Source organism: Bacillus sp. 196mf (assembly GCF_003217275.1).
Taxonomy (GTDB): domain Bacteria; phylum Bacillota; class Bacilli; order Bacillales; family Bacillaceae_G; genus Bacillus_A; species Bacillus_A thuringiensis_S.
Genome location: NZ_QJTG01000004.1, coordinates 145,322 through 202,992, shown reverse-complemented (window position 1 = coordinate 202,992; position 57,671 = coordinate 145,322). Strand labels below are relative to the sequence as shown.

Genomic DNA, 57,671 nt, shown 5'->3' with positions numbered 1-57,671 from the left:
GCCTGCCTGAGGGTGCTTCTGGGACGTGGGGCATTGTATACGATGAAGAAGGAAATGTTGTGAAACATAAAATAGAATGTGAGCAAAATCAAGTTTCTGAAATTGATTTTGTAGATAAAACTCTACTCTCTTTTGATATTGGTGCAGGGACGACAGAAGAAGTCGTTTCATTAGGGGTAAATTTCCGTCCGCAACTAAGTAAAGGTTTATCTTATGGTGTAAAAGAGACGTTACTACAAATCATTACGAGATGGAACCGGAAGTATCCAACTAAGACGATTGATAGTATTACAGAATTCAATCAAATTTATTTAAATGATAAGCATCCGAGAAATACCTTATTAGTTGAGGAATCACAGCCAGCGCTATTAGGTTTAGCAGCACGTGTTGCAACAGATATTATAAATAAAATTGATGATATGAAAGACGATCCATACGTGTTTATTTATGGCGGGGGTGCAGTAATTATTAAAAACAGTTTAAAAATGATTTTAAAGCAAAAAGGACGACTCAAAAATGTAATCTTTGTAGATAATCCGTTATTTACAAATGCACGAGGATTATTAGTTTATACTTGTTCGCCAAAATATAGAGAGCATAAGCAAAAAGAGTTAGGATTTACAAACTTAACGATAAGTTAGTTGGTGGAAGTATGCGATCTAGGCGATATAAACGTGGTGATCGAGTAAAAATCAATATTCATAAATCGGTATCACCTGAAATGCTTGCGTGGCTGAATAAACAATCAAATCCAACTAATTTCTTCTTTTTTGCTGCGCAGCAATTATTTAAACAAGTAGGAGATATTGACGTTTCAAAAGCTTTACCAAGCAGCCATGTTTTCTCATTATATGTGGAGCCTTCATCCTTATTAAAAGTCGAAGTAAACCCTTTTAAAAACATGACACTAGAAGCAAATACATCCACCGAAAATGCAAAAAAAAAATTATGGGAATCTGTTGATCAATTAGATTGTCCATTTTTTTAAACATAGAAAAATATAAGAAGTCCCATCACTATACATACGAATACAGTGATGGGTTTTTGTTTGTAAATGGAATGGGCACAATGCAATTTGTGCCCATTCTGTTAATTATTTGTTTGTCTAAATTTCAGATGTATGTTTAGAAACGGCAGTAATTATGCTTTCCCAATCATTTGGATGATTTTCATGACCTGCCCCTTTAAGAGTTAATAGTACTGAGTTTGGAATTTCATCAATTAGTGCGAGGCCATGTTCAAATGGGAGTGCTGTATCGTCTGTTCCGTGAATAACCAATGTTGGTGCTTGTATGGAGTGAAGTACACCTTCATATGCATCATCACCTTGAAGTAAAGCGTGATTAAACATACTTAATAAATTGTTTGCGCGTTCTATTTCTTGTTTTACTTGTGTATAAACTCTATTTTCATCAAATATTCGTTCTGATCCACATAATAGACGAGATCCTGAAACTAAATATTCTGCCACATCATTTTTATTTGTCCAATCTATACTTGCGCTCTTTACATGATGTGTTAAAATCCTTTCATCCATTGGGGGTAAATCGCGAGTATTATTATCAGATCCTATTACACTAGTCGCTAGTAAAGTTAGCGTCAAAATTCTTTCGGGATGTTTTACAGCGGCAATTTGAGCAATCATACCACCTAATGACATACCAAAAAGATGGGCTTTATCAATATGATAAGCGTCTAATACCCCGATTGCATCTTCAGCCATATCTGTTACTGAATAATTTGAAGTGCCAGGTTCATATGTAACAGAGCGTCCAACATCGCGGTTATCAAAGCGAATAACAAATTTCCCTGTGTTCGCCAACTGTTCACAAAATTCTTCATCCCAATATATCATTGAACAAGTAGCTCCCATAATTAATAAAATAGCGGGATCATTAGAGTTACCGAAGCTTTCTGTACATATATCAATACCGTTTATTTTAAATATCTTTTCACTCATAAAGTTAGCCCCATTTCTTTTGAATTTAATTAATAATACAGTTTTGAATAATTCTAAGATGTGTGTAAGATTCTTTTTGAAATTCATCCCGCTATTTGCCGGGCAGTAAGAGCCCGATTGGTGAGGAATGATTAAAGTTTTAATTTATAATGCTTTTTGCATAATTACCCCCAAAAATAAGTATATGGTAATTCAAGGCAAAAAATTTTGAGAAATAATTGTATGTTATTAAAATAAACAGCAAGGAGGAGAGGAAATGAAAGCAATTGTTATTGATCAATATGGTAGTGTTGAAGAATTAAAAGAAAGACAAGTTTTAAAACCGATTGTTAAGAATAATGAGGTATTAATACGTATTCATGCAACATCTGTTAATCCAGTTGATTGGAAAATAAGAAAAGGTGACTTACAAGAACAGTTACGCTTTTCATTTCCAATCACTTTAGGATTAGATGTAGCTGGAGTTATTGAAGAAGTTGGAGAAGATGTAGAGTGCTTCAATATAGGAGATAAAGTGTTTACGAAACCTGAAAATATAGGAAGCGGCTCTTATGCTGAATTCATTGCAGTACAATTAGATTTAGTATCACATATGCCTAATAATATTAGTTACGAAGAAGCAGCTTCTATTCCTCTTGCAGGACTTACAGCGTGGCAAAGTCTTGTAGATTACGCAAAAATAAAAGAAAATGACCGTGTATTCATTCATGCTGGAGCTGGTGGCGTTGGAAGTTTGGCAATCCAAATCGCAAAATCATTTGGAGCTTTTGTTGCCACGACTGCTAGTAGTAAAAATAAAGAATTTTTACAGTCTTTAGGAGCGGATCTCGTTATTGATTATAAAAAAGATAAATTTGAAGAACTAGTATCAGATTTTGATATTGTGTTAGATACAATAGGTGGCGAAGTGCAAGAAAAAAGTTTTCGAATTATTAAACCTGGTGGTGTTCTAGTTTCCATTGTTCATGAACCACTACAAAAAGTAGAAGGAATAAAATCAGGATTTTTATGGCTAAAACCAAATGGAAAACAATTAGAAGAATTATCAGCTTTAATTGTAAACGGAAAAATCAAACCAATCATAAGTAAAGTGGTGCCATTTAATGAAGCAGGAGTTCGAGAAGCTCATATTTTGAGTGAAGGACAACATGTTAGAGGAAAGATTGTAGTTAAAGTGGAATGATAATAAAGATTACAGCTTATAGAGTAACTAGATTTGAATAACGAAAAAGCTCAACAATAGATAATATCCCATACTATACATTTTCATTTGCGGGTATTATTTATTGTTGGCTATTGTGATATTACTTCTAACAAATACTGTTTCGTATTGTATCGTGTAATTTCTCTAATCCAATTTCCATATCTTTCTCGTTTAACATTGAATAGCTAATTCTTAATTGGTTATCATTTGTTTCGTAATTTAATAGACAAGCTGTTCCTGGTAAAAAAGAGACATCTACTTCATTTGCTTTTTGTAATAAGGTAAAGGGATCTATCGAATCAGGCAGTGTCACCCATAAATTAAAACCGCCATTTGGTATTTCAAAGTTTAGTTCTTTTAATGGCGATAATATATCAATTGTTAAATCACGTCTCATTTGTAAAGCTGTTCGTAATTTTTCTAAATGATTTTTCATACGTTCCGCACGTAAAAACGGTAGAAGTGCCTTTTGTGTTAATAAAGGACTACCGATATCCATCGAACCTTTCACTGCATATAGCCATTCAAAAATAGGGCCACCGGCAATAAGTGCTGCAATACGCAATCCTGGTGCTAACGTTTTACTAAATCCTTTTATATATATTACGTGGCCATCCTTATCAAAACTTTTGATTGGAGGTGGTACTACAGCATCTTCAAAATATATTTCTCCGAAAGAATCATCTTCAATGATAAAAAATTGATATAGCTCCGCTAGTTCTATAAGTTCCATTCTTCGTTCTTTACTCATTACTGTACCTGTCGGGTTTTGGAAGGTCGGATTCGTATACAATAAAACGGGATTTTTACTTTGACAAATATCATCAATTAAGTCGGAGCGAACTCCATGATTATCAAGAGAAACAGGAATGATTTGAACACCTTTATTGATGAAAACATCAAGCGCGGCACTGTAACACGGACTTTCTACTAATACAGTATCTCCAGGTTTTAATAATGTTTGAGCAATTAAATCAATTCCTTGTTGTGCTCCGCTTGTAATTAATAATTGAGATGGGTCCGTCACTAATTTCTGGTGTTCATTTAAGTAATTTGCTATTTCAACTCGCAATTCATAATCGCCTTGAACTGGCCCATATGTTGCTAACAACATCGGATTTTTATCTAGCAATTTATGCATTTCGTCTGCCAAAAATGGATTTGGTAACAGACGGGGATACAGAATTGCTTGTGAAAAATCATAATATTTACGGTGTTTATTCATTGCATATTGAGAACGCATAACATTAATAGATCTTGATTGTTGCCATTTATACGGTATCGGTTTGAAATCTTTCTTTACACGTTTATATATGTAAGCACCTTTTCCTTGTTCGATGCGTATATACCCTTTCGTTTCTAACTGTTTATAAGCTTTACGAACAGTTAATACATTGATTTGTAAATCTGTGGCCATACAACGTAAAGAAGGAAGGGATTCACCATGTGAAAGCATACCACTTTGTACTCTTTCAACAATTTGCATATATATTTGCTTGTAATACGGTATGTTTGATTCTTTACGCAATACAATCTTCATAGGTTCACCTATTTTTCTTTTTAATTTAATTAAAGCGAAAAATATATAGGGAATCAACTACAACTTGAAGTAACTGTTATATGTACCGATACACTGTTATACACCATAGCCTCTATACTCATTTTAAGAGTAAAAAGGAGGAAGTAAAATGGTCATTTTTAATTACATTTTAGTATGTATTATTTTCGGGACAACATTTTTAACGATTAAAATTGGAATTGAAGCAGGGGCGCCACCGTTGTTTTCAGCAGGAATTCGCTTCTTTTTAGCGGGTATAATCCTTATGATTATTTTTAAATTAAAGCGAAAAGAAATTATGCCACATATATTTTCAAAACGTATTATGTATGCTGGATTTTGTTTAACATTTATGACATTCGCAAGTTTATATTGGTCAGAACAATATATTTCTTCGGGATTAGCTGCTGTTCTTTCTGCTACGGGACCAATGATGATTTTATTAATACAAGCAAAGAGGAATAGGGAGAAATTACAAAAGGAACAACTCGTTGCCTTAGTTATTGCACTAATAGGTGTTATATTTGTTTCTTTACCAGGAATGCATCAACAAGTAAGTTTCATATGGAGTATTGCTTGTATTGTTTTAGTTATAGGAGAGTTATTTTACGGAATAGGCTCTATTCGTTCGAAAGAAATACTTTCAGATTTATCAAATGTATCACCATTTCTTATTAACGGAATTCAAATGTTTTATGGAGGGATTTTACTATTAATCGCATCTATTATTGTAGAACAACCAAATGTAACTGTATTAACTTCATGGAGTGTACAATGGCCTATTTTATATCTCATATTTATCGGATCGATCGGTGGACACGGATTATATTACTGGCTCTTATCAAAAACAAACCCAGTATTTCCATCGACGTGGTTATATGTATCACCATTAATAGCAATTATCGTAGGTTATATCGTATTAGGAGAACCCTTAAATCCTACAATGGGAATGGGAGCTTGTCTTATATTGATTGGTGTATTTTTGGCCAATCGTTCAACACTACGGACTTATTTCAAAAAAGGGCGGTTATTAGAGAAGGAGATGTAGTTTAATAAAGCAACAGCCCTGTATATTACAGGACTGATAAAATCAAAAACACAGTTGGAAAAATAACCAACTGTGTTTTTGATAATTAATTCACTTTTTTAATAAAGCCTTTATAATGACGTTTTACAAGCTGGCTTTCTAACGTCTTCATAGTTTCTAGTGCTACACCGACAATGATAAGTAAGCTTGTACCACCAATTTGAGCAGAAGGTGGTAACGTAGCAATTTTCGTGAATACGAGCGGTAATATAGAAATTGCACCTAAGAAAATTGCACCAATAAATGTTAAACGGTATAAAATTTTAGTTACATATTGTTCAGTTGCTTTACCAGGACGAATACCAGGAACATATCCATTTTGCTTTTTCAAATTCTCAGCCATTTGTTCAGGATTTACTTGAATAAATGCGTAGAAGTATGTGAAAGCAACGATAAGACCGACATAAAGTGTCATTCCAATTGGATGTGCGAAATCAAGATTTGCAACTAACCATTTTGATACGCTTGAATCAGGGAAGAGCTGCGCAATTGTACGCGGCGTCATTAAAAATGCAGAAGCAAAGATAACTGGTATAACACCAGCACTATTTACTTTAAGCGGTAAATGAGTGTTTTTTGCTCCTTGATATTGATTGTTTCCTGAAACAGCTTTTGCATATTGGATCGGTATTTTACGTACAGCTTGTTGAATGTAAATAACACCAACAACTATCGCTAAAATTACGAGTCCAATTAAAACAATTTTTATTATGTGCATAAATAGCTGATCGCCAGCATTTTGGAATTGTTGTAAATAAATTTGATTTGCAACATTTGGAATCGCGGCAACGAGACCTGCGAAGATAATCATCGAAATACCATTACCAACTCCGTTAGCGGTAATTTGTTCGCCTAACCAAAGTAAAAATGCAGTACCTGCAGTTAAAACTGTCGCAATAAATAAGTATGTAGTCCAGCTTTGATCTGTTATTAATTGTCCACCTGCTATATTATTAAAGCCATAAGACATTCCGATGGCCTGTATGAATGCGAGAATGATTGTAAAGTATCGAGTGAATTGAGCTGATTTCTTACGGCCCATTTCTCCTTGCTTTGCCCATTCCGAAAACTTAGGTATAACATCCATTTGTAGTAATTGTACTATGATGGAAGCTGTAATATATGGTGTAATACCTACAGCAAAGATTGAGAAATGTTGCAATGCTCCTCCACCAAATACGTTTAACATACCTAGAACGTTAGCTTGATCTTGTACTTTTAATACCTCTGCGTTAGTATGAGGAACTGGAATAAACGTGCCAATTCGAAAAACGATTAACATCGCTAGTGTAAAAAGGATTTTCCTTCTTATCTCAGCTACTCTCATGAAATTTGAAATCGTACGAAACATTATGTCGCCTCCTATATTTTTATCAGTAAAAACTGATTATTATACCCTATGAAGTAACCACAAACCTCCTTCCGCACTAAATTCATTTGACAAATGGATTTTCATACACTTTGTAGTTTTCACGGATATAAAAATATAAGGTGTTATATAAGCGACCTTTACACTTTACGTAATCATTCAATACCCATAATATATCGAATAAATTAACAAATGTACATACATACGCATTAAAAATGAATAAATAGGGCCATTTTTTACATTTATTTAATGATAAATTGATAGGACATTATACTGGTAAATGCGCTTCGTATATTCCTTTAATCAATTAAAATCCTCCACCTTTTTATTTTCTTACAATTAATATATCGATTTAAAAAGAATGTAAAATCAAATAAAAGTATGAAAGTACATACTACTTTAGTAGTAGTAATAGTAATCAATTATATTTCAATTAAAATTCATCTCCCGCTGATTAAAGTTTCACTTTATATGATTAGAGAATTCTTTTAATTTAAGAAGGAATAAATGTAAAAAAAAGCTAATTAAACAGTGTACATATTTATAGGGGAGAAGATATAAATGAAAGTTGTTATAAAAAAATTACCACCATTAGAAGTAGCGTATATAAGACGAACTGGTAGCTACTTTGAACCGCAAGATCACTGGGGGAAGTTACTGAACTGGTCAATTGAAAATAAACTGTATCCACCAGAGCAATCATTTATCGGAATATCATTAGATAATCCTGAACTTGTTGCAAGTCATAAGTGCCGGCATGATGCATGTGTTACGATTCCTGAAAACTTCGATAAAGAAAAGTATCATGACGTGCAATTTAAAAGATTAGATGGAGGTACATATGGTCTATACCAGTTCTATGATGAACCTCATAAATTAAGTGAAGCGTATCAATACATGTATGCAGAGTGGCTACTAAATAGTGAGTATGGTGCAGATTATGATAGAGATAATTTAGAGTTTTGCTTAAATAATGTTGCTGAAGATCTAGAAGGAAAGTTAAAGGTTGATTTATTTGTGCCAATTAAAAACATACAAAAAAACAAATAACTTCATTTGTGGCTTTAAAATGAAATTGGAATAGTAGTGAAAGAAAATCTGTTTTCGAAGATAATATTTTTAGCGTAGAAATTTAAGTATGTAGGTTGCAATGAAAGGAGAATCCGCATGGATACATTTGTAAATGAAAAGTTTTATGAAACGAGAAATCAATTAGTTGAGGAAATTTCTTTGTTGAGTGATGCTCAATTTAATAGGAAACCAGATAAGGATAAATGGAGTATTGCACAAGTTTGTCATCATTTAGTTTTATTAGATGAGAGAGTGATAACAGTTATTTCCTCAGGGTTAAAAAAGTTAGATAGTACCCAAAATGTGCGTAAAGAAATTCATACTATTTTATTAGATAGAACGAAAAAGTTTATAGCTCCAGAAATGATTGAACCAAGTATAGAACCATTTGAAGTGGAGCAAATGCTCAATATGCTAAACGAATCAAGAAAAGAATTGATGCGTTTCCTGAGTACAATAGAAGATGAGTCTGTATTAGCGAAAAAATCAGTGATGCATCCAGCTCTTGGAGAATTGCCCCTTGATCAGTGGATAGAACTGATCTATTTGCATGAACAGCGTCATATGTTACAAATCAAAGAGATAAAATTGCTTTGTGAAATTGAAAAGTAAAAATTATTCCCTAGTTATTGATACGTATTATAAACAAGGAAAATGGTTGATTCATATTGATTCAGAAGAAAACAAAAATAGAATGAAATTAGTTGAAAGTGACCAATAAGCTTAAGAAAATATGAAACTATCCGATTTTCTGTATAAGTGTAACCCCGTCTTAAATGAAGAGCGGGGTTATTTTTTTTGAAAGTGTTTTATTTAGAAGGAAATAAATCAGCAACGAAATTCAAAAAATTAATCATCATAACATATTGTATATGCCCGTTTTAATAAATTGAAATAATGATAAATGATATGTTCTTATTTTGAAAGTACACTTCACACGCTTAAGGAAGGAGTATTCTGTCAGAAAACGATAAAATACAATTCTGTTAGGGGATGTATGCAATTTATTCTCTTTATTTTTGCAACAGAACCACCTTCAAAATTATCTTTTGTAGTTGAAGTTTCCTGAATAATAAGTTACATTTTTAAAGTTCAAGCAACTTTATGAAAGTACAAAAAGGGGAGAAATATTATTATTATGCAAAAAATGAAATGGAAGAACTATGTATGTTACTTTGTAATTCTATTACTGCTTGGAACGGCAGTAATAGTCAAACCATCTATCTCTAAGGCTGAGGAATCTGAAGTTAATATTACATTGTTAGGTACTGCAGATATTCATGGTAGATTTATGCCTTGGGATTATGCGCTTGATGGAGCAAATATGAGTGGAAGTTTGACGCAGCTTTATACGGTTATAAAGAAGGTCCGTCAAGAAAATCCAAATACCATATTAGTAGATGCCGGGGATACAATTCAAGGAAACTCAGTAGAATTATTCAACGATAAGCCACAATCGCCAATGATGGTAGCGATGAATACAATGGGGTATGATGCCTGGGCATTTGGAAATCATGAATTCAACTTTGGATTAGATACATTGAAAAAAGTTAGTGAGCAATATAAGGGAAAAACGTTAGCAGGAAATATTTACAAGCAAAATGGAGAGCGCTTTCTTCCTGCATATACAATTGTAGAAAAAGATGGAATTAGAGTTGGGATTATTGGTATGAATACACCAATGATTAGTGATTTTGAAAAAGGGACAGATCACTTAGATGGTTTAGTGGTGAAAAATCCGGTAGAAGAGACGAAAAAGGCAATTAAGGAATTAGAAGGTAAAGTAGATGTAATGGTAGGAGTTATGCATATGGGATTAGAAAATGAGAATGGTATCCCTGGTACTGGTGTTCAAGATATTGCAAATGCTTGTCCGGAACTAAGCGCTATTTTTGCGGCTCACATGCATAAACTTGTAAAAAAAGAAGTTGTAAATGGCGTAATTATTACAGAGCCAGATAAATATGGAACACATATTTCACGTATTGACCTTACTTTTACAAAGCAAGATGGGAAGTTGGTTTTAAAAGATAAAACTGCTACCGCTATACCTGTAAAAAATGCTGATGGAACAACGATATTATCTGATCCTACACTTGAAGAAACACTAACACCTTTTCACGAATATGCGAGAGGAGATGCAAATGTTGTAGTCGCTCAATTAAAGGATAGAAATCTTGTTCCTGAAAATGAAATAAAGGGTATTCCAAGTGTTCAGATTCAAGAAACACCTTTATCAGATTTCTTTCATGAAGTCATGCTCTACTACAGTAAAGCAGATGTAGTAGCCCATCAAATTGATAATGATTATGCCCGTTTGGATACAGGTCCTATTAAGAAAAAAGATATTGCGTACAATTACCAATATGCCTTGGGAGAAATTACAGTATATAAGATTTCTGGAAAAGATTTAAAAGACTATATGGAATGGGCAGCAGGATATTTTAACTCATCTCGTGCCGGAGATGTAACCGTTAGCTTTGATAAAACCCGCCGTGCATCTAAATACAGTACGAACGATTTCTTTGGAGGCGTAAAATACGAAATTGACTTAACAAAACCATACGGAAGCAGAATTACAAATTTACGCTCTATTCGTACAAACAAACCAATCAAAATGAGCGATGTTATGACGCTGGGAATGAATGCATATAGAATGGAGGCTCTTCAGGCAAAAGGGGGAGCTTTAGAGGGGCGTAAGTTTGAACAAATTTGGTCATCTAAACAAGAGAATGCATTTGGAGAAACAGGTGGAACCATTCGTAACCTTGCTATTACATATTTAAAAGAGGTAAAGAACGGTGTATACACACCGAAAGTTATGCATAATTGGAAAATTACTGGTGTAGATTTACATTCTTCAGAGCATAAGGCTGTAGTTGATCTTGTGAATAAAGGGATTTTAGAAATTCCAAAAACAGAAGACGGAAAATACACAAATATAGCATCTATAAATACGAAAGATTCAATTACAAAAGAAGAGATTGTAGCACTCTCACAAAAAGCAAATATTAATCCAAATCAGTTTAAGCATATAAAAACAAAAGGTGAATTTTACAAAAAACTTAGTAGGATTACTAAAAAAATATAAATTATAAGGTTTCTTATAGTAATTGTTATTTTAATAACATTAAACCCACTCTTAATAGTAAAGAGTGGGTTTTTATGTTGTTATTTAGATGTAAGTGCACTTTTATTAGAATGAATATAGATAATTAACCAATTGGATGAGCGCCTAAAAGGACTCTTTTTTATTCAAATTAATGTTCATATGTGTTCCGTTCATTATTTATAATATTGACCACAATTTATGTAATTTTGCATAATGTTACATAAATTGTGTATTTTCTCTTTTTTCCGACAGAAATAGACAGTATACTTTGTACAAGCTTTCTATTTCAAAAATTATACGAGGTGAAATAATGAAAAACACAAAGACATTAACTAAGGTAGCATTAACAACAGGATTAGCTTTAACAGCTGTGGCACCATATGGGGTAGGTCATGCAGAGGAAACAGATCAGTTACAAGTTCAAATTCAGGAGGAATCGTTCCGTTCGGGTGAACTTACACAACCGTCACAAAAGGCACCAGAAAATGTAGTAAAGGATGCACTTAAGGAGAAAACAGAGCAAGCTCTGTCCCAAAAACAAGTCAATGGAGAAGCAGGAGTAGATTATAAAGTCCTTCAAAAACGTGGTTCGTATGATGGAACTACACTTGTACGTATGCAGCAAACATACGAAGGAAAAGAAGTATATGGTCATCAATTAACTGCACACGTAGATAATAATGGTGTTATTAAAAGTGTTTCAGGTGATAGCGCGCAAAATTTAAAACAAGAAGAATTGAAAAAACCTATTAATCTATCAAAAGATGAAGCAAAACAATTTATTTATACGAAGTACGGGAACGATATCAAGTTTATTACTGAGCCAGAAGTTAAAGAGGTTATTTTTGTTGATGAAAATAATGGACAAGCAAAAAATGCATACCAAGTTACCTTTGAAGCTGCAACACCAAACTATGTTTCTGGTACTTATTTAGTAAATGCACAAAATGGTGATATGTTAAAAAATATGGTACAAGAATCTAACTTAAAAGCCAGTGACAAACTAGTTGGAGCTTTAAAGAAAAGTAAACAAAGCAGTCTTACATCATTAACCGGAACAGGAAAAGATGATTTAGGTATTTCTCGTTCATTTGGTATCTCTAAACAAAGTAATGGTAAATATGCTCTTGCTGATTATACAAGAGGGCAAGGAATTGAAACATATGATGTGAATTACAGAGATATTACTAAAGAAGAAAGCTATTATCCTGGTACATTAGCGACTAGTACTTCGGCAACATTTAACGATCCAAAAGCAGTAAGTGCTCATTACTTAGCAACAAAAGTATTTGATTTTTATAAAGATAAATACAAGCGTAATAGCTTTGATAATAAGGGACAAAAGGTAGTTTCAGTTGTACACGCTTGGGATTCTGAAGAGACGAATGATCCGAAAAATTGGCAGAATGCATTAAGTGCTAATAATGGAAGTATGCTTGTATATGGGGATCCTATTGTTAAAGCATATGACGTAGCTGGACATGAATTTACACACGCTGTTACTTCTAGCGAATCTAACCTTGAATATTTCGGGGAATCTGGTGCGATTAATGAGGCGCTATCTGATATTATGGGAACATCTATTGAGAAATACGTAAATAATGGAAAATTTAACTGGACAATGGGAGAACAAACGGGATCTGTTTTCCGTGATATGGAAAACCCAGCTTCTGTTCCATCTTCACTAGGAGTACCTTATCCAGATGATTACAGTGAATTTAACGATTTTAATGGATGGGATCAAGGCGGTGTTCATTTTAATTCAAGTATTATTAATAAAGTTGCGTATCTCATTGCGAAAGGCGGAACTCATAACGGAATAACTGTTAAAGGAATTGGTGAAGATAAAATGTTTGATATTTTCTATTATGCAAATACAGATGAGTTAAACATGACTTCTAATTTCAAGGAATTGAAATCAGCATGTATTCGAGTGGCAACTAATAAATATGGTGCGAATACAGCTGAAGTTCAAGCAGTTCAAAAAGCATTTGATGCAGCAAAAATTAAGTAATTTAGAAATATAGTTTTCATTCATATATTAATACATTATGAAAAAACAGCTAATATCATTTTAAGGATATTAGCTGTTTTTTTACGTAGCAATGTATTATTGAAAATAAACTGACTAAGCAATAATGAGGCGCTTTCTCTTTAAGAAGTAGCGACAAATAAATAAGGTTTAAAGTGTATAAAAACAGAAAATTAATAATATATTGACCTCTTGATAGAAAGTCTATAAAATGAAAGCGATAACAAACGATTGCTTTAAAATGATTTCCCTGATCTTTTAGTATTTACAAATATATGAAGGCATAAACAAATCTATTTTTTTAAGCATTAATGCAAACGCTTTCGTATTAAAAGGTCATTGAAATACATACGTGAAAATAGCCAATATGGAGGTGAAGTAAAAGAGATTTCTAGATTAATTTAAGCAGTGTTATTCAGTGTAAGCATAATAAATCGTTAGTAATATTTGAAGAAAGGGTGTATGTGGTGCAAATTACAAAAAGATTAATTAATAAAACAGTTTTATTACTTACTTTAATCATTATGTTATCATCTGTTTTCTCCTTTCAGAGTGTGAAGGCAGTTTCAAATTCGAAAACAACTGAAATTATCATTCATTACAAAGAAAAGCTTGGAAATACAAAAGACTGGAATCTTTGGTTATGGGGAGAAAATGCAAATGGTACATCTTATGAATTTACTGGTGAAGATGAATTTGGAAAATACGCTAAGATAAAAATAGACGGTGACTATAATCGTGTAGGATTTATAGTTCGAACAAATGAATGGGAAAAAGATGGTGGGGATCGTTGGATTGAAAATATAAAGGACGGTCGTGCTGAAGTATGGATTCTTTCGGGTGATGAAAAAGTATATAACTCTAAGCCTTCATCGGATCTCTCAATTTAAAAAGCAACTATTGATAGTTTCAATGAAATTACTGTAACGACTAATGTCCCGTTTAATATTAAGGAAAAGAAAATTGAAATTGAAGGCATTAAAATTAAAAATATTACTCCTTATGATACAAACAGTGGAGATATTACTAATAAGGTTAAAATAATTACGGAACAGAAAATTGATTTAAAACAAACATACAAACTTAAAATAGAAAACTTAGCTGATACGAATACTGAAATTGGTAAAGTCATTCGTAGCGAGGAATTTGATAATTTATTTTATTATAGTGGTAACGATTTAGGGAATACATATACCGCGCAACATACAAAGTTCCGTGTATGGGCTCCTACTGCAAGTGAAGCGAAGTTAGTTACATATAAAAAATGGAACGATAAAATAGGTACTGAAATAAACATGCAACAAGGTGAAAAGGGAACTTGGACAGCAGAACTAAAAGGGAACCAAAAAGGGCTCTTTTATACGTATAAGGTCAAAATTGGTGATAAGTGGACTGAAGCAGTTGATCCGTATGCACGTGCTGCTTCTGTAAATGGAGATAAAGGTGCGGTTGTTGATTTAGAAGAAACAAATCCGAAAAAATGGAAAGCAAACAAAAAGCCAAAATTTAAAAATCCGGAAGATGCTATTATTTATGAGTTACATGTACGTGATCTTTCCATCCAACCTGAAAGTGGTATTAAACAGAAAGGGAAGTATTTAGGTGTAATAGAAAAAGGAACAAAAGGGCCAGAAGGTGTAAAAACAGGACTTGATCATATAAAGGATCTAGGTGTTACTCACGTTCAGTTTTTACCGATATTTGATTATGCTTCAGTAAATGAAGAGACTTTAAATGAACCGCAATATAACTGGGGATATGACCCTAAAAATTTCAACGTTCCAGAAGGCTCCTATTCTACAAATCCTTATGAGCCAACTGTTCGAATAACTGAATTAAAGCAAATGGTTCAAATACTACATGATAATAATCTTCGTGTGGTAATGGATGTAGTATATAACCATATGTATAACGCTGCTGAATCTAATTTCCATAAGTTAGTTCCAGGTTATTATTATCGTTACAATGAAGATGGAACATTTGCAAATGGAACTGGAGTAGGAAATGATACTGCTTCAGAAAGAAAAATGATGAGGAAATTTATGATAGATTCCGTCACATATTGGGCAAAAGAATACAATTTAGATGGATTCCGTTTTGATTTAATGGGTATTCATGATTATGAAACGATGAATGAAATACGTAAAGCTGTTAATCAAATTGACCCTTCTATTATACTACACGGAGAAGGATGGGATTTAAATACACCTCTTGCAGCTGAGCTGAAAGCAAATCAAAAAAATGCAGAGAAAATGAAAGGGATTGCTCATTTTAACGATAATATACGTGATGGGTTGAAAGGTAGTGTATTTGAGGAAAAGGAAAATGGTTTTATAAATGGAAAGGAAAACATGGAAGATCGTATTAAAAAAGGTATTACGGCAGGTATTGACTACGATACAAATTCGTCTACCTATCAAGATCCGGAACAGGTATTAACTTATGTGGAAGCACATGACAATCATACATTATGGGATAAACTTGAGTTAACTAATTCAGGTGACAGTGAAGAAGTGCGAAAACAAATGCACAAATTGTCTTCTTCAATTTTATTAACATCACAAGGAATTCCATTTTTACATGCAGGGCAAGAGTTTATGCGGACGAAATACGGTGATCATAATAGTTACAAATCTCCAGATTCAATTAACCAGATGGATTGGCTGCGCCGTGCAACGTTTAATAATGAAGTAGATTATATGAAGGGTTTAATAGAATTACGCAAAAAGTACTCAGCTTTTCGAATGACATCTGCAGAGCAAATAAAAACACACGTATCATTTATTGATGCTCCGAAAAATACTGTAGCTTATACAATAGAGGGGAATAAAAATGAATACTTTACAGTGGCTCACAATGCAAATAGAGAAGCTGTTGAAATAACACTTCCATCGAAAGGGCCTTGGAAAGTACTAGTAGACAGCAAGCAGGCGGGAAGTAAACCACTTTATGTTGTCCATGACAATAAAATTAAAGTTCCTGCATTAAGTTCATTTGTCTTAAAAACAGAGAAACCGATTAAATAAAAGCGAAGAATGTGGAAATAAATACTGCATTGAGCAAATTTAATAAGGATTGCAAATGAAAAAAGCGAAGTGAAGATTATTCTCACTTCGTTTTTAAAGTTAATGTAATATAATTTCACATACTGTAATTTCACATACTGTAATTATATTACAATTTAACAAAAGAAATAAGCAATAGATTATTTCTTTTGTGGCAGTAGGAGAAGAAGATATCTTTGAGTTTATTTATAAAATTATCTGAAATACATTCGTAATTCAGATAATGTTTATTATATATTCGAACATATAACGAACTAGATGTTCGAGTTGTATTAATTCCTACAAATCGTTTAAAAATAACAAAGGCGTAAAAAGTATATGGAATTAAAATAGAGAAAAGACACCATTCAAGGTGTCTTTTCTCTATTTTGAATATGAAATGTAAGTAACTCGATTCTATGTAATAGTATGTGATATTTTCACACTAACTGATTAAGAAAAATTTAAAACTCTTTTCTTAATCTATTTGTAATAAATTACATCATAAAATTTTATCAATATAATAAATAAAACTTTCTCAACATTATTTGATTTAATAACTATATTCAACCGCTCTCCAATCCATTACAATAATTTCACATTGGAAATACATGAATATTCTCAATGTTATAAATGGTTTATACCTTATAGGATTACTATGGGAAAGGATGTGAAATATCCAAAAAAAAATCATTTTTTATGATGAAATAAAAAATTTTAATGAAGAAAAAGTTATTTCATTATTTTCAAGTTTCGTTAAAGTGCATGTATTTATAATCACTATGAGACAAGGAACGGAATTTTAAAAAAATTTGAAGATTAGAAAATTGCATTTCAAAAATAAGTTAAACGTTTATGGAGGGTTATATGAGCGAGAAAATTTATTACTGGTCTCCGATTAAGCATTGGGAGAAGTTGCATAATGAAGTTTTGATAGGGGAAATGAGATTTACAGGTATTCTGTCTGAGTGGTTTCCTGATCTTTATTTTATGGCTCAAAAAGGTGTGAAAATCAGTGAACTAGTAGAGCGCTTTTCATTAGGAAATGTAGAAGAGACACAAAAAAACATAGAGCTCATGATAAAAAATCGTGTGTTAGTAAGTAACATATTACACCCAAGAGAAGTATTTTCTTCACAAGAAAAGATTTTTTCAAATCCATATAGCAACCAGATTCGCTTTTCTAAAGAAAAGTTAGATAAGTATATGAGTGAACAATTAAATCGCATGCACGTTGCTGCACGGTCGACCGAAATTCAACTTGAAACAACAAATGAGCTACCTACTATAATTAAGGAACGTAGATCTTGTCGTCAATTTGATATGGAAAAACATATTAGTTTTTCGGAATTTTCCCGATTCTTATCAACTCTAAAACAGGTTAGGGAAGAAAAAATATACTATCATTACGCAAGTGCAGGCGGGCTCTATCCCATTGATATCTTTGTTTATGTAAAACCAAAACGTATAGAGGGTATGAAAGCTGGATTTTATTATTATAACCCATCAAAAAATAGTCTTGTGATTGTAAATAGCATTGATCAAGTAATCAAAAGTGATCATGAGTTAATTAATCAGGATTTATTTACTCAATCTGCCTTCTCAGTTTATTTGGTTTATAATGCGAACGCTTCCATCCCGAAATACGGTTCAGATGGATATTTATTTGCTTGTATTGAGTCAGGCATTATCACTGCTACCTTAAATATGGTTGCTGAAACATTAAATTTAGGGGTTTGTTCAGTTGGTCATATGAAATTTGAAGATATTCAGCAATTTTTATGTTTGGATAATCATCAAGTGTTTCTCCATGGGCTTGAAGTTGGCTTAAAAATTAACGAGTAGAAGAAATGAATATTAGGGGGATAAAGATAAAAATGCACATTAAAGATCGAAGTTCAATTCATGAAAATAAAGAAGTAGAAGCGTTTTGGAAGGAGCAATTATCTTCCGAGATTCTCGATTTTTCTGTATTTAAATTTAATAGCGATTACCAACTAAATAAAGAAACACCTTGTGAGTACGTTCAAGTCATAGTAAATGTAGAATTTAGTAAAAGTATACAAAAAATAAGTAAGTCTCAAGATTTATTATTATTTAGCTGGTTTCAAGCCGCTTTAAGGGTTTGTTTGGCACATTATACAGATCAAGAAAGAATTACTATTGGTATTCCTATAATTGAAAAGAATCTTGAACAAAGTGAGAATCTTAATAAGTTGATTCCTTTAGGAAGTGAAATCCATCCGCATCACACCTTTAAACAATTAGTAAATGAGATTGAACAAACGACTTTATTCGGGTATGAAAATCAGGAGTATCCGCTCTCTGAATTATTAGTTAAACACAATTTAACTCCTTTTCAAATTGTAATCGGGATGGAAGGATTACATAATGAAAATTCGCTAGAAGAATACGCAGAGAATAATTTAGCCCTATGGATACGAAGAAAATGGAATGAAATACATAATGAATTTGAATTTCAAATTTCTTGTAAGTCCCGTTCATTCTCTTCTTTGCAACAGTTTGCCAATTCGTATTGTTATGTTTTAAAGCAAGTTTCACAAAATCCGAATTTGGCATTGAAAGATATTTGTATTATTGCAGAAGAAGAAAAAGAGTTGTTAGAAGGATTGAATACTTTTCAAACGGGCATAGACTTGTTTCAATCATTTCAAGATTTGTTTGAAGCGCAAGTATTAAAAACTCCAGATCAAATTGCTGTTGTTTGTAATGATCAATCTTTGACATATAGAGAATTGAATAAGAAAGCGAATCAATTGGCTTCTATTCTTCAAAGTAAAGGTGTTTCAAAAGAAAGTATTATTGGCGTTATGGTAGATCGGTCATTAGAAATGATTATTGGTATGATGGGGATTTTAAAAGCAGGAGCAGCGTATTTACCAATCGACCCTAACTACCCAACTGAACGAATTGAATATATGTTACAAGATAGTCAAGCAAAATATTTACTTAGTAAGCGAACAGAGGAAGTATTGCCGCAATTTGCGGGTGAAGTACTGTATCTTGATAAAGAATATCTTTTCCAAGGTGAAGAAAGTAATTTAGTACGAGAACATAATCCTAATGATTTGGCTTATGTTATTTACACATCAGGATCGACAGGAAATCCAAAAGGGGTAATGATAGAACAAAAATCGCTAGTTCATTTTTTAAATGTAATGAGAGAAAAAGTAAAAGCTAATCAATCATTCTTGTTTCTTGCTAGTGTATCTTTTGATATTTCCTTGTTAGAAATATGTCTTCCTTTAACGCAAGGTTCAAAAGTAGTAATTGCTACAGAGGAACAGTTTGCAACAAAAGAATTGGCTCATTTGGTCAAAAAACATAAGGTGGATTTATGGGAATCAACGCCATCGCGAATGGAAGTGATTTTGAGTGATCCAGAAGGGGCAAATTTTCTAAAAGATTTAAAATCTATTTTATTAGCAGGAGAAGCATTTTCCATTGATTTGGTTGAAAAAATTCGTTGTATCAGTGAAGCAACAATTTTAAATATTTATGGTCCCACAGAAACAACCATTTGCGCAACAGTAAAAGACTTGAGCACTTCCAAAGAAGTTACGATCGGCAAACCAAATCCGAATTATCATTCCTATATATTGAATAAGTATGGCCAATTAAAACCATTTGGAATTCCCGGTGAACTCTGCATTGCTGGAGTAGCGGTAGCACGAGGGTATCTTGGTAAAAGTAAACTGACAGATGAAAAATTTGTACAGAGTCCTTTTGCGGCAGGGGAAATGATGTATCATACAGGTGATCTCGTTCGTTGGTTGCCTAATGGAGAACTTGAGTATTTAGGTCGAATGGATCATCAAGTGAAAATTCGAGGGTATCGGATTGAATTAAGAGAAATCGAAACTCAATTAAGGGAATATCCAGAAATAAACCAGGCTATCGTTGTTGATCAAGTGTATGGAAATAGGAAATTATTAGCTGCCTACTATGTATCGGATAACAAGGTGTCTTTTGGTGAAATCAGAAAATATTTAAGTGATAAATTACCTGAGTTTATGATTCCTGAAAAAATGATTCAGGTAGAAGAGATTCCATTGAATCCAAATGGAAAAGTGGATAGAAAAAGGTTATTGGATATAACCCAAACGGATTATGTATCAATTCCATACGTTGCCCCGCGCAATGAAATTGAACAAAAATTGGTGCGTGCGTGGGAAAAAGTTATGGAGATTGAGGGAATCGGTATTCATGATAATTTTTTTGCATTAAAAGGAGAATCCATTAAAGCACTTCAGGTAATTAATTTATTAAGAAAAGACTGCTTAAAAATAAGTACAACAGATTTTTTTAAGCACCCTACAATCGCTCAACTGAGTTCTTGTGTAAAGTTAGAGCATAAAGAAGAAAACTTTGAAAGTAAACCAACTCATGTTAAAGATTTGTCTAATCCATTCTCCTTAACAGAAGTTCAGACAGCGTATATGTTAGGAAGGAATTCACAGTTTGAATTAAGTGGTATTTCCCCTCAAACATATTTTGAATATGAAACAGCATTGGATATCAATCGTCTTTCAAAAAGTTTTCAAAAGGTGATCCATCGTCATCCAATGTTGCGAGCTGTAATTTTACCAGAGGGAAAACAGCAAATATTACAAAGCGTTCCTGATTACGAGATTGAAATAGAGAGTCTCATAGATTTAGATGATAGGAATCAACATGCTCGCTTACAAGAAGAGCGTTCTCGAATGACTAACCATGTATTCCCTTTGGGGCAATGGCCTTTGTTTGAATTGAAAGCTTTTCTTTTAAAAGAAGACACGTATTTATTATGTTTTCGATACGATGCTTTATTAATGGACGGAGCAAGCATGAACATTGTTGGACAGGATTTGTTGCATTATTATTATAAACCAAATCAAAAATTAGAATCTTTATCTTTTGATTTTCAAGATTATATGTTTATCTATGATGAAATGGAACAAAGCGAAGAATATAAAACAGCAAAAGATTATTGGACAAGTAAGCTTCCTGACTTTCCGTTTGCACCTTCTTTGCTGTTAAAAAAGGATCCAGCAGAGATTGCTACTCCTAAATTCCAATCACTTACAAAAATCCTGGATAATAAAAAATGGACAAAGCTACGAAAGTTAGCACAAGAGAAAGAGGTAACGCCTTCCGCTCTACTTTGTACAATATATGGTGATGTGTTGGCATATTGGAGTAATCAACGTCGATTAGCAATTAACTTGACTGTATTTAACCGTTATCCTGTTCATGATGAAGTAGAACAGATTGTTGGAGATTTCACATCACTTATTTTATTGGATGTTGATGTAAAACCAGAGCAAACTTTCTTTACTAGAGTAAAAGAAACGCAAGCTACTTTATTAGATGGCCTTGAACATCGTCATTACGATGGAGTTAACTTTATTCGAGATTTTACTCGATATCATCAAATGACGCCAAAAGCAGTTATGCCAATCGTTTTCACCTCGATGTTAGCAGGTGCAGGTGCTTTCTCTTGGGAACAACTTGGTTCTCTTCGCTATATTCATGCTCGGACTCCACAAGTGTATTTGGATAATGTAGTAATTGAAAAAAATGGAGAGTTACTAATTAGCTGGAACTATGTTGAAGAGTTGTTTGATGTTGATGTAATAGAAGCAATGTTTTCCCAATTTGTTGACTTATTGGAACAATTGGTGAAACAAAGCGATATAACATCTTTGCAGATGAAAGAATCGGATCAAATTTTAATTAAGCAATACAATGAAACAACAGAAAAAATACCTTCAACTACTCTGTATCAATTATTTACAGACCAAGTAAAACGTACACCGGATGAAGTAGCAGTGGTATTTGAACAAGAATGGTTAACATACACGGAACTTCATAAACGCTCCAATCAAATTGCCCACTTCTTAAAAGAGCAAGGCATTGGTCTAGGTGACAAAGTGGGTCTTTTAGCAAAAAGGCGAGTTGACACAATTGTTAATATGTTAGGTATTTTAAAAGCAGGTGCCGCTTATGTTCCGATTGATCCCGATCATCCTTTAGATCGCCAAACATATATTTTAAAAAATAGCTCATGCAAGCTTTTATTAGAACCTAGTCTTTATGAAGAAAATCATTTGTCATTTTATACAACAGAAGATATGCCCGCTATTGCTGGTCCAGAAGATATTGCCTATATTATATACACTTCAGGAAGTACAGGAAAACCAAAAGGAGTAATTATTACTCACCAAGCGGTTACAAATACTATTCAAGACATAAATCAAAAATATGAGGTGAATGAAGATGATCGTATTATTGGTATCTCTTCCATGTGTTTTGACCTATCTGTATACGATATTTTCGGAGCTTTAAGCACAGTAATGATTCGTGATCCGAGAGACATGCAAGAATTAATCCGCACTGTCGAACGTAGAGGGATTACAATTTGGAATACAGTGCCTGCAATCATGGATTTGGCATTGGATCAAGTAGGTTCTCATTTTGAACATTCTTCTTTACGTTTAGTTTTACATAGTGGAGATTGGATTCCGCTTTCTTTACCAGAAAAAATAAAACGACATTTTCCGATTGCAGAAGTAATTTCACTAGGAGGGGCAACAGAAGCATCGATTTGGTCAATTTATTATCCGGTCAAACAGGTGGAATCACATTGGAATAGTATTCCATACGGGATGCCCTTGGCAAACCAAACGTATTATGTGTTGAACTATGAAAAGAAAATGTGCCCTGTTGGTGTAATTGGAGATTTATATATCGGGGGAGTGGGCCTTGCTAAAGGATATGTAAATGATGAAAAGAAAACAAATGAAGCGTTTGTGTCACATCCTGATTTTGGTCTTATATACAAAACAGGAGATTGTGGAAAAATGCATTCTGAGGGATATATTGAATTTTTAGGCCGCCAAGATTACCAAGTGAAAATTCAAGGATATCGAGTAGAGTTAGAAGAAATCTCTCATTGTCTTCTAACTTATAAACAAGTCGAACATGCTGTCGTAATTGATCAAACAGATGAGAACGGAATGAAATTTTTAGTTGCATATGTGGTAACTGAGCAAAATATTAGTACAACAGAAATACGAAAGCATTTGCGAGATCACTTGCCAGATTATATGATTCCTTCTTATTTTGTTTATTTGGACCAATTACCCCTGACTCCAAACGGGAAATTAGATAGAAAAGCGCTCCCTACTCCGGAGAAACAAAAAAATGAAGTATTTATTGCCCCAAAAACTGAAATGGAAAAAATATTAACTAGTATTTGGCAAGAAGTACTCAAAATAGATCAAGTTGGAGTAAATGATCATTTCTTCGCCTTAGGTGGAGATTCGATAAAAGCGATTCAAGTGTCCGTTAGACTGTATCGACAAGGATTCGAGCTTGAACCAAAAAATCTATTTTCATTTCCTATATTAAGAGATATGGTTCAATTTGTTAAAAAGCTAGACCAGTTTTCAAGTTCACAAACAAATGATGTAAATATAATGAACGATAATAAAGCTACATTACTAAATGTTAAAGATAAACAACTTAATCAACATACACTTACCAAAATACAAGAAAAAATGCCGGATATAAAAATAGAACGTATTTACCCGCTAGCACCTTTCCAGGAAGTTATTTATGAGCATGCTACGAATGAACCTGATACAAATGCATATTTTGAACAAACAATTTGGGCACTTGAGGGGGAGCTGGATATTAAACTCTTTATTCAGTGTTTCCAACAATTAGTTGATCGTCATGATTCTTTAAGAACAATAATTGTGCAAGATGAACAAGCAAAACCTTGGCAAGCTGTTCTATATGATGTTCAAATAAATTCAGAAATAAAAAACTTGATTGAGATGACGAAACAAGAACAGCAAGAATTCCTAAAACAGTGGATGAATGAAAATTTAAGTCGAGGATTTAAAAATGATGAACTTATGACACGTCTCTGTATATTCCAACTAGGTAATAACGAGCATAAAGTAATTTGGAGTTCCCATCATCTATTATGTGATGGTTGGAGCGTCAGCATTTTGATAGACGAATTATTCCAGCTCTACGAAACTACAAATGCCGGAACTACGGCGGGGTTACCTATGGTAAAACCTTTTGAAACATTTATAGATTGGACTTTGGCACAAGATCATGAGAAAGCACGTCATTTTTGGCGAGATTATTTATCAGGATACAATCAGAAAATTAGTATTCCTAAAAAGAAAGTCCCATCTAAAAGTGAAGGGTTAAACTTCACTTTTATGGATTTAACATTAGACAAGGATTTGACTGATCAGTTACAGACATTTGTAACTAAAAATAATATAACTATGAATACAGCATTACTAGCTGTATGGGGAATATTGCTTGGCAAATTTAACGGAACGAGAGAAGTAGTATTGCCTAATCTAGTATCAGTCAGACCTCCCGAAGTAGAAGGAATTGAAAATATGTTCGGTCTGTTCACAAATGTTTTGCCTATCCGATTAGCATGGACAGAAACGCAATCTTTTGTGGACTTCTTGCAAAAGGTACAACTAGAGACATTGAAATGTAATGAGTATGCATACTATTCATTTGTTGATATACAAAAGCAAAGTGAATTAAAAACTGAGTTGACTGACCATCTTTGGGTTTTTGAAAACTATCCAACTAATCCAGCAATCTTTTCTTCAAATGAAAACAGACATTTTGCTATCACGGATTACGAAGTTGTTGATGAGCCACATGTAAAGTATGGAATTATGTGCTTCCCTGAAGAAAGACTTACAATAAAGTTTGGATATGATCAAACGGTATATGAAGCAGAGAAAATACAGGAAATATTAAATCAGATCCATGGGTTAATCAACACGATTCTTCAAAATCCAATACAAACAATTTGTGATTACAAATTATAAAAAATGAAAAGGCGAGCAAGAACTCGCCTTTTTAAATAGAATAGGAGTAAATCAAATGACAAAAAAATTACAGTTATCAGCCGAAGAAATGCGTCAGTTAGGATATCAAGCGGTTGACTTGATTGTTGATCATATGAATCATTTAAAAAGTAAACCAGTTTCAGAAACGATTGATAGTAATATTTTTAGAGACAAGCTAATTGAAACGATTCCGGAAAACGGATCTAATCCAAAAGAATTACTTCATTTTCTTAATAACAATGTGTTTAATCAAATTACTCATGTGGATCATCCTCATTTTATGGCTTTTGTGCCAGGTCCTAATAATTATGTTGGTGTATTAGCAGATTTTTTAGCAAGTGGGTTTAATGTATTTCCTACAGCTTGGATAGTAGGTGCAGGTGCCGAACAAATTGAATTAACGACAATTAACTGGTTAAAATCAATGCTAGGATTCCCTGATTCAGCTGAAGGACTATTTGTCAGTGGTGGTTCCATGGCTAATTTGACTGCACTTACTGTAGCGAGACAGGTCAAGCTGAATAATGACATAGAAAATGCGATTGTTTATTTTTCTAACCAAACTCATTTTTCTGTAGATCGAGCACTTAAAGTATTAGGTTTTAAACAGCATCAAATTTGCCGAATTGAGACAGATGAAGACTTAAAAATTTCAGTTAGTACTTTAAGAAAACAAATAAAAGAAGATCGATTAAAAGGGAAAAAACCATTCTGTGTTATTGCTAATGCAGGGACAACGAATTGCGGAGCGGTGGACTCCCTCGATGAATTGGCTGATGTATGTGGTGATGAAGATATATGGCTACACGTGGATGGGGCTTATGGGGCTGCAGCAATTCTCAGTGAAAAAGGAAGGGAGTTATTAAGTGGAATTCATCGTGCCGATTCTTTAACGTTAGACCCGCATAAATGGCTTTTTCAGCCTTATGATGTTGGTTGTGTACTTATTCGAAATAGCCAATATTTAAGTGAAACATTCCGTATGATCCCAGAGTATATTAAGGATACAGAAACTAATATAGAAGAAAAAGTGAATTTTGGGGAGCGTGGAATTGAACTTTCTCGTAGATTTAGAGCATTAAAGGTATGGCTTTCTTTTAAAGCATTCGGAGTTACAGCTTTTCGTGAGGCAATTGATCATGGCATTATGCTAGCTGAACAAGTTGAAGAGTTTTTAAGGAAAGAAAAAGATTGGGAAGTAGTAACACCTGCCCAATTAGGAATTGTTACTTTTCGTTATATTCCATGTGAGCTAACATCTACAGATACAATTCATGAAATAAACAAAAAATTGGTGGAAGAAATTAATCAAAGAGGATTTGCTATGCTAAGTACGACTAAATTAAAAGAAAAAGTAGTAATTCGACTTTGCTCTATCAACCCAAGAACCACAAAAGAAGAAATACTTCAAATCATGATGAACATAAAAGCGTTAGCAGAGGAAATAAACACATCGCCTAAACATCTTATATCTGTTTCTCAACCTTAATATATTAGGCGGATTTTACATATTAATAGCCGATTCTTATTTAGAATCGGCTATTATATTTAAATGATAAATACATATATACTATTTATAAGCGTTTCTCTTGTAATGGGATTAAGCCTCAACCTTGGATACTCGTTTGAAACCAGTCTTTATTGCTTGTACTATTTCGTTCACAGCATAAATAGATATATCGGCATTTGGATTTAACCCTTCAAACCAGTGATAGGCATTTGGATATAAATGAAACTCCACATCAACACCAGCTTGTGCTAGTTTGCTTACATAGGTTAATGTTTCGCTGCGGAATGGATCTAATTGACCAACAAATGTGTAAGTATACGGTAAGTCACTATAATCCCCAGCTCGAGAAGGTGCTGCATAGGCAGGGATTTGATCCGTTCCATACATTTCTCCTAAATACATTTTCCAGCCAGCTTCATTTGCCTTTTGGTTCCAAACAAATCCCTCTTTAATTTCATTTGCTGAAGGTGTATCATTTCTGTCATCAATCATTGGATATAGTGGCATTTGTAAACAAATTGAAGGATATTTTCGATCTCGGGCTAATAATGATAATGCTGCTGTTAGTCCACCGCCAGCGCTTACTCCTGCAACCCCAATTCGATTCGAATCAATGTTTAATGACTTTGCATTATCAGCAATCCATTTTAAAGCTGAATAACAATCCTCAATTGGTGCTGGGTAAGGGTGTTCAGGTGCTAAGCGGTAGTCTACAGACACGACCACACAGCTAGCTTCTTTTGCAAACCTCATACAAGTATCATCGTTATCATCTATCGACCCTAAGATATAACCTCCACCATGTATCCATAATAAGACAGGTAAAGATTCATGATTTGATTTTGGACGATAAATTCGTAATGGTAACGGATTATCATCAGGCCCAACAATGACTTTATCTGTTAAAGAAAGAGAGTCATCAACAACGGTAGGTGGTCTCATTTGAGCTATTCCTTCTCTGATTGATTGCAAATTTTCTGGGCGTAAATCGAGATCCGGAAACATCTCTAACCCTTGTAATAATTCTGGATTTACTCTAGTTTTCATTTTAGCACCTCTATTTGTAATTGTTTTCAAATAAATGAAGTGTATTCTAAGTAGTTTAATTGTGAAAGAACACCACAATTAAATTGTAAATTGGATATGTTATAACGGTCAACAGAATATTCGGAAATTAAAACCTTTCTCAAGAAGGAGTTTCATGCAATTAATAATACAAGTAGCGGATTTAAGAGCAAAGTGTTTTAATGTCGTTGTAATTATGTACATTAGAAAAATTTCTTTTCTAGACTCATGAAGAATTATAAAAAGCAAAATTTTATAGATAGTTATTTTAAAAATAAACAAAAAGAGAAGAACTAACCAATGTTCTTCTCTCTTTTTCATATGTAATTAGGGTATCCATAAATGTAAATACGGATGGTATAGATTAATGGATGAATAATTTATTTTTAAATTAATAACGTAATAAATAAAGATTTTTGTATGTAATATTGCATATACAGGGACCACTGGTGAAAATGCTGAGCAATGTTTTTCCACATGGTAAATTAGTTCCTTAGTTATTTATTTTATTTCATTTTCAATCGTGTAAGGCTTGGGGCTAAGATTTACAAAGGTGACTAGTAAAAAATATAACAATATAAGTATAAGATTTTGTACTTAGTAATCTCACAATTTAAGACCTGTCATTGGATAAGTGCAGGGAGTTCAATCGATTTTGAATAAAATTGATAGTATCAGTTGCAATTTTTTTACGTTTAAGAACTATCCCGGCATGCCCACATGTATAAATATATCGTGTAGGCCTTTCCCAAGATTCCCACAAGTAGTCTGTATCCTCAGAATGCACATATAGATCGTGTTTACCTGAAATTAATAAAATATTTTCTTTTTTTACTTTTGGTAATGCTTGACTCGGTTCAGTGATTTTCCAATAATCTATTAAATCATCATACGTTACACCATGATGTTCCAAGTCTTCTCTAATAAATTTACCTGGAGTTGTATTCCAAATTGAATAAGAGAGTCGATTTGCATAGAAAACGGATGCTAACACATCAATTTCTTCTTCAACAAGAGAGGTTAAGTTAGTAATAAATCCACCTAAACTAATTCCTATTAGAATCAGGGGACCATTTTTATTTGCTTTAATCCATTTAATCAAAGCTCGTAAATCAGCTACCGCTTGTCTAGTTGCTTGTACTGTTCGTTCAATATTTGCACTTACCATATACTCTCCACTGAAAAAGGATTGATTGGGTTTTCTTTCAAAATGATAGGGTAGAGTGAAATAATACATATTCCACTTCAGGCTGGTCATATGATCGTGGAATATTTTTTTCACACGTTCGTTAGAATCCATTCTCCAACCGTGAACAAAGATAACATGAGGTGCATTTTCATTTTTATGTAAGAATAATTCCCCAGTTACAGAGTCGTTGCGTGAATCACCGGATTGAACCGAGCTTTTATATTTGAATTGCCCAACCATGTATTCCTTTTCCTGTTTTGAGTGCTTAAAGTTAAAATGAATATAGGATGGTTTTACTTTATAAAAAGATTCTATGTCCTTTATATTTAATGAAGTGTTAGAAAGGGAAGTATACTGAAACGCTACACTTCTTTTTTTATGTAAATCATACAAGGCGTACCAATCAATGAGTTTTGAAAAAATCAAATTAACCTCCTCCAAAATACATATTGTTTAAAACATGGACAAAATTTATGGTGTAAATTAATTATAAAATATTCTCTTTTCCTAATAGTAGGTGATAAATTTGTATATCATATTATAAAGCTTGCAATAAAATAAAACTATAAATAAATTATACTAAAATCTAAAAAGCAAGTTAATATTCTTATTCATATAAGAGAATATTAACTTGCTTATTTTCATATTAAAAGATGCACCTTTTAAAGCGACGTGATTTGTATGAGATACAGTAACTATATTAAAATCCCTATATAGATAAACAAATAGGTTTCTCTATATTTATTGTTTAGAAATTATACAGTAAATATTTTTTGTGCTACATACATTAAATTAATCTTAACTTTTATATAAATTTATTAAACGGAATAACTCCTTACCAATATTCAAAAACGGCTGCGTTTTTGAATTTGTGTTCTAGCTTTTCTGAAACAGGTAAATAACTACACATAAACTCCTTATATCTCTAGTTAAACTACCGATTAGCTCCATATAAACTCTAGATAACCTATATAGAATACAAGATATCAAGGAGGTAAGAAAAAATGAATTTTATGAAACGAGCAATTCTCAGTATGAAAAAAAGGATAGGAACATCATTAATTTTGATGGCAGTTTTTCTGATTGTTACAAATTTGGTTCTTTCAGGTTTCACAATCCAAAATGCGTCAAAAAAAGCAGCGGATGCTGCGAGAAAAAAACTTGGTGCAGATGTTACTTTAGGTCTTGATTTCGACAAGTTAGGTCAAAAAGCTAAGGAAACTGGAGAAATGCCAAATCCACCGCAGCTCGATACAAAAGAAACAGATCAATTAGCGAAATCCAAGTATGTAAAAGACTATAATTACATAGCTAACACTTTTGGTATTTCTGATGGACTTAAACTAGTAGGAGCTTCAGAAGGAGAAGAAGAAGGAAAAGGTAAAGCCGGAATGGCGGCTGTGCGAGGCGGTTCAAGCTCTGGTACAGAAATAGATATGAATGCTTCTTTTATGATTGAGGGAGTTCGCAAGACTGCATTACAAGAAAGCTTTAAAAACGGAAAAAGTAAAATCATTGATGGAAAACCAATTACAGAGCAAATGAAGGATCAGAATGTAGCTTTAATGGAAAAACGATTAGCGGAATTAAACAATTTGAAAGTAGGAGACAAAGTTAAAGTGCAATCAGGGGATAAGAAGGAAACCCTTGAGGTTGAAATTATCGGTATTTACGAAACAAATGAGCAAGCAATGGGTCAACAGGCTCCTCCTATTATGGATCCAGCTAATAAACTATATATGCCGCATTCAACTATGAAAAAATTAGAAGTAGACCAAGGTATAAGTAGTGTTCAAGTCGTGTATTTCTTGAATGATCCACAATATATTGATGCATTTAAAAAAGAAGCAAAAAAATCTAATATTGATTTTAATTATTATAAATTAGATGCGCATGATTCATTGTACAAGCAAATGATTGGTCCTATCGAAAATATCTCTTCGACTTCTCAAATGATCATTTATATTGTATCGATTGCAGGTGCGATCATTTTAGGATTAATTATTATGCTATCAATTAAAGGGCGTCGTAAAGAAATGGGAATTCTATTGTCTATTGGAGAGAAAAAGTGGAAACTGATGGCGCAATTCGTAGTAGAAGTAGTGTGTGTCGCTATTTTAGCATTTGGATTATCCATAACAACAGGAGCTAAAGTTTCTCAATATATCGGGGATAATTTACTTTCGAATGAAATTGCTACTGCAAGCGAAGAAACAGATACCTCGCAACATGGTACTGTAATGATGGCTGGACCCGGTGGTACTCTACAAAATCAAAAAGAAGATCCAATTGATAAAATTGATGTAAGTGTAACAGGAGAAGATGTAGGAAAAATGGGTGGAATTGGACTAGCTATTGCTATAATAGCAACGCTTCTTCCAGCATTATCTATTCTACGTTTAAACCCAAAACAAATTCTTTTAAAAGATGAATGAGGAGGCTCGATATGGAGACGATTTTACAGTTTAAAAATTTGGATTATTATTATGAAAGTAACGGAAAAAATGTAGCGATACTAGATAATGTTAACTTTTCTTTTCAAAAAGGACATTTCTACACGATTTTAGGACCATCTGGATCTGGTAAAACTACAACTCTAAGTTTAGGTTGTGGACTAGATGTCCCTAAAAATGGTTATGTACTGTATAATGGCAAAGATATTAGAAAAATTGGTTTGGATCGATACCGTAATCAAAATGTATCTGTAATTTTCCAATCTTATAACTTAATTACCTATATGACCGCTCTTCAAAACGTCTTAACAGCAATGGAAATTACAGGTGTTAAAGTGCAAAATAAAACAGCAAGAGCATTAGAATTATTAGAGAGGGTAGGACTCTCAGAAGCTGAAGCGAAACGAAACGTCCTGCAACTAAGTGGCGGGCAACAACAGCGTGTAGCAATCGCTCGAGCACTATCTTGTAATGTTGATTTACTAATTGCAGATGAGCCGACAGGAAATCTCGACGAGGAAACCGCAATGGATATAATAGAACTGTTTCAAGAACTTGCACATAAAGAGAATAAATGCATTATTGTTGTGACTCACTCACAGGAGGTTGCTAAAAAATCAGATCGTGCAGTGTATTTAAGTAAGAAGAAGTTGGTCATAAATGAAATCTAATATAAATATCGTAGTTATTTAATTCACATAATTTTCAAAAACTAGATCTTTCAAAAGCTTATATTTGATTTATAATAAAATCAAGCCATAATCAAAATGGTCTCCCTGTACTGAATGTTAAAATAGTTTGTTGTTCCCGTTTTAATAATATTTGAAAAAGAACTTGTAGAATATCCTACAAGTTCTTTTTATTATAATTGGTTACCGATATCATGGGATAATTACACATGAAAAACGAGACAATACCTAGATATATAATCTAAATGCTGTCCCGTTTACCTGTGTATCTGTATAGTTATTGCAGAATTAAACCTACAATCATAATTAAACTAAATACTATCATCCAACCAAACGCGCAATAGCCAAAAATTCTAATCCATTTAGGTAATTGATTCATGTTAATTTTATTTGAGGGAACTCCTTGCATAGAAAACATCATTTTTTGATCTCTATCTCTATTATTTTGTTGTTCATACATACTATCATCACCTTTCCAGAACTATTGTGTTTATAGTATATCAGCCTAAAGAAAATTATGTACAGCATAAGAGGGGATAGCATAAATATTATGTGGTGAATTTTATAAATAAACGCATTTAATTGCCATGGTTCTAAGCGCTAATCCGTTATAAATTCTGAAAAAGAGCCCTACATAAATAGGACTCTTTTTCTTCAAATATTAAGTTGCTGGATATACATCAGAACTAAGGTAACGTTCTTTTATACTTTGAAGATGATGAAGCTCATGACCAGCAATGATGTATGCTAATGCACGAACTGTAACTTCAGAATTATTCGCATTTCCTCTTTGTGACCAAGCTTCTTTATCTAAGCTTCTAAGTAAATACAGGGTAGATTGGCGAACAACTATTAAATTCTCAAGAAGATCTTGCATAGATTGCTTATCAAAAGCAGCTCTAAGAACATACATATCATCAAATGAAAAACCTGTTAATAAGTTTATACTTACTACAAAAACAAACAAACTCGTCCTATTTAAAGGAGAGTTTGTTTGTTTTTGTGTTTAGATAATGGAATGCTCATGCGAAATTGCACACTATGTTCCATATTTTTTATTGAATACTTTATATCTAGCGTTTCAAGAATTTGTTTAACAATATATAACCCCAAACCACTTCCTCCAGTATTTCGATTTCTTGATTTTTCAATTCGATAAAATGGTTTGAAAATTTGTTGTAAATCTTCATCTTTAATATTGATACCTGTATTTATAATTTGCATTTCGATTTGACCTTGTTTCGAATCCTCACTTAACTTTATATAGACTTTTTCATTATGTGGTGAATACATAACCGCATTGTGAATAATATTTTTACATGCTTTTTCTAAAAGAGCACAATCTGTATAAATAGAAGGGTCAGAATCAATTTCTTTTATTATTTCGATGCTCTTTTGAGAAGCAAAAAATTCGAGATCTTTTGTAATTGTACCTATTAATTTTGAAAGATTAACTTTCTCTACTTTTAGTTTGAAGGTGTGTTGTTCTAATTTCGATACACTTAAAATTTCACGAACTAATTGTTCTATACTTTCAATAATTTGATGATTTTTCTTTAAATATTGATCGCGATTTTGATAAGGGCCAATATTGTATATCATCCCTTCTAAGTATCCTTTCATTACAGTAAGAGGGGACTTTAATTCATGTGCTACAATCGCAAAAAACTCTCTGCGTTTTGTTTCTATTTCTCTTTCTTTTTCAATATCATTTTTTAATTGTTCATTTGCTTTTTTTAAATCAAACATAGCTTGTTGTAAGTTAATAGACATGTCATTCAAACTATTAGACAATTCTCCTAACTCATCTGTAGAGCGAACCTCAATTTTTTCGGAGAAATCTAAATTTGCCATCTTTTGTGCACCTTCATTAATATAAATAAGTGGCTTTGTAATAAACCTGGAATAAAAATAAGCACTCCCTATACCAATTACGAGTACAATGATACTAATATAGGGGAGAAAGCGTACTAAAACTTGTGAAGCTTCATCAATCGGTTGAAATGTAGCAAACACTACAAGTGTTAAACTACCATCTTGAAATTGAATTGGTTTCGTAACGTTATATGAATTGCTAAGGGTACCTACATTCTCGAACCGTGTTGCTCTGGTAACTACTGTTGTTTGCGAACCACTTTGAGTAAAAGAAAATGAAGGAGAGTATTTAATTATTCCCTCATTATTTTGAAGATAAAGCATCGCATTATTTTTTTTTGCATATTCATCAAAAAGTGGTATCGCATCTTGAAACGTAAGATCTTTAGACTTATCAATGATTTCTTTTATTCCTGTTTGAAGTTGATCTGTTTTGTATTGCTCATAAAATGTAGGGAGAAAGAAGTATAAAGTTAAATAAATCAATACTGCAAAGGATAACAAAATGAGAGATGTAGTCATAAAGAGTTTATAAGTAATTTGCTTCATTTTCATGAGTTTCACAATACTATTCATCAATTTTATAACCAATACCCTTTATTGTTTTAATATAAGGGATAGCTAATTTTTTACGTAGATTTTTAATATGTGTATCAATAATTCGTGTTTCTCCAAAATAATCGTACCCCCAAACTTTCTCTACGATATTTTCTCTTGTAAGTACTTTTCTCTCATTTTGAAATAGTAGTTGTAGAATTTCAAACTCTTTTGTCGTTAATATAATTTCAACGTCATTTACATACACTCTATATGCATCCACATCGATACGAACTTCTTTAAATATCAAATGATTATTTACATTTTTATCATAACTTCTTCTAAGTACAGCTTCGACTCGTCTAATCAAAACATGAAATGAAAAGGGTTTTGTTATATAATCATCGATCCCAAGATCGAATCCTTTCATTTGATCTTCCTCTTCTTCCAACGCAGTTAGCATAATAATTGGTACGTTTGACTGACTTCGAATCATTTTAGAAACTTCAAACCCATTAAGATTGGGCATCATAACATCTAGAAGAATTAAATCAAATGATTGCTTATTAAATTGTGTCATACCCTCTAGTCCATCTGAAGCGACTACCACTGTATACTGCTGTGTCATTAAAAATTGTTTAATTAATTCCTGAATTTCTTGATCGTCCTCAACCACGAGGATATGATAATTTTTCATAATATCACCTCTGGTAGTCATTATAGCCGTACAATCTGGAGTTTATGTGGAGATACAGTAGTAAACTTCATAGGACGTTTACTACCAAAAAGTATTATTAGCTATATTCCTTTTTTATGGAGAAATAATTGCTTAAAAAAACTTATCGTATGAATTGATGTACGATTAATATTTACGAAAAACTAATGTATAATAACGTGAATTGTATGTAGTTTCTTAAAATTATCGAAAATATACTTTTGCTTCTTTACCAAAAGAGGAAAAGGAATTTCAATATAGAAGAAGCTACTGTAATACTAGAGTGTGTGCCAAGAACTATGGATTTCTTTCATCTAGTTTTTATTTAATCGTTAATCACTACATAACAATGTTCTTGCTAAACCAAAAGTTTAAAGGTACAAACTTGGAGAGATTTATATAATGCTAGAAAGGTTGTGAAATGATTTGATGGGTTATAAAGCGATGCTGTTTGATTTAGATGATACATTACTTGATAGGGATAAAGCAGTAGAGGCATTATTTTTAATTGTTTTAGAAAAGTGTTATGAAAATGTAGATGGTGCGGCTAAAAGCAACATGTTACAGAAATTCAAAGAATACGATAAAAGAGAATATGGCATAAGTAATAAAACGACAGTTTTAGAATCATTGTTTGATGAATTCAGGCCGAAGTATAGATTGCCACGCAATTACATCCAAGATTTTTGGAATAATAATTTCCCTAGATGTTTTTCAATAGACCAAAATACTATTCATTTCTTAAATCAAATAAAGAAGCACTTTAAAGTTGGAATTATAACAAATGGCTCAACTCAGAGGCAAAAAGCTAAAATATTTAACACGAATTTAAATAAGTATTTTGAAACAATCATTATTTCTGAAGAAGTGGGATTTAGTAAACCTGATAAACGTATATTCGAACTAGCATTAAATAAGCTAAATTTACAGCCGGAAAATACTTTATTTGTTGGAGATGACTTAGAAAAGGATATTGCTGGTCCTCAAAATGCAAATATAAAAGGTGTGTGGTTTAACCCTCAGAAAATCAAGAATACTACCAAAATACAACCATATGCCGAGATTAACACTTTGAATAGTTTGTTAAGTTATGTTACTCCACAATATTTTTATAACAAGTAAAGGCAATTCCATATATATATTCAAAAATATAAAAAAGAGAAACTATCATTAATTTCATTGACCGTATTAGTAATAAAAAAATAGATACGATTTTAATATACGAAGTTTTGTAAAACAATTTTACTCATACTGTGTAAATTATAAAGGGGTGGGACTATGGAAATAAAGAAAGTAGTAATCGATGGAATCAATATTGCGCTCATTAGAAACGATAAGGTATTAATATCGGATGTTCAGTCTGCATTAGATACTATGGCAACAGTTCAATATGAGGTAGATGCGAAACATATTATTATCCATAAATCTTTAATAAGTGAAGATTTCTTTGATCTAAAAACACGGCTTGCGGGCGATATCCTTCAAAAGTTTATAAACTACAAGGTAAAGATTGCTATTGTTGGAGATTTCTCTATGTATACTAATAAAAGCTTAAAGGATTTTATTTATGAATGTAATAAAGGGAATGACATTTTTTACTTAGCAACTGAACAACAAGCAATTGAAAAACTAAGTACATTAAAATAATAATTATATCCTGCTAAATTCCCCCATTTCAATTAGTTCATAATTATATACGATATAGAAGAACTGATGTTTGTGGTAAACTAAGAGATGAATAAAGGGGGAGTTTTTTTGAACAATTTTAATAATATAATCCAAAATTTAAATAATATAGTTTACAAACCTAACAACTTAATTATTACGAATCTAAAAGAAGAAAAGCAAAACGCAGAATATGCCGGATGTTTATTTCACTTAAATAACAAAACCATTCGTTTTAGAAAATCAAAAGTTACTCCTAATAAAATTGGGCAATTTGTTTCTTTTTGGGAGAAAGATGAAAATATGCGAAATAGAGCTTTCTCTTATGAAGCTGCTCCTGATTTATTAGTAATCACTTGTATTGCTGATAATAAACTAGGGCAATTTATTTTTCCTAAAGAGATTCTTCTTAAAGAAAAAATATTGAGAACACCAAGTCAAACAGGGAAAATGGCAATGAGAATTTATCCTGTTTGGGATACCACTGTTAGCAATCAAGCTAAAAAGAGCCAAACGTGGCAACTTCAATATTTTGTTGATTTAAGTGATATTATTAATTTGCCTATAGATAAACTATTAAATTTATATTCGTAGCTTTTGATTTGCCCCAAAAAGAAGTAATTACAGAAAAGACATTTGTAATGACGCCTTCTATTAATTTACCTCGTGAATCGTAATTTTTGTACCGGTACAGTTAAATGAAATGTACATTGTTACAGTGCCCCTTAAAATTTACAATCAGCATATATTATTTTAACTTATAAATTTTTAAGGGGTGCTAAATATGACAAGTTTACAAGATCAGCTTTTCACAAGATTAAATCTTAAAAAACGTAATGATGTAACGTTTGAAGAATTACCTACAATACTCTTTTCGTTTGCGCATACTATACCATTTGAGAATTTAGATGTTATAGCACGAAATACGAATCAAATCTCTCCGGAAAACTTGCGAGAGAAAATTTTAACTAGTTCCCGTGGTGGACTTTGCTACGAATTAAACACTCTTTTTTACTATTTTTTAAGAGACTGTGGCTATGATGTACAACTGGCATTAGGTACGGTTTATAAAAACGATATAAATGCATGGGCACTTGAGGATGGCCATATAACAATTATTTTAACTTATAATAATGTACAGTATTTAATTGATGTAGGTATAGCTTCGTTAGTACCTCTTGTTCCTGTACCTTTTACTGGTGAATTTGTTTCTTCAAAAAATGGTTCGTACCGGGTGAGACAAAAAGCTACGAGTAGAGGAAATTATGTTTTAGAAAGAAAAGATGCTGCTGGAGAATGGAAAGTTTGTCATGCTTTTTATAAACATATTATTGATGAGATAGTAGTAAATGATGTTCAAAGAAGAGTGATAGAAGATGAGAAGTCTATTTTTAATAAGGGACCAATTGCAGTAAAGTTGACGAACTCTGGCCATATTTCATTAACGAATACAAGTTTAACCGAAATTATTCATGGGGAAAAAACTAAGCGTGAAATTACAGAAGATCAATATAAAGAGTTTTTATATACTTTATTTGCTATTAAGTTATGAATAATAAAGATAGCCGGTTCTTATTCAGAAGCGGCTATCTTTATTATTTTTGGTGTAAATGGTTTTCTTCTAATATGTTTCGGAAACTGCGGTATAGTTAATGTTTCCTCAGCTTCTTCATATGTATGAAAAATTGGTTCTTTTCCATCATCCCCTTGTAAAACTAGCCCTTCATCTCGGATTACATATGGCATAAAACCACCCCATCTAGTAAAGAATTATGTTCTTTTGCAGCAGAATAATACGATTTAAAGTTTGATTTTCTTAATACATATAATACACTAGAACAGTACGAAAAAGTATGTACAATGAACTTTGAATGTAAAGGAAGATTATTATGTCAGTTATTGATAAATTGAAACTTAATAAGTATACAAATATGGTCGTTATTAACGAACCAAGCGATTATGACATTTTTACAGGTAAAGAAACTGCATTCTCAAAAGAACACGATGCTATCTTTATATTTGTAGAAACGCTTGATGAAATGGTGAAACAAACGAATTTTATTATTAGTAATGAAGAATTACTAATTGAAAAAGGTTACGTATTCTTCGCATATCCGAAAAAAGGTAATGCTCGTTATAGTACGTTTATTCACCGTGATGAGATGTTTCCGGCATTAAACGTTGGAGAAGATGGTTATGTGGGAGAAAGCGATATTAAATTTGCACGAATGGTAAGTATGGATGAAGTCTTTACTGTTGTAGGTTTAAAACGTGAAAAGAAAAAAACAACGAAAACATCTGCTATGAGTCAATGTGTTGCCGATTATGCAGATCGAATTAAAGATGTTGAAGCATTATTAACAAATCACCCGAATGAACTTAAGTTTTATCAAAGTTTAACGCCTGGATATCAGAAAGATTGGGCACGTAATCTTTTTTCTGTAAAACAAGAAAAAACACGTGAAAAACGTCTAGAGAAAATGATAGAAATCCTTTCACAAGGCTATAAAACAATTGAATTATTCCGTAAGAAGAAAAAATAATGATTAAGAAAGTCACAATGCTGCAACAATTAATTGTGATGAGTACATTGAAAAAAGCATTCCTTCCATTATACTAAGGAATGTTCTTATATTTATATAATTAGCAAAAGAGAAAAGGTGTTTGAAATGAAATCGTATATTGTAGTTGGATCTGGAATTTTAGGAGCGTCTACTGCTTATCATCTTGCTAAGGCAGGTGCGAATGTTACTATCGTGGATCGCCAACAATTAGGGCAAGCAACTGATGCAGGAGCAGGTATTGTATGTCCATGGCTATCACAGCGTCGTAATAAAGCATGGTATAAAATCGTTAAAGGCGGTGCACGTTACTATTCTTCGTTAATTCAGCAATTAGAAGAAGACGGTGAAACTGACACAGGATATAATCGTGTAGGTGCAATTAGTTTACATACTGACGAGAAAAAGTTAGATCAAATGGAAGAGCGAGCTTATAAACGACGTGAAGATGCCCCAGAGATTGGTGAAATAACTCGCTTATCAGCTGAAGAAACAAAAAAATTATTCCCAGCATTATCAGACGAATATAGTTCTGTTCATATTAGTGGTGCTGCACGAGTAAATGGAAGATTATTACGCAATGCATTAATCAGTGCTGCGAAAAAACATGGTGCAACTTTTATAAAAGGCGATGCCATATTAGTCCGTGAAGGAAATCATATTACTGGAGTTACAGTAAACGATGAAACAATTTTAGCAGAAAAGGTTATTGTAACTGCAGGCGCATGGGCGAATGAAATCTTGAACCCATTAGGAGTTAATTTCTTAGTTACATTCCAAAAAGGACAAATTGTTCATCTGCAAATTGAAAATACAGCAACAGAAAATATGCCAGTTGTTATGCCACCGAACGATCAATATATTTTAACGTTTGACAATGGTCATGTCGTAATTGGTGCAACACATGAGAATGATACTGGTTTCGATCATCGTGTAACAGCAGGTGGTTTACATGAAGTATTCCATAAGGCATTAGCAGTTGCACCTGGCTTAGAAAATGCTACAATGCTTGAAACGAGAGTTGGATTCAGACCATTCACACCAGGATTCTTACCTGTTATCGGGCCACTACCTAACTTTGAAGGAATTCTCGTTGCGAATGGATTAGGGGCTTCGGGTTTAACAGCTGGTCCATACTTAGGAGCGGAACTTGCTAAACTAGCGCTCGGACAACCGATTGAATTAGATTTAAATGATTATGACGTTGCTGGCGCAATTGAATAATATGGAGTACTGCTAACATTTATGAAAAACCATGCTAAACAAATTCGACAGAGAATAAGTAGTTTTTCCTCTGTTAAGAGTAAGCCTGTTTATGAAAAATAAAATTATTTAAAAATAGAGGGCCGACATTATAAACCTGCATTAATAATGTAGAATTGTGATGTCGGCTCTTTATTCATATTGATTTAAAACTTATTTTCGAGAGGAGGTTAAGTAATGAGAGCGCCATATCAAGTATTGATATTTCCTTATATAAAAACTGCCGATTCTATTCAATATGCCATTTTTAACCGAAGTGATTATGGTTATTGGCAAGGAATAGCTGGTGGCGGAGAAGACGGCGAGATTCCTATTGAATCAGCAAAACGGGAAGCATTTGAAGAGGCTGGTATTACAAGAGAATGTCCATATATACAATTAGATTCTGTGTCTTCACTATCAGTAGAAGATGTAGTTGGAGGATTCCTTTGGGGAGAAGAGGTTTATGTAATAAAAGAATTTTCTTTTGGAGTTAAAGTCCCTACAAAAAACATATCATTATCTAAAGAACACTTCAATTATAAATGGTTATGCTTTGAGGAAGCAGTAACGTTTTTGAAATGGGATAGCAACAAAACAGCATTGTGGGAATTAAACAAAAGACTATTAAAACAATAAAAGTGTTAGCTAACAAGGATAGTATTGGAACAAGAATTGAACCATTAACAAACCTTTGCTACACTTCTAAACAATGTTTTAGATTATAAAATAGAGTAATATAGATTTTGTATAGGTAATTTACTAAGAGAACTTGTACTAAGAAAAGCCCTATACAGTTGACTCTGAAAAAATGAAAATAGTTAGAAATATTTTTATATCGTACGGTTTTTGGCTATGAATAACGGAATAAATATTAAGTATTCAACAGTTTAAATAAAATGAGTTAGCTTTTTATTTTAAGAAGAAAGATGACTCGTTTTATGCTAAAATTCGCTTAGTGTATATTTTCGTTAAAATGTGGGTGGGCCCCCTTTTAGCAAAACCGGAGTGGAAATGATGAGTATAAATAGTTTTGTGGGATTGATAAAGGACGAATTATTAAAAGAGGTAAGTATAAGAAGTGAGGATGAATTCGAGCCTGTAGTAGTTAAAGATATTCCTAGACTTTGGAAGTGTTTAGGAACAGGTAATTATGCCGCAGTATTCATGCACAAAGAATACAAAGATTGGGTAGTGAAAGTTTACGTGCGAGAAGGAGAAGGAATTGAAAAAGAGTCAGAAGTATACCGAAGAATTGGAGATCATCCTTCTTATTCAAAGCTTATATATAAAGGAGAAAATTTCATAGTATTGAAACGTTTAAAAGAAATTACCTTATACGATGCTATTCATAAGGGAATTAAAATTCCTAAGCAAGTAATACTTGATATCAATGAGGCTTTAGAGTATGCGAGGGAACAAGGGTTAACTCCTTGTGATGTTCACGGGAAAAATGTGATGATGGAAAAAGGAAGGGGATATGTAGTCGATGTATCTGATTTCTTAAAAACAAAAGAAGATAGTAAGTGGAGAGACCTAGAAAAGGCATATTTCACCTTTTATTTTCCTTTCATTTATAAATTGCCTTTCCCCGTTAAAATACCGTATTTTATGTTAAACATTGTTAGACGTTCGTACAGAAAATATAAGAAGCTTAAAAAGAAATTCAAATTATAAAAGGACCACATATGTTCCCAAAAACGAGTTGAATTCACATAAATTACTGTAGAAAAATTTAAATTTTTGTTTAGGGGCTACTTCAAGACCTTAGCTTGCTGGGTATATGGTGCTACCTCAAAATATAAAAAGATTAGGAGTGAATCCTAATCTTTTTATTTATACATATTTTTGTTAGTTATATCACTATCAATTCCAAAACGGGATATTTTGAATAAAAGAAACCGTTAAAATAAGTGTTGATACGGAACCAGCAGTTACTAAAGTTACTATTTTTCGTCCATTCTGTTCTTTTGAAGGTTTTATAAGTTCTGTAATTAACACAATCCATATTATGATAGAGATTATTGAAATAATATTTATAGACATATGTAACACATCCCTTCTTGTTTTCACATAAATATTTCTTCTTTTATAAAATAAAAGCAATTTAACAAGAAAATATGTAACGCATTACAAATCAATATTTTCCTGTTAAACCACCTTTTTTAAATAGAAATACGACTGATAAAACGATAACAACAGCCTTCAAACTTCCCCAATATGGATAAATAGCATGATCTGTTAGACTAGCATATTGAAAAATATTCTCTAAACCGAAAATTCCTATCATGACTGCTAAAATGAATGAAGCTGATCCATACGTCCCGTTATGATAGAGGGTAAATAAATAGACTGCGAAAATTAGTGGTAAGATGATTTGTAGTACGATTATCATAGTTCGTCCCCCATATTATTTATAATTATATTATATACAAAATTGTAATAAAAAGGAATACGACTTATTTGATACTAACAGAACTACTCTAATCATATTCTTATATAAAAAGAAGAAAAAGGGGTGTACAGTTAATTGACAAAAGTTAAAGTTAGTTTACGACCCATTGTTCATAATATAAATTTACCAACCGTATTGAAAACAACAATACTTCCAGGCGAATCGACCGAAAGACTATTTATCGCAACCCAATTAGGAGAGATTTTTTACATAGGGAATGGAGTTATAAAGATATTTTTAGATATTCGTCACCTAATTATTAAATTAGGTACATTTGAAGAAGGTGTTTCTAGTAGCGGTTATGATGAACGCGGATTGCTAGGACTTGCGTTCCATCCACAATTTTATCAAAACAGGTTATTTTATCTACATTATTCAGTAGCCGGAACTCAAGGGCCAGGTGCACTTTCTGAACAATTTAAACCTAATCCTTGTGACCCTAAAACATTAAATTTAAAGTGGGTTAATAGAAATACGCAATATGATCACATTGATACTGTGGAAGAATGGACTTTACAACCTAATGGTCAAGCTCAAAAGCGACGAACATTACTGAATGTAAGAAGACCATTTTTTAATCATAACGGAGTCAATAGTTTAAACTTTTCACCTGAGACTGGAAAACTTGTTTTTACAAATGGAGATGGCGGATCAGGTTATGATCCATTTAACTTAAGCCAAGATAATTTAGAAATAGCAGGTAAAATAATTGAAATCGATGTAAGTAAAAATACATTTATAAATAACCCTCCTGTAGTTACACGCTTCGATGAACTTCCTTTATCTATACAAGAAACACTTACAGTAATTGCAAAAGGAGTACGTAATATAACTGGCATTTCATTTCAAAGGTTTTATAATCAATATATCAAATACGCCGGAAATGTCGGACAAGATATTGTAGAGTCTATTTTTTCATTTGTTCAATATAAACCTATACCGGTTACAGAACTTGTTCAAATGCATTTTATGAGGCTCACTCCCAATCAAGATGGGTTTATCAATTTTGGTTGGAGAGGATGGGAAGGGGATTTACCTACTTCTTTTATACGGCATTGTTCCGAAAATCAGACTTTGGATGAAAGAACAATGACTTATTATGATGAAACAATACAAACTTCAGTGAAGCGCATTCTACCTCTACTTAGTTATTTTCATAAAGATTCTAGAACAGATAAGTTTGGAGGAACTTCCCTTACAGGAGTTCAGCCATATATGGGAAATGCAATTCCAAATTTAACAGGTAGCGTAGTGTTTACTGACCTTGCTAAGAAAGAAGATTTTCGACCGCCAGTTAAAGGTGTTTTAGCCTATACTAGAGCAGGTACAGACGGTAAACATGCTGACTTTCATGCTATTGAAACCAATTATGATTTTGGTACGCAAGCAGCTTATTATATGAGTTTAGGAACAAATTTGAATCAAACTAAATTATATTTAGGAGTTTACGGTTCTATGAAAGTAACTGATTTTAATAAAGGTACCATTTTTGAAATTATCCCTTAATACGATACAAATTATCAGTCTAAAAATATAATATAAGGAATTCATTCTGTTCCCAAAACGCACGACTTAACTTATCCCCCTAAAAATCTTCAATGTATGAGCATCTATTAATTTGCAGAAAGTAACTCATAAACCGTATGTGTACGAATAATATAGAAAGTAATGAATGAGGTGTCTTTAGGGGGGATTTTAATGAATCGGTTTGTACGTTATTGGTATCAACTGATGATAGAGCATGATATAAGCTTTGTTCATAAAAGAAAATTGTCCCTTGCGAATAAGTTAGTACTTACAGCTTTGATGAGTGCATTAGCCACCATGTTTCAAGCAGCGGGTAACTTAGTTCCTGGTATAGGTTTGCTCATTAGTCCATTTTCGACATTACCGATTTTTTTTGCTATTTTCTATTCTATTCGTGAGGGAATACTTTCTTATATTCTTACTATTTTTCTATTATTTATTATTGAGCCAAGTGAACTAATTATCTTTCCTTTTACTACAGGCTTATTAGGTCTAGCCTTAGGACTAGCCTTTTTAAAATTTAAGAGGAGAATTTGGATTGTTTCCTTTTCTGCGACTTGTCTACTTATAGGGATTATGATCGTTCTCGATGTTTTCCGTTTTCCGGTACTTGGTCCTACTGTTCATACAACTATGGACATAAAAATTATTTTATTAATATTTATACTGAGCTTTCTATATTGCTGGATTTATGCAGGTTTTTGCAGAATAATGATGAATAGATTATGTAAAGTGTTGTATTGACAATGGCATAATGAAGATTGGAGAATGTATTCATGACTAACGTTGCAGTTAGAAGACCGAATTTGAATGATGTAGATGAACTATATTTATTTTTCCGTATCGTTATTACGAATACATACAAAAATGAAGGATTATCACAACTATTGGATGACATAGAAAATGAAATTAACATGAAAAAGCAATATTTGAAAACAGATTTTGATAGTAATGGAGAAAAACGTTACTTTTTATTAGCAATTGATACAAATAACAATAAAATCATTGGAACAATTGAAGTTGGTCCAGCAAGTAAATTGATTAATAGTTGTACAGGTGGTGTACTTAAGGATTTGTATGAAATAGGAACTGTATTTATACTTCCAGATTATCAAAGAAAGGGTATCGGGAGTTTACTGCTACATACAATGTTTCTTACGTTACTTAGCAGAGGAATAACAGAATTCTGTTTAGATAGTGGATACAGAAAAGCGCAAAGTATATGGACAAAGAAGTTTGGAGAGCCTAGTTATGTACTGAAAGATTATTGGGGAGAATCAAGTGATCATATGATTTGGAAGAAGAGTTTACATGATACACCTATAATATTTGAATTATAAAATGAAATATACCTATGAACGTAGCTTTTCTTACATATGTATGCTATTATTTATCTTTATAATAAAAGAGGACGTGAATGAACTTGATTAAAATTAGTATCCCTGAAGTTGATGTTACAATTACTGAACGTAAACAAGTTATTAAAGGAGACGAGCCAATCATTACTCCAATTAATGGATTTATCGATTTCCACTTGTTCCCTAGAGATAAAGGCGGCATTTTTATGTTTTACAATATTAATGACGAACTACTTTTCGTAGGTAAAGCTCGTAAAATTAGACAACGTATTAAGAAGCATTTTGAAGATAATGTTTCACCAATTAAAAATCACCGTGATGAAGTATACCGCATTGATGCATGTATCGTAGAAGATCCAACAGAAAGAGAAATTTACGAAACATATATCATTAATGAATACAAAGCGAAATATAACGTTGATAAAGTATTCTACAAATAATCAACATTAATAAAAAACAATCCTAGCTAATATGCCAGGATTGTTTTTTATTTAGATTTATTCTTCATATCTTTCTCCTTTTTTCAAATGATTAGCCACAATAAAACAGAATATCCCTATAAATATAAGTACAATACCAAGCGTTTTATGGTTTCCTTCAAAGAAAGGAATATCTGAAATAACATTTGTCATACATAGTCCTAAAAATATAAGGATAGGGCCCATCCAAAGTAATACATTACCGAATTTTGTGTGCTTCCACATAATAACCCTCCTTAATTCTCTTTACATATATATCCATAAACTAAAAGTAAATTCATAGAGAAATATAGTTTTTTTCATATCGAAAATTTAACCCTCATATATTGGTACAAGCAAAAGAGAAAGGAGACCATCATGAATTGGTTAGAAGCTTTCATATTAGGTATAATTCAAGGTTTAACAGAATTTTTACCAATCAGTAGTACCGGACATCTTTATTTAGGAAGGCATTTATTTCAATTAGATGAAGCAGGCTTATTTTTAGATACGATGTTGCATATTGGGACTTTACTTGCAGTGTTTATTTATTACAAAAAAGAATTTATATATTTAATTAAAAACCCATTTTCAAAGCTCATGTTATTACTTATTGTTGGGACGATACCTGCAGTTGTTATTGGTTTATTGTTTAAAGACTTCTTTGAAGATATTTCAAAAACAGGAATCACGATCGGTTGGGAGTTTTTAGTGACCGGATTCTTTCTCTACATGGCAGATAAACAAAAGAATGGTCGTAAAAAAATGGATGACATAACATATAAAGACGCATTAATTATCGGTTCATTTCAAGCTGCTGCTATTTTTCCAGCCATTTCCCGTTCTGGAATGACAATTGTCGCTGCATTATGGAGAAAATTAGACCGTGAAACTGCTGCTTACTTTTCTTTTTTACTGTCGACACCAGCTATTGTTGGAGCTATCATTTTGCAATTTGCAGACGTTTTTCAAGGGAAAGCAGAATCTATTTCTAGTACATCTTTAATTGTCGGAACGTTATCAGCAGCGTTTTTTGGATACATAGCCGTTTCATGGATGATTCAATATTTAAAACGTCACTCCTTAAAAGTATTCGCGTATTACGTATGGGGATTAGGTATTTTAATTTTAACGTTGCAATTTACTGATGTATTTTAAGTATAATGATAAAGAAGTTAATTAGTTTAAGATCCTGTTTCATTCATACAAGGCAGGATCTCTTTTTATTAAGGGGGAAAATATGTTTAATAAGGCTATCGTTATTGGTGGAAGTATGGCAGGAAAGTTTGCAGCAAAAGCATTATCAATTTTTTTTAAAGAAGTAATCATTTTAGAAGTCGGTGAAAAATGGGATGGAAAAGCTTCAAGAAAAAGAGTTCCACAAAGTAATCATCCTCACGTGTTATTAAAAGGTGGAGAAAAAGCAATTGAAGAATTGTTTCCTACTATTACGAATGAATTAATAGAAGCGGGTAGTATTATAAACAACTTTACACGTGATTTAAAATGGCATCAATTCGGTCTATGGAAACAACCGTTCAAAGGGGAAGTACATATGATTCAACAAAGTCGTCCTTTACTAGAATGGCATATTCAAAAACGAATACATCAGATTTCAAATATTACTATTAAATATGAAACATTGGTTAAAGGGTTATTGGTAAATGAAAAGCTTAACAAAGTGTGTGGAGTAAAAGTTAAATATTTAGAGACAGACATACAAGAAGAAGTTCATGCAGACCTTGTAGTTGATGCGAGTGGATTTGGCTCAAAAAGTATAGAGTGGTTACGAGAATATGAAATTGAAGTACAAGAAGAGAAAGTTCGTATTGATTTATTTTACGCAACGAAAATGTTCAAACTTAAAGAAAATGAGAAATTAGACTGTTGCAATGTGCTAATGTCTCCGAGTTTCCCTGATAGCCCTTATGGCGTTCTTATTCAAACGATAGAAGATAATCGTTATTTTGTTACTTTCAGTGGATACGCAAACGAGAAAGCACCACAAACAGATGATGAGTTTTATGATTTTGCTGAAAACCTATCAATTTCTAATGTTACAGACTTCCTAAACAAGGCTGAGGGAATTACTGATATAAAGACATACAAAATTCCCTATCAAGTACGCCGGCGATTTGATTTAGTGAATAATGTACCAGAAGGCTTATTAGTTGTTGGAGATGCGCAATGTCGTTTTGATCCCGTTTTCGGCCAAGGCGTATCAGTTGCTGCTATGGAGGCTCACCAGTTGCAATTACTTCTGCAAGGTAGAAAACAACTTGATAAAACATTTACACAACAATTTTATAAAAAGGCAGCTAATATAATAGAAACCCCATGGGATATGACAACAACGGAAATATCACGTCATCCGCAACTAAAGAGAGAATTAACTACAAAACAAAAATTTCAGCTATGGTATACGAAACAAATATATCGACTATCCGCAAGTAATTCTGATGTTTATATTCGGTTAGTACGAGTGATGAATTTAATTCGTAGTCCATTTCATCTTTTTCATCCGAAAGTGCTACTATCTGTATTACTTAATCGAAAGTAATAGCAGGAATATAATTGATTAAAAAAGAATGTATAACAGTTAGTAAATCTAGAAGGAGAATACGGGATGAAAATATACATAGAGCAACTAAAGAAACAAGATGCTAAGGATTTATTTACGTTTGAACTTACGAATAAATCTTTTTTTGAAACAATGGTGCCAAATCGTGGCTCAAAATATTTTGAATTTGAATATTTCCAAAAACTACTAGACGATTTATTAATAGAACAAGCAGATGGAGATTCTTATTTTTATTTAATTCGTAATGAAGAAAAAGAAATTGTAGGGCGAATTAATTTAGTAGATATAGATACGGAAACTCAAATTAGTTCGCTAGGGTATCGGGTCGGAGAAAAATTTACTAAAAAAGGAGTTGCTACAGCAGCCGTAAAATTAATTTTAGATGTAGCGAAAAATAATGAAATTACTGAAGTTCATGCTAAAACAACTACTAATAATCTCGCATCACAAATTGTACTAGAAAAAAGCGGATTTTCTTCTTATCAAAACGAATCAGATACAACTTCTGTAGAATTAAATGGAGAACATGTGAAGTTTGTACACTATATTTGGAGAAATACTTCACGCTTATAATAAGGAGGACTTATTCATGAATGATTTACGTTATCCAATTGGCCAATTTACATACAAACGTCCTATAACTGAAGAAATGATTGATACATGGATTCAAGAAATTGAAGATTTACCAAATGAACTAACAAAGGCAATTAAAGATTTAGATCAGAAGCAGTTAGATACACCATATCGCGTTGGAGGTTGGACTGTACGTCAAGTAGTTCATCACGTCGTTGATAGTCATATGAATAGCTACATACGCTTTAAATTAGCACTGACAGAAAAGAATCCCACTATTAAGCCGTATAAAGAAGAGAAGTGGGCAGAGTTACCCGATTCAAAATTACCGGTAGATGTTTCACTAGTAATGCTAGATTCATTACATAAAAGATGGGTTAACCTTTTATATTCTCTAGAAATTGAAGATTTAGAAAAGACATTTAACCATCCTGAAACTGGTGAAACAAAACTTGCTGTTGCAATAGGACTATACGCATGGCATGGTCGTCATCATACCGCTCATATTACCTCGTTAAGAAAGCGACTTAATTGGTAACATGGAGATTACATTAGAGAAGGCGACAGAAAGTGATGCAGAAGTTATATTTCAAATGCAAATAGACTCATTTAGCCCTTTATTACATAAATATAAAGACTATGAAACAAATCCAGCAAATGAAACTATCGAAAAAACTATTTGTAGAATAAATCATGTAGACGGTGGCTTCTATAAAATAATAGTGGCAATGAATCTTGTTGGAGCGATATGCATTTCACCAAAAGAAACACCCTATAAATTTTGGATCAGTCCAATGTTTATTCACCCGAGTTATCAAGGAAAAGGAATTGCCCAAAAGGTACTTACATTAATTGAGGAAATGTTTCCTGAAGCAACGAGCTGGGAACTTGCTACTATTTTAGAAGAAGAGAAAAATTGCTTTTTATACGAAAAGATGGGTTATAAAAGAACAGAAGTTATAAAGAAATTAAATGATGAAACTACACTTATTTATTACAAAAAAGAAAGGTAAAGCATATAAAATACGCTTTACCTTTTTATGTTATTTTAGATTAAATATACAAAAATAATGTATGTTCTTCCAAAATACTCGGGTTAGTAATTTTAAAAATGAATAAAAATATAAAAACCACTACTTAGTCGTAAAGGTTACTAACGCTTTTTGAATGCTTAAAATACTATCGTCACCTTTAAATTCTTTCGTAATTGGATCCTCCATACTAGACACCCAAATTTTAAGTTCTGCATCTAAATCAAAATGCCCAGCCGTTTCGATGCTATATTGTGTAATACTTTTATAAGGAATAGAATGGTATTCTGTTTTTTGCCAGTTACTCCTTGTTTATCTACTAAAATAAGACGACGATTTGTAAATACGATTAGATCACGAATTAATTTATAAGCATGCTCTACTTTTTCATCGTCTAGCATAATCTTCTCTAAATCACGTTCTACACTTTCAGAACTCGTATTTGATGCATTTCCTAAAATACCGCTAAATAAACCCATATTAAATTCCTCCTTTAATATATGTGGAATGAATTACTTATATTGTAACATGTTACTCACAAAGATATTATGACATTACTTTAGTAGTTTCTGGTTATTGTTGTAATTAGTTTATATAACCTCATCTTAAAATCTTATGCTAATATGAAATTAAGAAAAAAGAAGCAGAGGGATATAGCATGAAGAATATAGGTTTAGTATTAGAAGGCGGAGGAATGAAAGGTTTATATACTGCAGGTGTACTCGAATATTTCATGGAAAAGAACTTATTCTTTCCGTATGTAGTCGGCGTATCAGCAGGAGCCTGTATGGGAGCAACTTATTTATCACGTCAAAAAGGGAGAAATAAGAAAGTAAATACAGAGCTAGTAGCAGATCACCGTTATATATCTTATCGAAATTTGATTCGAAAACGCGAATTATTCGGAATGGATTTTTTATTTGATGAAGTACCTAATAAAATTGTACCATTTGATTTTCAAACTTTCTTAAAATGTAATGAACAGTTTGTCATAGGGACGACTGATTGCGAATCAGGACAAGCCATTTATTATAATAAAGCAGAACACGGAAATGATATTTTAAAAATCATTCGCGCCTCAAGCTCTGTACCGTTTATAGCACCTGCTGTAGAATATAATAATCGAAAATTATTAGATGGAGGGATTATAGACCCTATACCAGTTTTGAAAGCCCAAAAGGATGGTTATGAAAAGAACGTTGTCATTATGACAAAGCCAGAAGGATATGAGAAGCAGCGAAATAAATTTTCAGGCCTGGCTAAAATTTTATATAGAAAATATCCGAAAATCGCAGAGAATTTAGTAAACCATTATCGTTTTTATAATGAGACGATATCTTATATGAATCGAGAAGAACAAAAAGATAATTTTTATGTAATTCAACCAAGTGTACAGCTTCCTATAAGCGGAATAGAAAGAAATAAGGAAAAGCTCGTTAACCTATATAATCTTGGGTATATCGATGCTCAATATCATTATGAAAACTTATTAAATTGGATAGAGAAATAAAGGGGTGGAAAGTTGAAGTTAGGAAAACGAATTATTTTTAAGGAATTGCAGAAAATGCATAGTCCACTTCATAAACCGTTTCCTTATCGTGCTACAGCAAAATTGCAGCGAGATTTAAAAAGTAAATTTACCGAAGATGACTGTATAAACGCTGATTTTAATCATTATTGGATGCATACAGCAGCTACTTTAAATTCTGTACTAAATGGAAACGAACAGAACATTACGTTTCAACAAATAAAGTGGTTAAGAAAATCGTTTTTCGAGTGGTTTCCGCAATATCGTTTTCTAGAAACAGAAATTGTGAATTATCCCATTTTGTATAGAGATTTCATAAGTTATGAGAAGACCAGAAAGCTATTACTTTATTACCTTACTGAATAAAAGCGAAAACGTACAGGTTACATTACTTGTACGTTTTTTTGTTCATAAAACATTCAATATTAACAACTAGTTTATATAGGAATTCTAATGAGAAGAAAGAAGTACATATAATAGAATGATGCAGGGGAGGAGAGAGGAATAGCTGTTTTACTTTAAGTTATTGTCCAACTCGAATACAGTTAGTTATTTATGTTAAAATATTTCGAGTGAAATCAAGCTTTTAAGAATTTCATTAAACATTAAACAAAACAAGTTAGCAACATAGAAGGGATAACATTAACATGAAAAACGTATCAAATATAGATAAAGTAGAATCAATAAAATCTTTACAGTCAACAATTAGTAAACTTGAAAATGCCTTATCACAGATGACTCAAAAAGGATCAAATACTACTTTAGTGAAAAAAAGACTCAAAGCAGCTAGTATCGGCTTAGCTATGTTAGAAAGTGTTTGGAAGCAAGAAACTCATCATTATACTCAGGAAGATTTAGCAGAAGCTCGTAATGTTCTAATTGGTTTGCTTCCATCAATTGAAAAGATTTACGTTAAGTCAAAGCTTGGGAGTCCTCAAAGAACGCTTTTAGAAAGAAGAATAAAATCGTTGGAACTTTCTATTCAAGCAATAGACAATTATTCTAGTAAATAACTCATTTAAAGAGTCTTATTACAAAAGTGTAGCAAGGCTCTTATATCATTCTATCAAAATTAAATAACCTTACTGCCACATTGCAGCAAGGGCAAAACATCTTGATCTACCTCATAATTATTCTCAAACTTCACATCTTCAAGAACATTTCATTGTCTTTAATAAAAATCCATGCATTAAGTAATCTTCAATCGCAAAAACACTCAATTATTTAATTTACGAAAATGGAATACCGCCATGTATTGCTGTAGATCATGTTAATCAGCTAGAAGAACTAACTTTTGAAAACGATATTCCTTGGATTGAAAATCAAATTTCATCTATAAATTCTATTGCAACTCAACTTCACTTTTATATGGTAGCAGGACAACTTGAAAACAAACCTCTTTTAACGGCCAATAACCACTTGTATAGAGCTTTAAAAGATAAAGGGTACAAAAACCACTTATGAAGAGTTTCGAGACGGTCATGATAGCGTGTGAGGGTGAAAAAAGTTGTTAGATGGATTGAAAGCTTTGAAATAGATAAAAACCACACTATAAAATAAAAAGGAGAGAAAATCTATGAATCAAGAAGAACTAGATAAAAAACTAAAAAAACAAGAGATTTTAGTAAAAGATGAGAAAGTTTGGTCCTATACGTATGAGGATCATATTAGTTCTATCGTTAAACAAGCAGAACAAAAAGGAGCTTTTGATAATTTACCTGGTAAAGGGAAACCTCTTAATCTTGATAAAGATCTTTCTTACAATCCTGAAAAGCAACTTTATAGAACTTTAGCAAATAATCATGTTTTACCTAGGTGGATTGAGCTTTCAAAAGAAATTGATGATTTAAAAGAAAAACTAAAAGAAAATACAAATACTGCAGAAGCAGCGGACTTAATTCGAACTATTAATAAAAAGGTATTAGAACATAATTTACTTTGTCCACCAAGCGCGCAAAAAATGAGGGTGAAAATGGATTTTTAACGATTTTCAATTAAGCTATCGCTTGCTATATAATTAAGTTAGGCATTTTCAATTCATTACTAAAGGGAGGCAAATGTAGTGAAGAATACGTATCCACTTCAAATTCCGAAAGAACTAGAACAGTATCGTAGTATTTTAGAAGAAAGTGTGAAACCGTATGTTAAAGTGTCTGGAACGCAAGCAGAGACAACGCTTTTTGAAAGTAAGTTTGGTGGATATCCGTATTTACCTATAGATCAAGAGCATCCTAAAGACTCAAACGGACAACCTATGATGTTACTTGCGCAGTTAAACTTTGAAGAAATTCCGCATGTTGAATATATGCCTCAAAAGGGAATGTTACAGTTTTTCGTAAGTGCTGGTGATGAGCTTTACGGAGCAGATTTTGATCATCCAACAATCCAAAAAGACTTTCGAATTATTTATCATTCTACAATTATAGAAGATTTAAATAAGGTTATTACTGATTTTAGTTATTTAAACGCCTTAGAATTAGAGGACTTTATCATACCTGAAGCAGCGAAATTAAAGTTTGAATTAGGTTATCAACCCGTAACGTCAAGGGATTATCGATTTGAAAAGATGTTTAGTGAGGATATTGATTGGGAAGAAATTGTTGATGAAGAAAATAATACAGAATTAGGCGAACTGTATGATGATTTATGTAAAGATCAAGGACATAAAATTGGTGGATATCCATTTTTCACACAGACAGATCCGAGAGAATGGGAAGAAAAATACCAGCAACATGACATATTATTGCTGCAAATCGATACAGACGATTCATTAAATATTATGTGGGGCGATTCTGGGGTTGCTAATTTCTTTATACGTAAGGAAGAGGTGTTAAATCTAGATTTTTCCAATGTCATTTACAATTGGGATTGTTACTAGAAGATATAAATAATATAATAGCAAACAAAAAATCTTCCTGAAGGTGAGGAGGATTTTTTTATGTTAAAAATAAGCGTTATGTTAACTAGAATAAAAAACAATGATTGTAATGAAAGTCAAGTCTAAATAACAGAAATAACAACAAATAATGTAAAGTTGTAAAACATGTGCAAATAGCAATAAATTCATTAAGTAAAACATAAAATAAAATTACTAATTTATATTTTGTATAGAAATAATTTTTCTGTATAAAAATTTCTTGCCAATCAAAAATGTTTTTAATTCGTTAAATCTTAAGCGATTATTGATTAAGATTTGCTGTGATGAATTTATAACAAATAAAAACGATAAAAGCTGAAGAAATTTGTTTAGATAAGATTTCATGTGAATTTCACTAAAAATCTCTGTTTCGTCTCATTAAGTATAGTTTACTTGGTTTTTGATACCTGATATTACTTTGTTTCTATAACTGCCTATAATATATATTATGTTAACTAACTTTAAATAACAAACTTATTATATGTAAGTTTGTTATTGTGATTAGCCTCCCCTCGTTCTTTTTAATCATTCTGTTTGATGGATTGTTTAGTTGTTTGTTTTATAAGTTGTTGATGAAAATGTCTCCAGATATAAATTATATTTAAGACAATAAAAAATGCAATTCGTTTTAACTGAACGCATTAACCGAATTGCATGGATATGATTCATAATAAGTTTTTAAAATTAGTTTGCTACAGCAATTGCTTCGATTTCAATTAAAAAGTTATCGTTAATTAACTTTCTAACTTCTACAGCTGAACTTGCTGGTGGATTTTTAGGATTTTATATTTAGTTATCGCTAGTGGACATTGTTAAATTAATCTTTTCATAATCTCTTTTAAATTGATTATCATTTTTTAGCCAACGTTTGAAAGCCGATTCGCTTATTTCTAAATTTGAACAAGTTGTAGTATTACATTTATTTTTCATATATTCTTCAAGGAAATTTTGTTTTCTTTGTTTAACGGCAGTTTGAGTTTGTTTTAATTTTCGATCTTGTAATTGATCTAAATTCAGACTTTCTTTCTGAAACACTTCATATTTTCTATGCAAATAAATATCTTTGTCTTTATAAATCCAATTTGAAAATAGTTGTATTGATTTTCTTCCAGATAAAATAACGCGATAATGTTTGTTTTGATTTAGTAAATCGGCTCGTAAATTGCGATTTTGAAGAATTTGATGTAAAGAATTCATAAAGTTATATGATCCACCTACGAAATTAACTGTATAAGTTTCATACTTGACGTAACCATCCCCATCAAAATACCCACGAACAAAATGATGCAAATATTCTTCTGGTACAAAAGGAAATTCGATGTTAAATGATTTACATGGCATAATTCCGTGTATGTTCATAAAGTCGTCTTTGATTGTTTTGCTATTAATATTTAGCATATATACGCCTGTTTTTTTGTTTTGATAAAGTGGCTGGTTTGTTTTGAGTTCTTTTTTTATATCTTCTAAAATATAACTTTCTTTTTGAGATATACTGACACATTGATTTTCCTTCTGTATAACACCATCTGCTGCTATAAACCCTAAAATATAAGCCATGTTATTTGACCACGTTTTAAAATAATCTTCTGTTATGTCATACTTTCTCTTCCAACTCCCTATAGCGCGCCTTGGTACGTTATTGTCTGATAAAACCATACGAATATACCTTGCAGACACATTAGCAAGTGTAGCGATCTCTGAGGTACTCTTCCCCTCTGCATATAGCTGCGTTATTTCAGATTTTGATAGTTTACATTTTGATTTCTTTTTTCGTTTTATGTGCACTTACATCCTCTCCTTCCTTTCTTTTATTAGAGACATATTTTCTTCTATAACATACAACGGAACGTATGTTCTTTGTTGCGTATAAGAAGGAATTTACTAAATAAAAACAATTTACATGTACTTAATATTTGTCTTAGCTGCTGCTGTGCGATTTGTACTTTATAGATACAAATAATGAATTTGACGGATTTATGAAATACAAGGCATTTTAGATGAAAGGTAAAATAATATAGTTTAAACTACAAATAGCTACAATAACAACATACGTAAATTGTTAATCGTAAAAAGGAGAACGAATGAATAAGAAATATACAAATCAAATTCATACTGATATGAGTTTTAAACCGAAAGATATTATAAGTTTAATGACGGATTACTTTAAAATAAAATCAAAGCTGCGTCCTATAAAGGATTTGCCTATCGTTTTATCAAATAAAGATAATGAACCGTTAGAGAGTGTTACATGGTTTGGCCATTCTGCTTCTCTTTTGAAAATAGAAGGTAAAAAACTGTTATTAGACCCGATGTTTGGAGATGCCTCTTCCCCATTTCCTTTGTTTAATAGTAAACGCTATAGTGGTGCTTTTTCTTTAGAACGTGATGACCTTCAAGAAATT

49 protein-coding genes and 5 pseudogenes (2 of these 54 running past the window's edge) are annotated in these 57,671 nt (G+C 32.3%); 38 read left to right on the top strand and 16 right to left on the bottom strand.

Features of this window, described 5'->3' with window-relative positions; translation table 11 throughout:
* Positions 1-641: the 3' portion of a ParM/StbA family protein gene (locus ATL10_RS09360; RefSeq protein ID WP_000025622.1), read on the top strand. The gene continues 529 nt to the left of window position 1, outside the view; only the last 641 of its 1,170 coding nucleotides appear in the window; its start codon lies beyond the left edge, outside the window; the stop codon is at positions 639-641.
* Positions 642-652: 11 nt separating this feature from the next.
* Positions 653-988 carry a hypothetical protein gene (locus ATL10_RS09355; RefSeq protein WP_001257761.1) on the top strand — a complete coding sequence of 112 codons (336 nt, stop codon included), beginning with the start codon at positions 653-655 and terminating at the stop codon, positions 986-988.
* A 117-nt stretch (positions 989-1,105) separates the two neighbouring features.
* On the opposite strand, the gene mleBCA is transcribed toward ATL10_RS09355, so the two are convergent.
* Entirely contained in the window at positions 1,106-1,960 is an 855-nt protein-coding gene (mleBCA, locus tag ATL10_RS09350; RefSeq protein ID WP_063547478.1) for a BCA family alpha/beta fold macrolide esterase, read from the bottom strand.
* A 256-nt stretch (positions 1,961-2,216) separates the two neighbouring features.
* Here mleBCA and ATL10_RS09345 point away from each other — a divergent pair, with 256 nt between their 5' ends.
* Positions 2,217-3,143: an NADP-dependent oxidoreductase gene (locus ATL10_RS09345; protein WP_000644564.1), complete on the top strand. Its 927-nt coding sequence runs from the start codon at positions 2,217-2,219 to the stop codon at positions 3,141-3,143.
* A gap of 127 nt (positions 3,144-3,270) precedes the next feature.
* On the opposite strand, the gene pdxR is transcribed toward ATL10_RS09345, so the two are convergent.
* Positions 3,271-4,704, bottom strand: coding sequence for a MocR-like pyridoxine biosynthesis transcription factor PdxR (gene pdxR / locus ATL10_RS09340; protein ID WP_000706779.1), 1,434 nt, complete (start codon positions 4,702-4,704; stop codon positions 3,271-3,273).
* A 148-nt stretch (positions 4,705-4,852) separates the two neighbouring features.
* Between pdxR and ATL10_RS09335 the strand changes: the two genes are divergently transcribed.
* Positions 4,853-5,770, top strand: coding sequence for a DMT family transporter (locus tag ATL10_RS09335; protein WP_000234339.1), 918 nt, complete (start codon positions 4,853-4,855; stop codon positions 5,768-5,770).
* An 85-nt stretch (positions 5,771-5,855) separates the two neighbouring features.
* Here ATL10_RS09335 and secY read toward each other — a convergent pair whose 3' ends face one another.
* On the bottom strand, positions 5,856-7,160 hold the full coding sequence (gene secY, locus ATL10_RS09330) for a preprotein translocase subunit SecY (protein ID WP_000490135.1): 1,305 nt from the start codon (positions 7,158-7,160) through the stop codon (positions 5,856-5,858).
* 579 nt (positions 7,161-7,739) lie between these two features.
* Between secY and ATL10_RS09325 the strand changes: the two genes are divergently transcribed.
* The 8 genes and pseudogenes from ATL10_RS09325 to ATL10_RS09290 all read left to right on the top strand — a co-directional run bounded on the left by ATL10_RS09325 (position 7,740) and on the right by ATL10_RS09290 (position 26,829).
* On the top strand, positions 7,740-8,228 hold the full coding sequence (locus ATL10_RS09325) for an AraC family transcriptional regulator (protein WP_000869614.1): 489 nt from the start codon (positions 7,740-7,742) through the stop codon (positions 8,226-8,228).
* Positions 8,229-8,345: 117 nt separating this feature from the next.
* Entirely contained in the window at positions 8,346-8,861 is a 516-nt protein-coding gene (locus tag ATL10_RS09320) for a DinB family protein (RefSeq protein WP_000379380.1), read from the top strand.
* 526 nt (positions 8,862-9,387) lie between these two features.
* Complete coding sequence (locus tag ATL10_RS09315) at positions 9,388-11,340, top strand: bifunctional metallophosphatase/5'-nucleotidase (protein WP_001171091.1); 1,953 nt, start codon at positions 9,388-9,390, stop codon at positions 11,338-11,340.
* Between the two features lie 331 nt (positions 11,341-11,671).
* Positions 11,672-13,375, top strand: a complete 1,704-nt coding sequence (locus tag ATL10_RS09310) for a M4 family metallopeptidase (protein WP_110496797.1) — start codon at positions 11,672-11,674, stop codon at positions 13,373-13,375.
* Between the two features lie 485 nt (positions 13,376-13,860).
* Positions 13,861-16,419 (top strand): annotated as a pseudogene (gene pulA, locus ATL10_RS09305) (type I pullulanase).
* Positions 16,420-17,304: 885 nt separating this feature from the next.
* The gene (locus ATL10_RS09300) at positions 17,305-18,282 is read left to right on the top strand and encodes a SagB/ThcOx family dehydrogenase (protein ID WP_016512704.1); all 978 of its coding nucleotides are present in this window, start codon (positions 17,305-17,307) and stop codon (positions 18,280-18,282) included.
* 32 nt (positions 18,283-18,314) lie between these two features.
* Positions 18,315-25,319: a non-ribosomal peptide synthetase gene (locus ATL10_RS09295; protein ID WP_142669944.1), complete on the top strand. Its 7,005-nt coding sequence runs from the start codon at positions 18,315-18,317 to the stop codon at positions 25,317-25,319.
* Between the two features lie 55 nt (positions 25,320-25,374).
* Complete coding sequence (locus ATL10_RS09290) at positions 25,375-26,829, top strand: pyridoxal phosphate-dependent decarboxylase family protein (RefSeq protein ID WP_000162820.1); 1,455 nt, start codon at positions 25,375-25,377, stop codon at positions 26,827-26,829.
* Positions 26,830-26,940: 111 nt separating this feature from the next.
* Here ATL10_RS09290 and ATL10_RS09285 read toward each other — a convergent pair whose 3' ends face one another.
* Both ATL10_RS09285 and ATL10_RS09280 read right to left on the bottom strand, forming a co-directional pair.
* Positions 26,941-27,897, bottom strand: coding sequence for an alpha/beta hydrolase (locus ATL10_RS09285; protein WP_097923856.1), 957 nt, complete (start codon positions 27,895-27,897; stop codon positions 26,941-26,943).
* A 631-nt stretch (positions 27,898-28,528) separates the two neighbouring features.
* The gene (locus ATL10_RS09280; protein ID WP_097923854.1) at positions 28,529-29,530 is read right to left on the bottom strand and encodes an alpha/beta hydrolase; all 1,002 of its coding nucleotides are present in this window, start codon (positions 29,528-29,530) and stop codon (positions 28,529-28,531) included.
* Between the two features lie 578 nt (positions 29,531-30,108).
* On the opposite strand from ATL10_RS09280, the gene ATL10_RS09275 reads away from it, so the two are divergent.
* Positions 30,109-31,539, top strand: a complete 1,431-nt coding sequence (locus ATL10_RS09275; protein ID WP_016512707.1) for an ABC transporter permease — start codon at positions 30,109-30,111, stop codon at positions 31,537-31,539.
* 11 nt (positions 31,540-31,550) lie between these two features.
* Positions 31,551-32,228 (top strand): ABC transporter ATP-binding protein, encoded by a 678-nt coding sequence (locus ATL10_RS09270; protein WP_000447851.1) that lies wholly within the window; start codon positions 31,551-31,553, stop codon positions 32,226-32,228.
* Between the two features lie 295 nt (positions 32,229-32,523).
* Here ATL10_RS09270 and ATL10_RS09265 read toward each other — a convergent pair whose 3' ends face one another.
* The 4 genes and pseudogenes from ATL10_RS09265 to ATL10_RS09250 form a co-directional block, all read right to left on the bottom strand.
* The gene (locus ATL10_RS09265; protein WP_097923852.1) at positions 32,524-32,706 is read right to left on the bottom strand and encodes a hypothetical protein; all 183 of its coding nucleotides are present in this window, start codon (positions 32,704-32,706) and stop codon (positions 32,524-32,526) included.
* A gap of 201 nt (positions 32,707-32,907) precedes the next feature.
* A pseudogene (locus ATL10_RS09260) lies at positions 32,908-33,183 on the bottom strand (DinB family protein); the annotation flags it as partial.
* Positions 33,184-33,224: 41 nt separating this feature from the next.
* Positions 33,225-34,697 (bottom strand): sensor histidine kinase, encoded by a 1,473-nt coding sequence (locus ATL10_RS09255; RefSeq protein ID WP_100910213.1) that lies wholly within the window; start codon positions 34,695-34,697, stop codon positions 33,225-33,227.
* A complete protein-coding gene (locus tag ATL10_RS09250) occupies positions 34,690-35,355 on the bottom strand; it encodes a response regulator transcription factor (protein ID WP_000800739.1) in 666 nt (221 codons plus the stop codon). The genes ATL10_RS09255 and ATL10_RS09250 overlap by 8 nt, the downstream gene beginning before the upstream one ends.
* A gap of 447 nt (positions 35,356-35,802) precedes the next feature.
* On the opposite strand from ATL10_RS09250, the gene ATL10_RS09245 reads away from it, so the two are divergent.
* The 4 genes from ATL10_RS09245 (at position 35,803) to ATL10_RS09230 (ending at position 38,590) form a co-directional block, all read left to right on the top strand.
* Positions 35,803-36,495 carry an HAD family hydrolase gene (locus tag ATL10_RS09245; protein WP_142327645.1) on the top strand — a complete coding sequence of 231 codons (693 nt, stop codon included), beginning with the start codon at positions 35,803-35,805 and terminating at the stop codon, positions 36,493-36,495.
* 156 nt (positions 36,496-36,651) lie between these two features.
* Entirely contained in the window at positions 36,652-37,020 is a 369-nt protein-coding gene (locus tag ATL10_RS09240) for a DUF4180 domain-containing protein (protein WP_098361073.1), read from the top strand.
* 87 nt (positions 37,021-37,107) lie between these two features.
* The gene (locus ATL10_RS09235) at positions 37,108-37,632 is read left to right on the top strand and encodes a MepB family protein (protein WP_082179180.1); all 525 of its coding nucleotides are present in this window, start codon (positions 37,108-37,110) and stop codon (positions 37,630-37,632) included.
* A 190-nt stretch (positions 37,633-37,822) separates the two neighbouring features.
* Entirely contained in the window at positions 37,823-38,590 is a 768-nt protein-coding gene (locus ATL10_RS09230; protein ID WP_100910214.1) for an arylamine N-acetyltransferase family protein, read from the top strand.
* A gap of 20 nt (positions 38,591-38,610) precedes the next feature.
* Here ATL10_RS09230 and ATL10_RS31205 read toward each other — a convergent pair whose 3' ends face one another.
* Positions 38,611-38,784, bottom strand: a complete 174-nt coding sequence (locus tag ATL10_RS31205; RefSeq protein WP_176265164.1) for a hypothetical protein — start codon at positions 38,782-38,784, stop codon at positions 38,611-38,613.
* 143 nt (positions 38,785-38,927) lie between these two features.
* Between ATL10_RS31205 and ATL10_RS09225 the strand changes: the two genes are divergently transcribed.
* The 4 genes from ATL10_RS09225 to ATL10_RS09210 all read left to right on the top strand — a co-directional run bounded on the left by ATL10_RS09225 (position 38,928) and on the right by ATL10_RS09210 (position 42,518).
* Positions 38,928-39,581, top strand: a complete 654-nt coding sequence (locus tag ATL10_RS09225; RefSeq protein WP_000110846.1) for a YdeI/OmpD-associated family protein — start codon at positions 38,928-38,930, stop codon at positions 39,579-39,581.
* A 126-nt stretch (positions 39,582-39,707) separates the two neighbouring features.
* Positions 39,708-40,823: an NAD(P)/FAD-dependent oxidoreductase gene (locus ATL10_RS09220; RefSeq protein WP_097821824.1), complete on the top strand. Its 1,116-nt coding sequence runs from the start codon at positions 39,708-39,710 to the stop codon at positions 40,821-40,823.
* Between the two features lie 216 nt (positions 40,824-41,039).
* Positions 41,040-41,480, top strand: a complete 441-nt coding sequence (locus ATL10_RS09215; RefSeq protein WP_001202588.1) for an NUDIX hydrolase — start codon at positions 41,040-41,042, stop codon at positions 41,478-41,480.
* Between the two features lie 378 nt (positions 41,481-41,858).
* On the top strand, positions 41,859-42,518 hold the full coding sequence (locus tag ATL10_RS09210; RefSeq protein WP_097846080.1) for a protein kinase family protein: 660 nt from the start codon (positions 41,859-41,861) through the stop codon (positions 42,516-42,518).
* 189 nt (positions 42,519-42,707) lie between these two features.
* Here ATL10_RS09210 and ATL10_RS09205 read toward each other — a convergent pair whose 3' ends face one another.
* Positions 42,708-42,887 carry a hypothetical protein gene (locus ATL10_RS09205; RefSeq protein ID WP_000026312.1) on the bottom strand — a complete coding sequence of 60 codons (180 nt, stop codon included), beginning with the start codon at positions 42,885-42,887 and terminating at the stop codon, positions 42,708-42,710.
* A 91-nt stretch (positions 42,888-42,978) separates the two neighbouring features.
* A complete protein-coding gene (locus ATL10_RS09200) occupies positions 42,979-43,236 on the bottom strand; it encodes a hypothetical protein (RefSeq protein WP_000587696.1) in 258 nt (85 codons plus the stop codon).
* 135 nt (positions 43,237-43,371) lie between these two features.
* On the opposite strand from ATL10_RS09200, the gene ATL10_RS09195 reads away from it, so the two are divergent.
* The 4 genes from ATL10_RS09195 (at position 43,372) to ATL10_RS09180 (ending at position 46,621) form a co-directional block, all read left to right on the top strand.
* Positions 43,372-44,802 carry a PQQ-dependent sugar dehydrogenase gene (locus ATL10_RS09195; protein WP_110496791.1) on the top strand — a complete coding sequence of 477 codons (1,431 nt, stop codon included), beginning with the start codon at positions 43,372-43,374 and terminating at the stop codon, positions 44,800-44,802.
* A 192-nt stretch (positions 44,803-44,994) separates the two neighbouring features.
* A complete protein-coding gene (locus ATL10_RS09190; protein ID WP_001079228.1) occupies positions 44,995-45,567 on the top strand; it encodes a hypothetical protein in 573 nt (190 codons plus the stop codon).
* 32 nt (positions 45,568-45,599) lie between these two features.
* Complete coding sequence (locus ATL10_RS09185) at positions 45,600-46,163, top strand: GNAT family N-acetyltransferase (protein ID WP_110496790.1); 564 nt, start codon at positions 45,600-45,602, stop codon at positions 46,161-46,163.
* 77 nt (positions 46,164-46,240) lie between these two features.
* Positions 46,241-46,621, top strand: coding sequence for a nucleotide excision repair endonuclease (locus ATL10_RS09180; RefSeq protein ID WP_001048947.1), 381 nt, complete (start codon positions 46,241-46,243; stop codon positions 46,619-46,621).
* A 57-nt stretch (positions 46,622-46,678) separates the two neighbouring features.
* Here the strand turns inward: ATL10_RS09180 and ATL10_RS09175 are convergent, their stop codons facing one another.
* On the bottom strand, positions 46,679-46,885 hold the full coding sequence (locus ATL10_RS09175; protein ID WP_098329323.1) for a hypothetical protein: 207 nt from the start codon (positions 46,883-46,885) through the stop codon (positions 46,679-46,681).
* 132 nt (positions 46,886-47,017) lie between these two features.
* On the opposite strand from ATL10_RS09175, the gene ATL10_RS09170 reads away from it, so the two are divergent.
* From ATL10_RS09170 to ATL10_RS09150, 5 genes are all read left to right on the top strand, one after another.
* Positions 47,018-47,797 (top strand): undecaprenyl-diphosphate phosphatase, encoded by a 780-nt coding sequence (locus tag ATL10_RS09170; protein ID WP_053564291.1) that lies wholly within the window; start codon positions 47,018-47,020, stop codon positions 47,795-47,797.
* Positions 47,798-47,879: 82 nt separating this feature from the next.
* Positions 47,880-49,199, top strand: a complete 1,320-nt coding sequence (locus ATL10_RS09165) for an FAD-dependent monooxygenase (RefSeq protein WP_110496788.1) — start codon at positions 47,880-47,882, stop codon at positions 49,197-49,199.
* 66 nt (positions 49,200-49,265) lie between these two features.
* On the top strand, positions 49,266-49,793 hold the full coding sequence (locus tag ATL10_RS09160; RefSeq protein ID WP_078401728.1) for a GNAT family N-acetyltransferase: 528 nt from the start codon (positions 49,266-49,268) through the stop codon (positions 49,791-49,793).
* Positions 49,794-49,809: 16 nt separating this feature from the next.
* Complete coding sequence (locus ATL10_RS09155; RefSeq protein WP_000999070.1) at positions 49,810-50,331, top strand: YfiT family bacillithiol transferase; 522 nt, start codon at positions 49,810-49,812, stop codon at positions 50,329-50,331.
* A 1-nt stretch (position 50,332) separates the two neighbouring features.
* Positions 50,333-50,806: a GNAT family N-acetyltransferase gene (locus ATL10_RS09150; RefSeq protein WP_090977900.1), complete on the top strand. Its 474-nt coding sequence runs from the start codon at positions 50,333-50,335 to the stop codon at positions 50,804-50,806.
* Between the two features lie 120 nt (positions 50,807-50,926).
* On the opposite strand, the pseudogene ATL10_RS09145 reads toward ATL10_RS09150, so the two are convergent.
* Positions 50,927-51,303, bottom strand: a pseudogene (locus tag ATL10_RS09145) (PH domain-containing protein).
* Positions 51,304-51,482: 179 nt separating this feature from the next.
* Between ATL10_RS09145 and ATL10_RS09140 the strand changes: the two are divergent.
* From ATL10_RS09140 to ATL10_RS09115, 6 genes and pseudogenes are all read left to right on the top strand, one after another.
* Positions 51,483-52,334 carry a patatin-like phospholipase family protein gene (locus tag ATL10_RS09140; RefSeq protein ID WP_029442485.1) on the top strand — a complete coding sequence of 284 codons (852 nt, stop codon included), beginning with the start codon at positions 51,483-51,485 and terminating at the stop codon, positions 52,332-52,334.
* A gap of 12 nt (positions 52,335-52,346) precedes the next feature.
* Entirely contained in the window at positions 52,347-52,718 is a 372-nt protein-coding gene (locus tag ATL10_RS09135) for a YxiJ-like family protein (RefSeq protein WP_000765936.1), read from the top strand.
* A 281-nt stretch (positions 52,719-52,999) separates the two neighbouring features.
* Positions 53,000-53,365 (top strand): hypothetical protein, encoded by a 366-nt coding sequence (locus ATL10_RS09125; protein ID WP_029442483.1) that lies wholly within the window; start codon positions 53,000-53,002, stop codon positions 53,363-53,365.
* An 88-nt stretch (positions 53,366-53,453) separates the two neighbouring features.
* Positions 53,454-53,847: pseudogene (locus tag ATL10_RS31820) on the top strand (hypothetical protein); the annotation flags it as partial.
* A gap of 81 nt (positions 53,848-53,928) precedes the next feature.
* Positions 53,929-54,336, top strand: coding sequence for a DnaJ family domain-containing protein (locus ATL10_RS31815; protein ID WP_001987779.1), 408 nt, complete (start codon positions 53,929-53,931; stop codon positions 54,334-54,336).
* 78 nt (positions 54,337-54,414) lie between these two features.
* On the top strand, positions 54,415-55,230 hold the full coding sequence (locus tag ATL10_RS09115) for a YwqG family protein (protein ID WP_110496786.1): 816 nt from the start codon (positions 54,415-54,417) through the stop codon (positions 55,228-55,230).
* A gap of 723 nt (positions 55,231-55,953) precedes the next feature.
* On the opposite strand, the pseudogene ATL10_RS32330 reads toward ATL10_RS09115, so the two are convergent.
* Positions 55,954-56,046: pseudogene (locus ATL10_RS32330) on the bottom strand (RidA family protein); the annotation flags it as partial.
* A 12-nt stretch (positions 56,047-56,058) separates the two neighbouring features.
* Positions 56,059-57,054 carry an LAGLIDADG family homing endonuclease gene (locus ATL10_RS09105; protein WP_110496783.1) on the bottom strand — a complete coding sequence of 332 codons (996 nt, stop codon included), beginning with the start codon at positions 57,052-57,054 and terminating at the stop codon, positions 56,059-56,061.
* A gap of 296 nt (positions 57,055-57,350) precedes the next feature.
* On the opposite strand from ATL10_RS09105, the gene ATL10_RS09100 reads away from it, so the two are divergent.
* A protein-coding gene (locus ATL10_RS09100; protein WP_098256580.1) for an MBL fold metallo-hydrolase crosses the window boundary here: on the top strand, positions 57,351-57,671 show its beginning. 642 nt of this gene lie beyond the right edge of the window; the window shows 321 of its 963 coding nt (coding positions 1-321); it begins with the start codon at positions 57,351-57,353; the stop codon falls past the right edge of the window.

Coding starts and splice junctions, on each gene's coding strand:
- ATL10_RS09225 (WP_000110846.1), top strand. CDS start 38,928: ATGTCAGTTATTGATAAATTGAAACTTAATAAGTATACAAATATGGTC.
- ATL10_RS31205 (WP_176265164.1), bottom strand. CDS start 38,784: ATGCCATATGTAATCCGAGATGAAGGGCTAGTTTTACAAGGGGATGAT.
- ATL10_RS09250 (WP_000800739.1), bottom strand. CDS start 35,355: ATGAAAAATTATCATATCCTCGTGGTTGAGGACGATCAAGAAATTCAG.
- ATL10_RS09155 (WP_000999070.1), top strand. CDS start 49,810: ATGAATGATTTACGTTATCCAATTGGCCAATTTACATACAAACGTCCT.
- ATL10_RS31815 (WP_001987779.1), top strand. CDS start 53,929: ATGAATCAAGAAGAACTAGATAAAAAACTAAAAAAACAAGAGATTTTA.
- ATL10_RS09150 (WP_090977900.1), top strand. CDS start 50,333: ATGGAGATTACATTAGAGAAGGCGACAGAAAGTGATGCAGAAGTTATA.
- ATL10_RS09200 (WP_000587696.1), bottom strand. CDS start 43,236: ATGATAATCGTACTACAAATCATCTTACCACTAATTTTCGCAGTCTAT.
- ATL10_RS09220 (WP_097821824.1), top strand. CDS start 39,708: ATGAAATCGTATATTGTAGTTGGATCTGGAATTTTAGGAGCGTCTACT.
- ATL10_RS09185 (WP_110496790.1), top strand. CDS start 45,600: ATGACTAACGTTGCAGTTAGAAGACCGAATTTGAATGATGTAGATGAA.
- ATL10_RS09235 (WP_082179180.1), top strand. CDS start 37,108: ATGAATAAAGGGGGAGTTTTTTTGAACAATTTTAATAATATAATCCAA.
- ATL10_RS09265 (WP_097923852.1), bottom strand. CDS start 32,706: ATGTATGAACAACAAAATAATAGAGATAGAGATCAAAAAATGATGTTT.
- ATL10_RS09210 (WP_097846080.1), top strand. CDS start 41,859: ATGAGTATAAATAGTTTTGTGGGATTGATAAAGGACGAATTATTAAAA.
- ATL10_RS09335 (WP_000234339.1), top strand. CDS start 4,853: ATGGTCATTTTTAATTACATTTTAGTATGTATTATTTTCGGGACAACA.
- ATL10_RS09290 (WP_000162820.1), top strand. CDS start 25,375: ATGACAAAAAAATTACAGTTATCAGCCGAAGAAATGCGTCAGTTAGGA.
- ATL10_RS09345 (WP_000644564.1), top strand. CDS start 2,217: ATGAAAGCAATTGTTATTGATCAATATGGTAGTGTTGAAGAATTAAAA.
- ATL10_RS09355 (WP_001257761.1), top strand. CDS start 653: ATGCGATCTAGGCGATATAAACGTGGTGATCGAGTAAAAATCAATATT.
- ATL10_RS09245 (WP_142327645.1), top strand. CDS start 35,803: ATGGGTTATAAAGCGATGCTGTTTGATTTAGATGATACATTACTTGAT.
- mleBCA (WP_063547478.1), bottom strand. CDS start 1,960: ATGAGTGAAAAGATATTTAAAATAAACGGTATTGATATATGTACAGAA.
- pdxR (WP_000706779.1), bottom strand. CDS start 4,704: ATGAAGATTGTATTGCGTAAAGAATCAAACATACCGTATTACAAGCAA.
- ATL10_RS09205 (WP_000026312.1), bottom strand. CDS start 42,887: ATGTCTATAAATATTATTTCAATAATCTCTATCATAATATGGATTGTG.
- ATL10_RS09175 (WP_098329323.1), bottom strand. CDS start 46,885: ATGTGGAAGCACACAAAATTCGGTAATGTATTACTTTGGATGGGCCCT.
- secY (WP_000490135.1), bottom strand. CDS start 7,160: ATGTTTCGTACGATTTCAAATTTCATGAGAGTAGCTGAGATAAGAAGG.
- ATL10_RS09215 (WP_001202588.1), top strand. CDS start 41,040: ATGAGAGCGCCATATCAAGTATTGATATTTCCTTATATAAAAACTGCC.
- ATL10_RS09125 (WP_029442483.1), top strand. CDS start 53,000: ATGAAAAACGTATCAAATATAGATAAAGTAGAATCAATAAAATCTTTA.
- ATL10_RS09275 (WP_016512707.1), top strand. CDS start 30,109: ATGAATTTTATGAAACGAGCAATTCTCAGTATGAAAAAAAGGATAGGA.
- ATL10_RS09295 (WP_142669944.1), top strand. CDS start 18,315: ATGCACATTAAAGATCGAAGTTCAATTCATGAAAATAAAGAAGTAGAA.
- ATL10_RS09285 (WP_097923856.1), bottom strand. CDS start 27,897: ATGAAAACTAGAGTAAATCCAGAATTATTACAAGGGTTAGAGATGTTT.
- ATL10_RS09180 (WP_001048947.1), top strand. CDS start 46,241: ATGAACTTGATTAAAATTAGTATCCCTGAAGTTGATGTTACAATTACT.
- ATL10_RS09325 (WP_000869614.1), top strand. CDS start 7,740: ATGAAAGTTGTTATAAAAAAATTACCACCATTAGAAGTAGCGTATATA.
- ATL10_RS09190 (WP_001079228.1), top strand. CDS start 44,995: ATGAATCGGTTTGTACGTTATTGGTATCAACTGATGATAGAGCATGAT.
- ATL10_RS09315 (WP_001171091.1), top strand. CDS start 9,388: ATGCAAAAAATGAAATGGAAGAACTATGTATGTTACTTTGTAATTCTA.
- ATL10_RS09320 (WP_000379380.1), top strand. CDS start 8,346: ATGGATACATTTGTAAATGAAAAGTTTTATGAAACGAGAAATCAATTA.
- ATL10_RS09160 (WP_078401728.1), top strand. CDS start 49,266: ATGAAAATATACATAGAGCAACTAAAGAAACAAGATGCTAAGGATTTA.
- ATL10_RS09240 (WP_098361073.1), top strand. CDS start 36,652: ATGGAAATAAAGAAAGTAGTAATCGATGGAATCAATATTGCGCTCATT.
- ATL10_RS09170 (WP_053564291.1), top strand. CDS start 47,018: ATGAATTGGTTAGAAGCTTTCATATTAGGTATAATTCAAGGTTTAACA.
- ATL10_RS09310 (WP_110496797.1), top strand. CDS start 11,672: ATGAAAAACACAAAGACATTAACTAAGGTAGCATTAACAACAGGATTA.
- ATL10_RS09255 (WP_100910213.1), bottom strand. CDS start 34,697: ATGAATAGTATTGTGAAACTCATGAAAATGAAGCAAATTACTTATAAA.
- ATL10_RS09165 (WP_110496788.1), top strand. CDS start 47,880: ATGTTTAATAAGGCTATCGTTATTGGTGGAAGTATGGCAGGAAAGTTT.
- ATL10_RS09140 (WP_029442485.1), top strand. CDS start 51,483: ATGAAGAATATAGGTTTAGTATTAGAAGGCGGAGGAATGAAAGGTTTA.
- ATL10_RS09270 (WP_000447851.1), top strand. CDS start 31,551: ATGGAGACGATTTTACAGTTTAAAAATTTGGATTATTATTATGAAAGT.
- ATL10_RS09300 (WP_016512704.1), top strand. CDS start 17,305: ATGAGCGAGAAAATTTATTACTGGTCTCCGATTAAGCATTGGGAGAAG.
- ATL10_RS09230 (WP_100910214.1), top strand. CDS start 37,823: ATGACAAGTTTACAAGATCAGCTTTTCACAAGATTAAATCTTAAAAAA.